Raw genomic sequence first — 56444 nt, 5'->3', positions numbered from 1 at the left:
CCTGGCACCCGGCGCACGACGGCTGTTCCGGCTGCTCGGCCTGTTCCCGGGAGCGGACTTCGCCGCCGAGGCCGCGGCCGCCTTCCTGGACACACCGCTGTCCCGGGCCCGTCGGCTGCTCGGCACGTTGGCAGCGGCGCATCTGATCGAACCCGTGACGGCGGGCCGGTACCGGTTCCACGACCTGCTGCGTGAGTACGCGGGGGAGCGGGCGCTGGCGGAGGAGAGCGCGGCGGAACGCGAGGCCGCGCTGGAACGGCTGCTGTTCTGGTATCTGCACGCCGCTCGTGCCACCGCGGGGACCGGACTCTTCCCCGAACTGCCCGGCGCCCTGCGCCCCGGCGAGCACCCGGGCATGCCGTCGGCCGCCGAGTCCCGACGATGGCTGGACGCGGAACGGGCGAACCTCCTCGCCGTCATCGACCACGCCGGCCGTCACGGTCCCCGCCCGGTCGCCTGGTACCTGACCTCCACGCTGTTCGGCCAGTTCTGGATCCATCTGTCCCGCAAGACCTGGCAGACCGTCGCGCAGACGGCACTGGAGGCCGCCGAGGCCGAGGGCGACCTGTACGGCCAGTCCGCGGTGCACTCCAGCCTCTCGGCGGCCCGGTGGGACCGGGGACATGTCCGGCAGGCGATGGAGCATGCCACCCGCGCCCTGGACACCAGCCGGGAACGCGGCTGGACGGCGGGTGAGGCATCGGCCCTCGGCCTCAGGGCCTTCGCGAAATGGAGCATGGCGCAGCTCGGCAGCGCGTACGACGACCTCACCACCGGGCTGCGCCTCTTCGGCGTGGCCGGCAACCCCAACTACGAGGGGTTCGGGCTGGTCGGCCTCGGTATGGTCTGCCGGGACCTGGGCCGGCTGCGCGAGGCCGCCGGTCACCTCGAACGTGCCGCGGAGCTCGACGCGGACCACAGCCGGTGGGACAACGGCCCGGCCGTGCAGGTACTGGGCGGGGTGTACTGGGAGCTGGGCCGTCTCGCCGACGGGCTCGTCCTGCTCGGCCCGGCGGTGACCTCGGACCAGCGGGCCGGTTACCGCGACGGCCGCACGATGATGCTCAACGCCCTCGCGAGGATCAGTCTCGAACTCGGCCGCCACGAGGAGGGGCTGGAGCAGGCCGAGCGCGCCCTGGCCATGGTCGGCGACACGAAGCGGTACTGGATCCTGCCCGGCATCCTCAACACGCTCGCCGCCGCCCACCGAGGCCTGGCGCGCCCGGACCGGGCCCTCGACGCCGACCGACAGGCTCTCGCCCTGGCCCGCGAGGCGGGCTTCCGGCGCGCCGAGGCCGACACCCTCGTGAGCCTCGCCCTCACCGTTCAGCAACGGGGTCGGCACGACGAGGCACGCGACCACGCCGCAGGGGCCCTGCGTCTGGCCCGCGCCCACTCCTTCCGCGTGGTGGAGGGCCAGGCCCTGACCGCCCTCGCCGAGGCAGCCGAGGCCGAGCAGGCCCACGCCACCGCCGTCGAACTCGCCGGGCAGGCCCTGGCCATCCACCGTGAGACCGGTCACCGCCTCGGCGAGGCCCGCACCCTCATGGCCCTCGCCCGCACCCGCCGGACCACCGACCGTACGGCTGCCGAACTGCTGAGCCAACAGGCCCGGGCCGTCTTCGCCGACGTCGGAGTCCCCGAGGAGGTCAGCCCGCGCTGAGTTCCATCCCGGCGGGCTTCGCCAACTCGACCAGGTCGTCGAAGAGGGCGGCCACCGGGTCCACGGGCGGGTTCAGCGCCGTGAGCACGGGGCGGAGTTCCTCCCAGTGGGTCACCGGGAGGGTGTCGAGACAGTCCTGCGCATGGATGCGGCTGCTGCTCAGGACGGCCGACCACAGCGACTGCTCGGCGGACGCGGGGACCGGGAAGTAGTCCTCCGCCCGGTCGATCGTGCTCAGCAGGTCCGTGCAGCCGCGCCTCATCGCCGTACCGTCGACGCTGCCGTCCGGACGGACGCTGCGGTCGATGCCCGCCAACGCCCGTTCGTAGTCGCCCATGAGACCCGCCCCGCCGAAGTAGCCCCAGGCCCAGACCTGCATGCCGAGCTGCCGGCTCGACACCGGGGTTCTGTGGAGCTCCGTGATGAGGGGGTCGAAGCCGGCCCGGTCCGACCGCCCGCTCGCGGCCTGCCGCTCCGCATAGGTCGCCGCACACAGGCTCACCAGCACCCCGCAGGCCGCGACCGTGCAGACGAGGCGGACATCGCGTCGCCAGAGAGAGCGTGGGCGTTCCAGGGCCCCCACTGGTTTCCCAGGAACTGGCTGACGGCGAGTTCGCCCCCGAACTGCCCGGCCCCCAGTCAGAGCCCCGAACGCAGCCCGGACGACCGAACCACACCGCCCGCCGCGTGCACCACGCCGCGCCATACGGCGGTGCCTCCCACGGCGGTGGCCAGCGCGGCGGCCGGCCACACACCGGGATCGGCAAGCCAGTTCGGCAGGTAGGTGTTCAGGCCGGGGGTGAACGTGACCAGATGGCCCAGGAGTTGGACCGAGACGCCGGTCAGGACCATGGGCAACGCGCCGACCGCGACGGGCGCCGAGGCGTCGGCCAGCGCGGCGACCCGTGTTTCCCAGTCGGGATGGGTGAGCAGCAGGGCGACAGCCTTACGGCGTACCGGGTGCCGTCGCTCATGCCGGGTCCAGTAGGTCGCGTCGGCGCCCTGCGCGACCGCGTCGAGGTCGGCGTGGATCTCCCGGCTCCGCAGGACGTCGGCCATGGTCAGATACATCAGTACGACCATGAACGCGCCCAGGACCAGGTTGCGCGCCGGGCCGCCGGTGCTCAGCATCCAGGCGTTCACCGCGACGAAGGGAATCAGCACCCCGACCAGGAACACGCGCTCAGTCGTTCGTCCAGGTTCGGTGACCCGCATCACATCCGGCTCCTGTCAGCAATCGGGGCGCCGTCTCGTTCAAGTGGCACGCGAACGAGACAGGAGCAACGTCATGAAGCACCGCATCGTCGTACTCGGCGCTGGATACGCCGGGGCCTTCGCCGCCGGAAACCTGGCCCGTCGGCTCTCCCCCGCCGACACCGAGATCACCGTCGTCAACGCCGTGCCCGACTTCGTTGAGCGGATGCGGCTCCACCAGCTCGCGATCGGCCAGGACGTCGCGTTCCGCAAGCTCGCCGACGTGTTCGCGGGCACCGGCGTGCGGCTGAGCCTGGCGCGCGTCACCGGCGTCGACCCCGAGCGCAGGACCGTCGCCGTGACCGGCGAGGACGGCGACGGCAAGCTCGCGTACGACACCCTTCTCTACGCGCTCGGCAGTTCCGTCGCCCACCATGGCGTCCCCGGCGCGGCCGAGTACGCCTTCGACGTGACCGGCCGGTCCTCGGCGCTGCGGCTGCGCGAGCGCCTGGCCGACCTGGGCGAGGGCGGCACCGTGCTGGTCGTCGGTGAGGGACTGACCGGCATCGAGACCGCCACCGAGTTCGCCGAGTCCCGGCCCGACCTCTCGGTCGCACTCGCCGCCCGCGGCGAGCTGGGCGCCTGGCTCTCCCCGAAGGCCCGCCGTCACCTGCGCCAGGCCTTCGACCGGCTCGGCATCACCGTCCACGAGCACACCGGCATCAAGGCCGTCGAGCCGACACGGGCGATCGCAGGCGGCGTCGACGGGCCGTCCATCCCGGCCGACGTGACCGTGTGGGCGGCCGGGTTCGCCGTGCACCCCATCGCGGCCGCCAGCGGCCTGGAGGTGGCCGAGACCGGCCAGATCGTCGTCGACCGCACCATGCGCTCGGTCTCGCACCCGGACGTCTACGCCGCCGGTGACAGCGCCTACGCGATCGGCGAGAACGGCCGGCCGCTGCCGATGTCCTGCGCCTCGGCCGGCTACACCAACATGCAGGCGACCGCCGCGATCATCGCGCGCCTGACGGGCAGCGAGGTCCCGACCATCGAGCTGAAGTACCACGGCAACCACATCAGCCTCGGACGGCGGGACGCGATCTTCCAGATGGTGGACGGGGACGCCCGGTCGAAGTCCTGGTACCTGGGCGGCAAGGCCGCCGCGCGGCTCAAGTCGGGCGTGCTCAAGGGGGCCGGGTGGGGCATCGCCCACCCGACCTTCGGCATGCCCAAGCGCAGGCGCCGCCTGGCCACCGCGCCCGACCGGGCCGGTGTGAGGGTCGCCGCATAGTCTGCTCCGCATGGACAGCGTGGCCATCGATCGGTTCGAGGCCAGCCGGGGCCGGCTGGCCTCGCTCGCGTACCGTCTGCTCGGCTCGGCCGCCGACGCCGAGGACGCCGTGCAGGACGCGTTCCTGCGCTGGCAGGCCGCAGACCGGGAACGTATCGAGCTGCCGGAGGCGTGGCTGACCAAGGTCGTCACCAATCTCTGCCTCGACCGGCTCCGCTCTGCGCAGGCGCGCCACGAGCGAGCGGCCGGTGCCTGGCTGCCCGAGCCGCTCCTCGAAGGCGACCCGATGCTCGGCCCTGCCGAAACCTTCGAGCAGCGCGAGTCGGTGTCCTTGGCCGTACTGACCCTCATGGAGCGCCTCTCGCCGGTCGAGCGGGCCGCTTACGTCCTGCGCGAGGCCTTTTCGTACTCCCACGCCGAGATCGCCGGGATCCTCGACATCACCGAGTCCGCGAGCCAACAGCATGTCCACCGGGCCCGGATCCGGATCACCGCCGAGCACCGCGGCCGCGACGAGGTGGACCCCGGGTCCGCGCGCCGGATCGTCGAGGAGTTCCTCGCCGCAGCCACGTCGGGGCGCACCGAACGGCTGGTGGCGCTGCTCACCGACGACGCGACCGCGGTCTCGGACGGCTACGGACTGGCCAGGCGGCTGCTGCGGTACAGCACGGGCGAGCGCATCGCCTCCTACGTGCGGGCCGGCTTCAAGCCCACACCGGCGAAGCGGCGGCTGGCCGGCGGCTCCCCCGCGTTCCACATCGCACTGGTCAACGGCTCCCCGGCCGTCCTCGCCGTGACCGACGACCGGGTCGTGGGCGCCGTGATGTTCGAATTCAGCGACGGCAAGGTCGCGTCCCTGCTCGGCATCGCCACCGCGGGCCGGCTCGCGCGCCTCAACGAGGCATGGCGGCAGCACGAACCCGACGCGCCGGTTATCGACGCATGGTGACCAGAGCCACTGGAGTGCGGTGATCTGACTCGGAGCGAGGGCGGCATCCCCTCGGCCCCGCGCCGGCCCGAGGGCCGTACACGTCGGTCTCCCGAATCAGACTCGTCACGGAGGGCTGACCAGGGCAGATCCGATCACCCCTGGCGGCCTGTCACTCGAAGTCACATCGTGGTCGGGCCGGGACAGTTCGTGAGCCCGTGGATCGACTCCCGTGAGCCCCGGGGCTGTTGGATACTGGGGCGACCGGTGTACGGAAGGGGGCGGTTCGCGTGGTGGACGGACGTGAAGTGGACCCAGGGGAGTTGCTGGGGGTCGCCAAGGACGAGGAGCGGGCCCGCAGTCTGCTGCGCGCGTTGCGCACGCTGAGTGCCGGGAACGATCCGAAGCTGCGGGAGATGGCCGACGGGGTGCTGCGTGGCCGTCTCACCGCTGAACAGGCCTTCACCGACCCGGAGTACACCGCCGCGCTGTTCGCCGGTGCGGAGAAGGTCCGTCGGGAGGGGGAGCGGCGTTCTGACGCCGAGGCCCGGGAGGCCGGCGAGAGCTTCGGCGAGTGGCAGCGGGAGCGTGACGCCGAGGACGAGCGCGACGACCAGGACACGGCGTCGGCCGGCGCGGAGAGCCGTACGGCTTCCGAGCGTTCCGCCGGGCCCTGGGGGCGTTCCGGGCCGGGCGGTCTGGGCGGCTCCCGGCCGACTGGTCCCCTCGGGCACCGGTGAGCGTCTCCCGTCCGGCAGACCCACTCCGATTCCTCTCATAGCGGCAGCAAATCCCGCTCCCCGTAGTACAGTTCGGCCGTCGCAAGCCTGACCTGAAATGGTCCTGCCAAGACAAGGGGGAACGGACATGGGCGTCGTGCTGCCCGACGAGGCGGCCTGGGTGCTGGACCTCATCGGTGTCGAGTGGCCGAATGTCGACGAGGACGACTACCGGGACATGGCCGACGGGCTGCGTTCCTTCGCCTCGCAGATGCGGGAGGGCAAGGACGCGACCGCGAGCGTCGTCCGGGAGTTCCTGGAGGGCAACGAGGGCATCGCGACCGCCGCCTTCCAGCAGCACTGGGGCAAGGTCAGCGACGTACACCTGGAACGGCTCGGTGAAGCCGCCGATCTCGGGGCCGTGGCCCTCGACGGCGCCGCCATCGCCGTGGCCGGTGCCAAAGTGGCCGCCATCGTCCAACTCGGCATCCTCGCCGCCGAGATCATCGCCGCCCAGGCCGCCGCGCCGTTCACCCTCGGGCTCTCCGAAGTCGGCGCGCTCGGTGCCACCCAGGCCACCCGGCTCATCGTCCGGCGGCTGCTGAAGGAGGCGGAGCAGCTCCTCGTCGAGGAGCTCATGTCCGTCGCCATGGGCCCCGTCTACTCCGCGCTCGGCAACATGGCCACCGACCTCGTCATCCAGGTCGGCGCCAACGCCGTAGGACTGCAGGACGGTTACAGCCCCGGCAAGACCCTCCGCGCGGGCACCGAGGGATTCTCGGAAGGGCTCGACGGCACCACGGGGACCTTCACCGGGAAGGGCGGTGCCGCGTGAGCGAGACCGTACGCAGCGACAAGGACCTCCACGACCGGCTCGCCGACCGGGTCGGTTCGCAGGCCGACGAGCAGGAGTCCGGGGCCCGTCCCCATCTGCGGCGCAGCCGGGCCGGGCTGAACCGGACACGCGGCAAGGGCGCCCTGGCGGCGGCCGTCGAGACCGGGGCCGAGAAGATCCTCAAGGCCATCGAGGAGGCCGAGGACCAGCTGCACAAGCACCTGCACGACGTGTCCAAGGGCGTGCGGGCCATGGGGGACAACCACGCGCGCAACGACAAGAACATCGAGACGATGCTGCAGGGCATCGTCAAGCGCTCCCGCGACCAGGACACGGTCCGTGACGGCGGCGGCATCGGCAAGGACCGGCCGGACACGACGAAGGACCCGCACACCGTCTCCCTGGAGTGGAAGCCCGGGATGCCCAAGCAGGCCTTCGAGAGGAAGGCGACCGCCCTTCAGCGGCTCGGCGAGGAGGGCAAGCTCTTCAAGTTCAAGGGCAAGACCGAGGACTACCGGGACAAGCAGATCACCGCGCAGTACAAGGGCGCACTGGAAGCACTGATCCGCAGGAACCACAAGGACGACCCCGAGTTCGCCGAGGAGGCCGCGCAGGCCGCCCGTAAAATGCAACCCGACCACGTCAACGAGCTCCAGACCGGTGGTCCGGACGCGTGGCGTAACCTGCGGATGCTCGACCGGACGACGAACTACGACATCGGCACGCAGCAGATACGTCCGCAGATCAAGGATCTTCCGGACGGCAACCCGATCAACATCGACATCAAGTGGTGGCCAGATGACTAGCGCGAACCCGGCGTCGTCCCGTCTGATCGCGACGGTGGACGCTCTGCGGACGGCACTGGCGGAGAGCCCGGACGTGCTTTCGTTCACGCTCGGCGGGACGATCGACGAGGAGACGGCGGCCGACGCCGAGGCCGACGGGGTGCCGCGGGAGTTCCTGGACTTCTGCCGGGTGCTGGACGGCGCGAGCTGCGGGCCGTCCGTGCAGCTCTTCGGCCTGGAGGAGGCCGACGAGCACCAGTTCTACTGCGAGCCCGTGGCGGACTCCCCGCTGCCGCTGTCCCCCGAGAAGCTCTACTGCGTCGGGATGATCCAGGAGGCGCCGGTCTACCTCGACCGCGCGGGCGGCGGTGTCCTCGGCGCCCCGGAAGCGGGCCCCGACTGGCCCGACGCCGAGCGCTTCGAGCAGCTCGCGCCGGCTCTTGGGACGTTCTTCCTGGAGCGGCTGGCCACTCCCGCCGAGTACCAACGGCTCGCCCTCGTCGACGACGAACTGGTCGAGTACGACGACTGGCTGAAACTGCTGCGGCGGGCCGGGCTCGCCGGCTGAACGACCGACACGCTCACGAAAGGGAAGCAGAGGACGCATGGCCACCCATGACGAGATGACGGAGCTCTTCGGCGCGGACCGCGTGGTCACGCTGGACCGTGCCGTCGCCGAGGAGCGCGGACTGTCCGAGGCCGACGCCGAGGTGCTGTGCGACGTCGGTGTGCCGAAGTTCGTGGACGTCCTGTTCACCCTCGACACCGCCGACGACGGGCCCGACCCCTTCACCGTGGTGCCGGTGGCCGCGGGCGGTGAGGAGACCCACATCCTCGTCCTCGGCGGCCCCACCGACGATCCCACGATGCGGTACTGCCTCGACATGGACCGCGGCTACATCATCCTCATGTCCTTCGACGAGGAGCCGCGGGCCGAGATCGTGAACCGCACCCTCGCCGACCTCGTCGAGTTCCTGTACCGCTTCGCCCTGCGCGCCAAGCACCTGGAGCAGGCCGCGCCGCAGGACCGGGCCCCCTACACGGACAAGCTCGTGGAGTACCTCAGGGCCCGCGACCCGTACGCGTTCGCCCAGCCGGACAGCTGGTGGTCGATGGTCTTCGAGCAGGTCGGCTGATCCTGGCGGCCCCCGTCGCGGTCGTCCCGCACGGGCACCTGCACAGCGGTCATGAGCCTTCGTTCACAGGTTTCGCAGAGGAACTCTTCAGGTTCGGCGTGGAGTCTGCAGCGTATGCATGAACACCGACCTCGTACCCCCGAAGCCGAACGCAGCCGCCGCTGGTTCATGAACAAGGCGCTGCTCGCCGGCGGAGTCGCCGCCATGGCGACCATGACAGGCTGTTCCTCGGACTCCTCCGACACGGCGAGCTCCGCCGCTTCCAGCAGTGCCGCTGGCGGCATGCCCTCCGGTGGGCCCGGCGGGGGCGGCGGTGGCGGCATGGGCCCCGGCGCCTCCCAGATCAAGTACGCGGACGTCAAGGGCGTCACCACCGACGGCACCGTCGTCGAGGACCTGTACTCGATCCACTCCACGGACGTCTCCACGGACGCGCTGGTCAAGGCGGCGCAGACGTTCCTGGACGGGCTCTCCACGACGGAGCGCAAGTCCTGTGTGTTCGACATCGACGCCGACGAATGGACGGCCTGGAGCAACGTCGACGGCTACGACCGCAAGGGCGTCCGCATGGGCGACCTGACGGAGAAGCAGCGCAACCTCGGCTACGCGCTGCTCGGCAAGGCCCTGTCCGCCGACGGCCTCACCCAGACCCGCGGCATCATGAAGCTCAACGCGTTCCTGGGCGACTCCAACGGCGGCAACCAGAAGACCCTGACCGAGGGCCACTACTTCTTCACCTTCATGGGCACCCCGTCGACCACGAAGCCCTGGGGCTTCCAGTACGAGGGCCACCATGTCGCCATCAACTACTTCGTGCTGGGCGACCAGGTCGTGATGACGCCGACGTTCATGGGCTCGGAGCCCACGACGGGCACGTACAAGGGCGAGAAGATCACCCTCTTCCGGCCGGAGACCAAGGCCGGTCTGGCCATGATCCGCTCCCTCACCACGGCGCAGCGAGCCAAGGCGGTCTCCTCGCAGTCGAACGGCAACGAGGACATGAAGGCCGGTGCGGGCCAGGACAACCTGAAGCTCGCCTACGAGGGGCTGCCCTGCTCCGGTCTCACCTCCGCGCAGCAGCAGAAGCTGCTCGACCTGGTCGGTGTGTACGTCGGCTACATCAACGAGGGGCACGCCGAGGTCAAGATGGCCGAGGTGAAGAAGCACCTCGACGACACGTACTTCTACTGGATGGGCGAGACGGAGGACGACTCCGCCTTCTACTACCGCGTGCACAGCCCGGTCGTCCTCATCGAGTACGACGCCCAGGCCCCGCTCTTCTACAAGGGCGACTCCTCCGCGACCCCCAGCGCGAGCTCCGGCTCCAACGCCGGCGGCCCCGGCGGCGGCATGGGCATGGGCGGTACCCCGTCGCAGGAGCACATCCACACCATCATCCGCACCCCGAACGGCGGCGACTACGGCATAGACCTGCTCAAACTGCACCTGGAGCAGGACCACTAGCGGCTGCTGGGCTGCTGAGGCTGCGCGGGCCATTGACGCGCAAGGGGTTCGATTCTACGGTCCGTCCGAAGCTCTGATCGGCGATCGATATACCGAACGGCAACGAACGGATCGTGTCCCCCCACCCGCAAGGAGCGTCAGCGTGAGCCGCATCTCCCGCACCCTTCGCCGCAGGACCGCCCTGCTCGCCGTCCCCGCCGCCGCCCTGCTCGCCCTCGTGCCGAGCACGGCGTCGGCGTACCCCAACCCCGGGACCGTCACGGGCGCCACCACCATCCACGACCCCACCATGGTCCGTACGTCGGCGGGCCGTTACCTGCTGTACGGCACCGGCGGCGGCCTCGGCTACCGCACCTCCACCGACCGGATCGCGTTCACGGCCGGCAGCGACGCCTTCACCACCAAGCCGAGCTGGTGGTCGTCGTACGCCACCGAGGCCTGGGCGCCCGACATCTCGTATCACGGCGGCAAGTACCTGATGTACTACGCCGTCTCTACCTTCGGCTCCAACAAGTCGGCGATAGGGCTCGCCGGTTCGTCGACCGGCCTGCCCGGTTCCTGGACCGACTACGGCACCGTGTACACCTCCACCACCTCCAGCGACTACAACGCCATCGACCCGAACCTCTTCGTCGACGGCGACGGCAAGTGGTGGCTGTCCTTCGGGAGTTGGTGGACCGGCCTGAAGATGATCCAGATCGACCCGAGCACCGGGAAACAGCTCTCCTCCAACACCACCCGGTACTCGATCGCGTCCCGCCCGACCGGAACCAAGGCGGTCGAGGCGCCGTACATCGTGAAGCGGAACGGCTACTACTACCTCTTCGCGTCGTACGACACCTGCTGCGCCGGCACCAGTTCGACCTACAAGGTCAAGGTCGGCCGCGCCACCAGCATCACCGGACCGTACGTCGACAAGAACGGCGTCTCGATGATGAACAACGGCGGCACGCCCGTCCTGGAGTCCCACGGCAGCATCATCGGCCCCGGCGGCCAGTCGGTCATGAGCGACTCCGACGGCGACCTGATCGTCTACCACTACTACGACGGCAACGCCAACGGCACACCCAAGCTCGGCATCAACCTGCTGAGCTGGAGCACGGGTTGGCCGGTCGCGTACTGAGTCGGCGTCAGCTCACGGCCGTACCGGCACCCCCGCAGTGCTAGCCCGCCTGTCCCATCCCCGCCGCGTTCGGCCAGCTCTGCGCGTTGGGCCAGCCGGTCGCGGGGGCCGTGGACAGCTCCTGCGGGGCTCCGGGAGCCGGTGCGGTCATGCCCCGTACCTGCGCGGCCGTGAGCCCCCCACGAGCCGGCACTCCGGGCGGGGTGGGTCCGCCACCCGGCGCGGCGAAGGGCATCGGAGCCGGGGCCGGGGGAGCGGGCGCCGGAACAGGGGCGGGTGCGGGTGCCGTCGGCATCTGCATCGGCATGCCCGCACCGTTCGAGGGCGCGGAGGCCATGGCGACCGGCACCTGCTGAGGCGCCTGCATGGGCATCGGCATCGGCATACCGCCGCCCATACCGACCCCGCCACCGCCGACGGCCATGGCGGCGAGGTCCTGCATCCCCGCCCCGTTGGTCTGCCCGACCAGTCGATCCACTGCCGCCGTACCCGAGCTGTAGCTGGTCCCTTGAGCGAGCTCGGGCACGGCGGCTCCCCTCCTGGTCCCGTAAAGCACCTGTTCCAGGCCGGACACCAGGCGACGCACGTCCACCTGGGGGCGCACCACGAGTCGCAGGAAGCGGCTTGAGGATCCGATCTTGTTGCCGCACTCGCGGACCAGGATGCGATGCTCGGTGAGCAGCCGGTCCCGGACCACGGTGCCTTCGGCGCCCACAGGGAGGCGCACGAAGAGGAAGTTCCCCTGAGAGGGGTAGACGGTGAGGCCGGGCAGCGAGGAGAGCTGGCTGGCCATGTCCAGGCGGTCCCGCCGCACCTGGTGCAGGCTCTGCGCGTACTCGGCGCCGTGCTCCTTGAGCATGAACACCACGTACTCGGCGAAGGCGTTGAGGTTCCACTTCGGCAGCATCGAGCGGACCCGGCCGGCCAGCGAGGGGTTGGCGACCATGTAGCCGAAGCGGATGCCGTGCAGGCCGAAGTTCTTGCCGAGGCTGCGCAGCACGATGACGTTGGGCCGGATCATCGCCTCCTGGACGACACTCGGCTCCTGCTCGGCGTCGGCGAACTCCAGGAAGGACTCGTCGATGACGATGAGGTCCAGGTCGGCCATGGCGTCCATGAACTGCACGAGCGCGTGCTTGTGGAGGAAGCCGCCGTCGGGGTTGTTCGGGTTGCAGATGACCGCGACCCGCGTGCCCCGGGTGCGTATGAACTCGGCGTACTGCGCGAGGTCCAGGGCGAATCCGCTGGACTCCTGGAGCGGGAACATGTCGACCCGCTTGCCGGTCTCCATCGGCTGGTCGGTCCAGCGGCCGAAGGTGGGGACGGGGATGGCGAGGGACTCACGGACCAGCAGGTGGTCGATCCAGGTGATCAGTTCGGTGGAGCCGTTGCCCATCGCCACGGCCTGCGGCGGAAGTTGGAGCAGGTTGCACAGCTCGGCGGTGATCGTGTCGGCACCGCTGGGGTAGTAGGTGATGATGTCCTTCAGCCGTGAGGCCATGGTGTCCATCATCGCCGGGGTGGGGAAGTACGGATTGCACGGAATGCAGAAGTCCACCGGCCCCGTCCCGTCGCCGCCTTCACGCGCCAGCGCCGCCATGGACGGGCTGTGCGCAGCGGTGCTGCGGAACAACGAGGTGACGTTGTCGGCCATCGAACCTCCGTATGGGGCGGACCCGGCGGGGCGACCGGGTCCGTCGTCATTGGGTGGCCCGCGCGGGGGAGCACGGGCCGCCCTTACATACGGATAGCTGCGTGGCGCTGTTCAACGGGTGTGAAAGAAGTGTGAGTTCGGGAACCCCGGGCCCGAATTCCGCATCTCACCAGGTCAGGAGGCGAACGAGTGGATCGTCGTCGACCTGTACGTCTGCCCCGGTCGCAGCGTTGCCGACGGGAACGACGGGTGGTTCGGCGAGTCCGGGAAGTGCTGTGTCTCCAGACACAGCGCGTCGCCCTGACGGTAGGTGTGGCCGCCGGTGCCGGTGAGGGTGCCGTCGAGGAAGTTGCCCGAGTAGAACTGCAGACCGGGCTCGTTGGAGGCGATCTTCAGGGTGCGGCCGGAGTGCGGGTCGCGCAGGGTCGCCACATGCTCGGGCTCGGCCGTGATCCCCTTGTCGAGGACCCAGTTGTGGTCGAAGCCCTTGGCTCTGATCAGCTGGGCGTGCCCGGCGCGGATGTCCCGGCCGATCGGCTTGGCCTCGCGGAAGTCGAACGGCGTGCCGTCCACGGAAGCCAGCTCACCGGTGGGGATCAGGCCCGGGTCGGTCGGCGTGTAGCGGGAGGCGGCGATCCTCAGCTCGTGGTCCTCGATGGTGCCGGTGCCCTCGCCGCCGAGGTTCCAGTACACGTGGTTGGTCAGGTTGACCACGGTGGCCTTGTCGGTGGTGGCCTCGTAGTCGATCCGCCAGTCGCCCCCCTCGGTGAGGGTGTAGGTGACCGTCGTCCTCAGGGTGCCGGGGTAGCCCATCTCCCCGTCGGCACTGGTGCGGTGGAGTCGCAGGCCGACGTCTGAGTCCCGCGTGAACGCCTCGATGTCCCAGACGGTCCTGTCGAAGCCCTCGCGGCCGCCGTGCAGACTGTTCTCGCCGTCGTTGACGGACAGCTCGTACGACGTGCCGTCCAGCGTGAACCGGCCCTTGTCGACGCGGTTGCCGAACCGGCCGATCAGCGCGCCGAAGTACGGACTTGAGGCGACGTAGTCCTCGACGGTGTCGAAGCCGAGACAGACATTGGCGTAGCGGCCCTCGCGGTCCGGGATCTCCAGCGACTGGACGATCCCGCCGTACGAGAGGACCTTCAGCCGGGTGCCGCCGTTCTCCAGCGACCAGCGGTGGATCTCCGTCCCGTCGGCGAGCTCACCGAAGAGTTCCTTCACCGGGTTCCTGCCTCCCATGGTGCGGGTGTGAAGCGTGGACAGCCGAAGGGCCCCGCGGACCGGTCGTCCGCGGGGCCCGTGACCCGGCGTGGCTACGAACCGGACTTGCGCTTGTTCCATACGTCGAACCCGACCGCGGCCAGCAGGGCGAGGCCCTTGATGACCTGCTGCCAGTCGGTGCCGACGCTGAGGAGGTTCATGCCGTTGTTCAGCACGCCGAGGACGAGACCACCGATGATCGCGCCGAGGACGGTACCCACACCGCCGCTCATGGACGCGCCACCGATGAACGACGAGGCGATCGCCTCGAGTTCGAAGTTCAGGCCCGCCTTCGGGGAGGCCGCGTTCAGGCGGGCGGCGACCACCAGACCCGCCAGGGCCGCGAGCACGCCCATGTTCAGGAAGACAAGGAAGGTGACCTTCTTGTCCTTGACGCCGGACAGCTTCGCCGCCGGCAGGTTGCCGCCGATCGCGTAGATGTGCCGGCCGAAGACCGCGTTGCGCATGACGTAGCCGTAGCCGACCACCAGCACACCGAGGACGAGGAGGATGATCGGCGCGCCCTGGTAGCTGGCGAGCAGCATCGTCACCGCGAGGACCGCGGCGGCGATCGCGACGAGCTTCAGCAGGAAGGCGTTCCTGGGCAGCACGTCCAGCGCGAACTCCTGCTGGCGCTTGCGGTCGCGGACCTCCTGGTAGACCACGAAGGCCAGCAGCACGAAGCCGAGCAGCAGGGTGAGGTTGTGGTAGTTGGTGTTCGGGCCGACCGCGGGAAGGAAGCCGTTGCCGAGCTTCTGCAGCCCGTCCGGGAACGGACCGAGGGTCTGGCCCTTGAGGAGGATCTCCGTCAGACCGCGGAAGAGCAGCATGCCCGCCAGGGTGACGATGAACGACGGTATGCCGAGATACGCGATCAGATAGCCCTGGACCGAGCCCGCGACCGCGCCCACCACCAGGGTCAGCACCAGCGCGACCGGCCACGCCACGTCGTGCTGCACTGTCAGCACGGCCGCGAAGGCGCCCACGAACGCGGTCAGTGAACCGACCGACAGGTCGATGTGCCCCGCGATGATCACCAGCATCATGCCGATCGCGAGGATCAGGATGTAGCTGTTCTGGAGCACCAGGTTGGAGACGTTGCGCGGCAGCAGCAGGTCGCCGTCGGTCCACACCGCGAACAGCACGACGATCAGACCGAGCGCGATCAGCATGCCGTACTGGCGCATGTTGCGGCGCAGGCCGTTCAGCATCAGCTGCAGCAGGCCCCCGTCCGAGGCGGAGCCCCCGCTCTTGCCGGGCGGCGCCGACGCCGGGATCTTGGTCACATCGGTGCTCATCGGGTTACCTCTTTGTCCTTCGTCATCTGGCGCATCAGCACTTCCTGCGTGGCCTCGGCCCGCGGGACCTCACCCGTCAGCCGCCCGGCGGACATGGTGTAGATGCGGTCACACATGCCGAGCAGTTCCGGCAGCTCGGAGGAGATGAAGACGACTGCCTTGCCCTCGGCGGCCAGCTGGTCGATGACCGTGTAGATCTCGTACTTGGCGCCCACGTCGATACCGCGCGTCGGCTCGTCCAGGATCAGCACCTCAGGACCCGCGAAGATCCACTTGCTGAGGACGACCTTCTGCTGGTTGCCGCCGGAGAGCCTACCCACCGTCTCGAAGACGGTCGGCGCCTTGATGTTCATGGACTTGCGGAAGCGCTCGGAGACCTTCCGCTCCTCGTGCTCGTCGACCACACCACGCCTCGCGACCTTGTCCAGGGCGGTCAGCGAGATGTTCCGGTTGATGTTGTCGATGAGGTTGAGGCCGTAGTGCTTGCGGTCCTCGGTGACGTACGCGATGCCGTGCTCGACCGCCTCCGCGACGGTCTTCGTACGGATCTCCTCGCCGTCCTTGAAGACCTGACCGCCCGCGTGCCGGCCGTAGGTGCGCCCGAACACGCTCATCGCGAGCTCGGTGCGCCCCGCGCCCATCAGGCCCGCGATGCCGACGATCTCGCCGCGGCGCACGTTGATCGACACGTTGTCGACCACCTTGCGCGTCTGGTCGATCGGGTGGTGGACCGTCCAGTTGCGGATCTCAAGCGCCGGGGCCGCGTCCGCCGCGCCCTCGTACGGAGTGCGGTCGGGGAAGCGGTGGTCGAGGTCACGGCCGACCATGCCCGTGATGATCCGGTCCTCGGTGGTCTCCGGGGCCTTCACGTCGAGGGTCTCGATGGACTTCCCGTCGCGGATGATCGTCACCGAGTCGGCGACCCGGCGGATCTCGTTGAGCTTGTGGGAGATGATGATCGAGGTGATGCCGTGGTTCTTCAACTCCAGGATCAGGTCCAGGAGTTTGCCGCTGTCCTCGTCGTTCAGAGCCGCGGTCGGCTCGTCGAGGATGAGCAGCTTCACCTTCTTGGAGAGCGCCTTGGCGATCTCCACCAGCTGCTGCTTGCCCACGCCGATGTCGGCGATCCGGGTCTCCGGGTGGTCGGAAAGACCGACCCGGCGCAGCAGCTCGGTGGCGTGCTTCAGGGTGTCGTTCCAGTTGATGAACCCGCCGGAGGCGTGTTCGTTGCCGAGGAAGATGTTCTCCGCGATCGACAGGAACGGCACCAGGGCCAGTTCCTGGTGGATGATCACGATGCCGTGCTGCTCGCTCGCCCGGATGTCCTTGAACGAGACGACATCTCCCTCGAAGAGGATGTCGCCCTCGTACGTACCGTGCGGATGGACGCCGGAGAGCACCTTCATCAAGGTGGACTTCCCGGCGCCGTTCTCACCGCAGATGGCATGGACCTCGCCCTGACGGACAGTCAGTGAGACGTCCGACAGCGCTTTGACGCCGGGAAAGGTCTTGACGATCGAGCGCATTTCCAGGACGGGTCCCGCCATGGTCGTGCCTTTCAATCAGGGGGAATTGGGCGGAAGGGGAGGAGCTGACTAGTTGAGTTCGCTCGCCTTGTAGTAGCCCGTGTCGACCAGTTCCTTGGTGTAGTTGGTCTTGTCGACGCTCACCGGCTGGAGCAGGTAGGCCGGGACGACCTTGCTGCCGTTGTCGTACGTCTTGGTGTCGTTGACCTCCGGCGTCTTGCCGTTGAGGACGTCGTCCACCATGGTCGAGGCGACCTCGGCGAGCTTGCGGGTGTCCTTGTAGACGGTCTGCGTCTGCTGGCCCGCGATGATCGACTTCACCGAGGCGAGCTCGGCGTCCTGGCCGGTGATGACCGGGATCGGCTTGCTGGCGGAGCCGTAGCCGTCCGACTTCAGCGCGGCGAGGATACCGATGGAGATGCCGTCGTACGGCGACAGGACCGCGTCGACCTTGGCGCTGCCGTAGGTCGAGGTGAGGATGTCCTCCATGCGCTTCTGGGCGGTGGCACCGTCCCAGCGCAGCGTGGTGACCTGGGTGAGCTTGGTCTGGCCGGACTTGACGACGAGCTTCTTGCTGTCGATGTACGGCTGCAGCACGCTCATCGCGCCGTTGAAGAAGTACTTGGTGTTGTTGTCGTCGTTGGAGCCGGCGAAGAGCTCGATGTTGAAGGGGCCCTTGCCGCTCTTCAGGCCCAGCTTGTCGACGATGTAGCTGGCCTGGAGCTCACCGACCTTGGTGTTGTCGAAGGACGCGTAGTAGTCGACGTTCTTCGTGCCGAGGATCAGGCGGTCGTAGGCGATGACCGGGATCTTGGCGTCGGCGGCCTGCTGGAGCACGTTGTTCAGGGACTTGTTGTCGATGGCCGCGACGATCAGGCCCTTGACGCCCTGCGTGATCAGGTTCTCGATCTGCGAGACCTGCTGGTCCGGGTCGTCCTCGCCGTAGACCAGCTTGGTCTTGTAGCCCTTGGCTTCCAGGTTCTTGACGACGTTGTTGCCGTCGGCGATCCAGCGCTCGGAGGACTTGGTCGGCATCGCGATGCCGATGGTGCCTCCCTTGGCGCTGCCGGTCGACTCCTTGCTGCCGCCCTCGCTGTTCTGGCCGCAGGCGGAGAGGGTGAGTGCGAGGGAGGCGGCGCCGGCTATGGCGGCGAGTGCGGCTCGGCGAGTACGCATGATCATCATCCTTGATGTCGGGACGGGCTCGGTCTGGTGGTGCGAGGACGCTCTGGCAACGAGGTGCGGGCTCCGACCGAGAAGAGGTGTGTGGGATTGTGTGTGACTGCGTCTTCTTTTGTGAAGGGAGTCGGCCCGAAACGTTATGAGGGTGTTTCGAAACGCTTCAGCGCACCGGGCAGCCGCGAACCGAGCGGCGCCATGTCGCCGTCCGCTCCGTGCCGTGCGAGCAGGTCCAGGGCGAGCCGACCGCGCCGCACCCGTTCCCGGGCCGTGCTCAGGGTCAGATCGCGCAGGTGGTGGCCGTACGGGTAGATCCCCGGAGCCTTGGAGAGACCGAACTTCAGGTACAGCGGTGCGCCGCGCCGGATCAGCTCGGCGACCTCGTACATCCGCACATATCCGCCGAGATCGTCGGGGGCCTCGATGTACATGTCCATGGGGGCGGCGGACACCCGCCGGATCTCGGTGAGATGATCGAGCGTCAGATCGCTGGGCACGTTGATGGAGTCGGCGCCCAGGTTCTCGTACACCGCGAACGCGGCCGGGTTGACCGGCCCGATGAGCGCGCTCAGCTTCAGCGTGGTGTCGGCCGGGATGATGCCGGCCGCGCGCGCCCGGTGCAGCGTCCACAGCACGCCCTCGTCGGCGACGAGAAGACACTGGACGCCCAACTCCGTTGCCCGGACGGCGTCTTCGACGCATCCGGCGACCGCGTCATGGCCCCGGGCCCGCAGGCCCCCGCCGCGCGAGTCGGTCCGGACGGAGCCGCCGATGTCCCAGGTGCCGCGCGGGCCGGTGAACAGGCAGAGCTCGATGTCGCGCTCACCCGTGGCCTCGACCATCTCGGTGATCTCGGCGTCGGTCAGCATCCACACGCCGCTGCCCTGGCTGATCCGGTGGATCGGCACATCGAGGCGCGAGGCTTCCTTCAGGACGACGGCCAGCGCTTCGGGACCCTCGCACGAAGGGATCTCGGTGCGCCAGCTGCCGCCGCCGGGGAAGGAGTGCGGGGAGGCGTCGGCGGGGTCGAGGGCGGGCGCGCCCAGGCCGAGTGCGGTGAGGGCCTGCTCACCGGGTCGGCGGGCCGCCGTGGCGGAGGCGTCGGTCGTCACAAGCTGTCCTTCGGTTCGATATTTCGGACAAGGTTCGCGGCTCAAGTCATGCGGGGCTTGGGGGTACGCCGGTACGGAGTGGTCAGGTCACCCCGTACCGGCGTACGTCTAGGGGCGGAGCAGCACCTTGCCCACCTTCGGGTCGCCGGATCCGACCAGCTCGATCGCCTCCGGGAATCCGTCGAGCGGCAGCTCGTGGGTGACCAGCGGCAGCGGATCGAGGAGACCGGCTCCGAAGACCCGCACCGTGTGCGCCCAGGCGTCCGGCGGGGCACCGAAGACGGTGTGCACCTCCAGCTGCCGTACGACCAGGTCGGTCGGGTCGAGACCCTCGGCGCCCGGCGCCGGGATGCCCGTCAGGACCAGGCGTCCGCCGCGCCGGAGCAGGGAGGCGGCGGTACGGGCCGCGTCCGCGGACCCGGCGGTCTCGATGACGACGTCGAAGTCGTCGGGGAGCTCCTGGTCCTTGGTACGGAAGTCGCTGGCGCCGAAAGCTTTCGAAAGCTCCGCCCGGTCGGGCCGGGTGCCCACCACGAGCAGCTCGGCCGGCGAGCCCGCCCTCAGGAACTGAACGGCGAACATCCCGAGCGTTCCGGTGCCCACGACGGCCACCCGCTCGCCGGGCAGGGCGTTCGCCTTGAGCGCGGCGGCCGCGATACAGGCGGCCGGCTCCAGCAGGGCGGCGGCCGTCAGGTCGGCGTCGTCCGGCAGGACGTGCAGCAGCCGTGCGGGCAGGGTGAGCGTGGTGGCCATCGCACCCGGCTGGGTGAACCCGGTCTCCTCGTACCCGGCCGCGCACAGGGTCGTCTCGCCCGCGTGACAGCGGTCGCACACCTGGCAGTTGCGGAAGCCCTCGCCGACGACCTTGCGGCCGACGAGAGTTGAAGGCACACCCGCACCCACCGCCTCGACCGTCCCGGACCACTCATGGCCCGGCGTGAGGGGGTAACGGACGTACCCCTCGGGCCGGTTGCCCTGGTAGACCTCGCGGTCGCTGCCGCAGATGCCGACGGCGTGGACGCGCACCAGCGCCTCGCCGGCGGCGGGCTCACGAGGGGTGTGCTCGTCGAGCCGGTGCTCGCCGGGCGCCTCGATGACGACCTCGGAGCTCACTTCGCGCCCTTCGGCTTGCGCTGCTCCCAGCCCTCGGCCCACAGGTCGAACCGGGCCTGCTGCTGCGGGAACTCGGCGGCCGCGTCGACGTCCAGCTCGACGCCCAGACCGGGCGCGTCGGAGAGATGGAAGTAGCCGTCCACGACCTGCGGGGCGCCCTTGACGACCTTCTTGATCTCCGAGTCGGCGAAGTCGTTGAAGTGCTCAAGGATCTTGAAGTTCGGGGAGGTGAACCCGACCTGGAGGGAGGCGGCGGTCAGCACCGGACCACCCACGTTGTGCGGGGCGACCAGCATGTAGTGGGTCTCGGCGGTGGCGGCGAGCTTCCGGGTCTCCCAGATGCCGCCGATGTGGCCGACGTCGGGCTGGATGATGTCCACGGCCTGGCTCTCGAAGAGCTCGCGGAACTCGATGCGGTCGTGGATCCGCTCACCGGTGGCCACCGGGATGTCGACCTTGGCGGCGACCTTCTCCAGCGCCTTCAGGTTCTCCGGCGGGCAGGGCTCCTCCAGCCACGCGGGCTTGAAGGGCGCGAGGTCCTTGGCCAGCCGGACGGCGGTCGACGGAGAGAAGCGGCCGTGCATCTCCAGCATCAGCTCGGCGTCGGGGCCGATGGCGTCCCGGACGGCCTCGATGAGCGAGACGGCGTACAGGCTCTGCTCGTGGTCCAGCTCGAAGTGGCCGGTGCCGAAGGGGTCGATCTTGAGCGCCTTGTACCCGCGCTCCATGACCCCCTGGGCGGCCTTGTGGTACGCCTCGGGCGTCCGCTCCGTGGTGTACCAGCCGTTGGCGTACGCCTTGACCTTGTCGGTGACCTTGCCGCCCAGGAGCTGCCAGACCGGCACCCCGAGGGCCTTGCCCTTGATGTCCCAGCAGGCCATCTCGATCACCGCGATGCCGGACATGACGATCTCGCCGGCCCGGCCGTAGTCGCCGTACTTCATCCTCTTGACGAGGTCCTCGACAGCGAACGGGTCGGAACCGAGAATGTGGTTGGCCTCGGCCTCCCGCAGGTAGCCGAGCAGGGCGTCGGTGTGGCCCAGCATGCGGGTCTCGCCGACGCCGGTGAGCCCCTCGTCGGTGTGCACCTGGACGTAGGTCAGGTTCCGCCACGGCGTCCCGACCACGTGCGTGCTGATTCCCGTGATGCGCACGGTGCTCCCTAGGTCCTCTTTGGATTGTTCGAGATTTCGTCACACGTTCGAAATGCTGTCGCGACAGTAAGGACGACCCGGTCGGGGTGTCAATGGGTCCGGGCGGAGAACCCTGGACGTGTTTTGGACCACAACCATCTGCTCCCGGATCGCCGGCCGACACCCCCGCCACCCTTTGCTTATCGCGTTATCCAACCGTGACGGCCTCCCTGGCGCAGCACCCTTGACTGCTGCCGATTGTTAGCGCTCACAATGGCGTCCGCATTCGTCGGTCGCCACCGGGCGACATCGGGGGAGGGCTGAGTGCCATGTCGGCAATGCCCGAACTCGGCCTGCCGTGCCGCACTTTGCGGCTTTCCCGGCGCCGGGTGCGAACCCGATGGTGAGGCAACAACCTGTCGAACCAAGGGACTTGTCCGCATGTGATCGCCAAGGAGGTGCAGCCGTGGGCCACTTGCACGCAAACTCGCCGCTGCGGCCGCCCACCATGGCGGACGTGGCACGCCTGGCCGGCGTGTCCCACCAGACGGTGTCCCGCGTGCTGGGGGATCACCCCAACGTGCGGGCCGAGACACGGGTCAGGGTGCAGCGCGCGATCGAGGAGATGGGCTACCGCCGCAACTCCTCCGCCCGGGCCCTGGCCACCCGGCGAACCCGGACCCTCGGGGTCGTCGCCTCGAACACCACGCTCTACGGGCCCGCCAGCACGCTGTTCGCGCTGGAGGAGGCGGCGCGCGCCGAGGGGTATGCGGTCTCGACGGTCAGTCTGCGCAGGCTGACGGTGGAGACACTGGCCGAGGCGCTGGACCACCTCAGTGAGGGTGGGGTGGAGGGGGTGATCGCCCTCGCCCCGCAGCGGTCGGCGGTCGAGGCCCTCGCCGAACTCCGCCAGCCCTTCCCGGTGGTGGCCGTGGGGACCGGATCCGGTGTGGAGATCCCCAGCGTCAACGTGGACCAGTGCGCGGGCGCGCGGCTGGCCACCGGCCATCTGCTGGCCTCCGGCCACCGCACGGTCTGGCATCTCGCCGGACCCGAGGACTGGCAGGAGGCGGTGGACCGGGTCGACGGCTGGCGGGCGACCCTCGAAGAAGCGGGTGTCGCACCTCCGACGCCGTTGGGGGGTGACTGGAGCCCCCTGTCGGGCTACCGTGCGGGCCAGGAACTGGCCGGCTGGGTGGGCCGCGGTCTGACCGCCGTCTTCGTCGCCAACGACCAGATGGCACTGGGGGTGTTGCGGGCCCTGCGGGAGGCGGGGGTGCGCACGCCCGAGGACGTCGCGGTGGTCGGCTTCGACGACATCCCGGAGTCGGAGTTCTTCGCCCCACCGCTCACCACCGTTCGGCAGGACTTCGCGACGGTGGGCAAGCGGAGTATCGGCCTCCTGCTGGATCTCATCGAGGGCCGCACCCCCTCAGGGTCGTCCCGGATCGCCGTCGAACCCCAACTCGTCGTTCGTGCGAGTACCTTCCCGTACCTTCCGCAACCGGGCGCCGCTCCCGGCTGACCCAGCGCAACCGGCACCGACCGATCGGCTTCCGCTCCCTCGGCATGGCCGATATTTCGAACAATGACCGACAGGCTGGACGCAGTGCGGCCGGTCCCATCGAGTAGCAGTGGTCCGTCCCCGGACCGGCTCTTCAAAGGAGAAGACACATGCTCAGCAGAAGGAACTTCCTCACCGCGGCGGTCGGCGTGGCGGCCGCGACGGGCCTGGCGGCCTGCGCCAAGGAGGACGACAGCTCCTCCGCCGGCTCCGGCGGCAGCAAGGCGCTCGTCCTCGGCTTCTCCCAGGTCGGCTCGGAGAGCGGCTGGCGCAGCGCCAACACCGACTCGGTGAAGGCCGCGGCCAAGGAGGCGGGCTACACCCTCAAGTTCTCCGACGCGCAGCAGAAGCAGGAGAACCAGATCTCCGCGATCCGCAGCTACATCACCCAGGGCGTGGACGTCATCGCCTTCTCCCCGGTGGTCGTCACCGGCTGGGACGCGGTGCTCAAGGAGGCCAAGGCCAAGAAGATCCCGGTGGTCCTCACCGACCGCTCCGTCGAGACCTCCGACGAGTCCCTGTACGTCACCCTGGTCGGCTCCGACTTCACCGACGAGGGCCGCCGCGCCGGCAAGATCCTGGAGAAGGTCATCGCGAAGGCGGGGCTCAAGGGCCAGGTGAAGATCGCCCAGCTGGAGGGCACCACCGGTGCCGCCCCCGCGATCGAGCGCGCCAAGGGCTTCAAGGAGGTCATGGACGCCGACCACGCGGACGACTGGAAGATCGTCGTCAGCCAGACCGGGGACTTCACCCGGGCCGGCGGCAAGCAGGTCATGGCCGCCTTCCTCCAGTCCAACCCGGACATCAACGTCCTGTTCGCGCACAACGACGACATGGCCATCGGAGCCATCCAGTCCATCGAGGCGGCCGGCAAGAAGCCCGGCAAGGACATCCTGATCGTCTCGATCGACGGCGTGAAGGACGGCTTCGTGGCCATGTCCGAGGGCAAGATCAACGCCATCGTCGAGTGCAACCCGCTGCTCGGCCCCCAGCTGATGGAGGTCGTCCAGAAGGTCAAGGACGGCGAGACGGTCGAGCGCTGGATCAAGACCAAGGAAGGCGACTTCATGCAGGACCAGGCCGCCGCCGCGCTCCCCACCCGCAAGTACTGACCCACCGCACCGATCGGCAGGGAGCCCCCACCACGAGCGGAGGCTCCCTGCGGGCCTGAACGCGATTCAAGAGTCAGAACGAGATTCAAGAGTCAAAGAGGAGCGCTGCCATGGCAGAGCCGCGGCCCGTCCTGGAGATGACGGGCATAGTCAAGGAGTTTCCGGGGGTACGGGCTCTGTCGGGTGTCGACTTCCGGCTCTTCCCCGGCGAGATCCACGCCCTGATGGGCGAGAACGGAGCCGGTAAGTCCACCCTCATCAAGGTGCTGACCGGCGTCTACCCGCTGGACGGTGGCACCGTCACCCTCGACGGGCAAACCGTGCACATCGGCAGCCCGCTCCAGGCGCAGCAGGCCGGCATCAGCACCGTCTACCAGGAGGTGAATCTCTGCCCCAACCTCTCGGTGGCGGAGAACATCTTCATCGGACGTGAACCCACGCGCCTGGGCCGCATCGACTGGAAGCGCATGCGCAAGGAGGCCGCGGAACTCGTCGACCGCCTCGGCCTCGACATCGACGTCACCGCGCCCCTGTCCTCGTACCCCCTGGCCGTGCAGCAACTGGTCGCGATCGTACGGTCGGTGGGCACCGGAGACAGCGACGGCGCCGGAGCCGGCACCAAGGTGCTGGTCCTCGACGAGCCGACGTCCAGCCTCGACCGCGACGAGGTCCTCGAACTGTTCCGTCTGATGCGGCAGTTGAGGGACGAGGGCGTGGCGATCCTGTTCGTCTCGCACTTCCTCGACCAGATCTACGAGATCTGCGACCGCATGACCGTCCTGCGCAACGGCACCCTCGTCGGCGAGCACCTGGTCAGTGAACTGGACCAGGTCGGACTGATCCAGCTGATGATCGGCAAGGCCATGGACCAGCTGGAGGGGCTCCACGAGCACCAGCTGCACGCCGACGTCGGCGAGACCCTGGTCCAGGCGGACGGCCTCGGCCGGACGGGCGGTATCGCCCCCTTCGACCTGGAGATCAAGAAGGGCGAGGTCCTGGGGCTGGCCGGCCTCCTCGGCTCCGGCCGCACCGAACTCGCCCGGCTCCTCTTCGGCGCCGACCAGCCCGACAGCGGCAAGGTGACGATCGACGGCAAGCAGGTCTCGATGAGCGCGCCGAACGACGCGATCGGCGCCGGGGTCGCGTTCTGCTCGGAGAACCGCAAGACGGAGGGACTGGTCCCCGACCTGACGGTACGGGAGAACATCATCCTCGCCCTCCAGGCGGCCCGTGGCTGGACCCGTCCCATCCCGGTCGCCCAGCGCGACGAACTCGTCGCCAAGTACATCAAGGCCCTCGACATCCGCCCCGCCAACCCGGAGGCCCGGGTGGGCCAGCTGAGCGGCGGAAACCAGCAGAAGGTGCTCCTGGCCCGCTGGTTGATCACCCAGCCGAAGCTGCTGATCCTCGACGAGCCGACGCGCGGCATCGACGTCGGCGCGAAGGCGGAGATCCAGAAACTGGTGGTCTCGCTCTCCGAGGAAGGCATGTCCGTGCTGTACATCGCGGCCGAACTGGAGGAGGTGCTCCGGCTCAGCCACACCATCGGTGTGTTGCGCGACCGCAAGCTGGTCGCCCGGATCGCCAACGGGCCCGAGATCACCCCCACCCGGATCCTGGAGACCATCGCGAGCGGAGAGCACCAGTGACCACCACGCCTCGTTGGCGAACGCTGACACAGCATCACCTGTTCTGGCCGGTGGCCGTGCTGGTCGTCCTGCTGCTGATCAACGTTCCCTTCACCCCCGACTTCTTCTCGATCAGGATGACCGACGGCCACCTCTACGGCAGCCTCGTCTCGATCGTGCTGTTCGGCTCGCCGCTGATCCTGGTGGCGGTCGGCATGACCCTGGTCATCGCGACCGGCGGCATCGACCTCTCGGTCGGCGCGGTCGTCGCCATCACCGGCGCCCTGACCTGCTCGTACATCAGCGACCGGTCCGATCAGGACGCCCTGGCCGGAGTCTTCCTGGCGATGGGCATCGGCCTGGTGGCCGCGATCGTCTGCGGTCTGTGGAACGGCTTCCTGGTCGCCCGGATGGGCATCCAGCCGATCATCGCGACCCTCATCATCATGGTCGCGGGCCGAGGCGTGGCCCAGCTGATCACCGACGGCGAGATCATCACCATCAACAGCGAGCCGTACAAGCTGATCGGCGGCGGCTACTGGCTGACCCTGCCGTTCTCCATCTTCGTGGTGGCGGCCGTCGTCGCCGTCACGGTGGCCCTCACCCGCAGGACCGCCCTCGGCCTCCTCGTCGAGTCGGTCGGCGGCAACGCGGAGGCCAGCCGCCTGGTCGGCATCCGCTCCCGCCGCATCAAGATCATGGTGTACGTGTTCTGCGCGCTGTGCGCCGGTATCGCGGGCCTGATGATCAGCTCCAACACCTCGGCGGCGGACGGCAACAACGCCGGCCTGTGGATCGAGCTGGACGCGATCCTGGCCGTCGTCATCGGCGGCACGTCACTCCTCGGCGGGCGGTTCTCGATCGGCGGCACGGTGGTGGGCGCCCTCGTCATCCAGACCCTGACCACCACGATCTACACCATCGGCGTACCGACCCAGACCAACCTGGTCTTCAAGGCCGCCGTCGTCATCGTCGTCTGCCTGCTCCAGTCCCCGAAGTTCCGTGCCAAGGTGTTCGGCGCCAGGTTCGGCACCGGGGCCGGTACGAAGGGAGGCGGCAAGCCGTCCTCCACCCCGACGGACACCGCCTCCTCGACCGCGGCGGCCCCCAAGATGGAGGTGTCGTGATGAGCACGGCCACCCAGACCCCCACGGCACCCGACAGCCGTCGTACGCCGTCCAGGGCCGCGCGGCTGCTCGGCGACCGGCGTCTGCCCGTCCTGGTGACCGCCACGCTCTTCCTCGCGATGTACATCGGGGGCCTGAGCCGCTACACGAATTACGGTTTCGGCGAACCGCAGGTCTTCCTCAACCTGTTCATCGACAACGGCTATCTGCTGGTCGCCGCAGTCGGCGCCACCTTCGTGATCCTCTCCGGCGGCATCGACCTGTCCGTCGGCTCCGTGATCGGCTTCACGACCATGCTCACCGCATGGCTGGTGGAGAAGCAGGGCCTGCCGATCCTGGTCGTCATCCCCATCGCGCTGGGCGTGGGAGCCTTCGGCGGCTTCCTGATGGGCTATGTGATCCACAACTTCGAGATCCAGCCCTTCATCGTGACCCTCGCCGGCCTCTTCCTCTTCCGGGGCCTGTGCCTGGTCATCAGCAAGGAGTCGATCGCCATCGACGACTCCACGGTGAGCAGCCTGGCGCAGGCACAGGCGTCGCTGGGGTTGGGCTTCCTGTCGGTCGGCGCCATCGTCTCGCTCGTCGTTCTCGCCGTGGCCTTCTACGTCCTGCACTACACACGCTTCGGACGGCGGGTGTACGCCATCGGCGGCAACGAGCAGTCAGCCATGCTGATGGGCCTCCCGCAGGGCGGCACCAAGATCGCCGTGTACACGGTGAGCGGCTTCTGCTCGGCCCTGGCCGGTCTGCTCTTCACCCTGTACATCCAGTCCGGTGACCCGCTGCACGCCACCGGCATGGAACTCGACGCGATCGCCGCGGTCGTCATCGGCGGCACGCTGCTGACGGGCGGTTCCGGCTACGTCCTGGGCACGCTCTTCGGCGTCCTCGTCCTGGGCCTGATCAAGAGCATCATCCAGTTCGAGGGCACGCTCAGCTCCTGGTGGACGAAGATCGCCACCGGTGTGCTGCTGTGCGCGTTCATCCTGATCCAGCGCGCCATGACGACCCGTAAGAAGACCTGATCCTGGCCGGCGCGGTCCGTCGCACGGCATATGTGCGACGGACCGCGCCGGTGTGTCGTGAGTTGGCGTGGAATGGTCGTCCTTGCCCCCGGCCGGGCGAACGCGAACTGGCGGTTCCGCACCGAACCTTCACGGGTATCCCTAGGAACGTTCCCCGCGCGGAACTTATTCTTCCCGCGTCATGGACTACTGCCTCCCGTGCCGACGGCACCTCAACGGCGCCCTCGCCTGCCCGGGGTGCGGCACCTCGCTCGAAACGCTGCGCGCGTACGCGGCCCACCCTTACGTGCCCGAGCAGGTTCATCCGCAGGCGGTGCCGGTCGGAGCCGCGGCGCAGTACGACGGCGGCATGTACGCCGGTGGCGCCCAGGCGGGTGCCCCGGAGGCCTACGGCGGTCAGGGATTCGCCGGGTACGGCGTGGAAGGCCACGGGGGCCCGATGCTGGGCCACGAGATCGTCCCCTACCCGGGTGTGCCCGCCGGGCACGGGACGCCGCAGGGGTACGAGGTGGCGCGGACCGCCGACGTGGAGAGCTACGACGCCGAGAACCTCGACGACTCCGCGGGCCCCGGCGACGGGGGAGACGGTGACGACGGCCGCGGCGGAGACGGCGGCGACGGTCACGACGGCTACGACGACCGTGACGACCACGGCGACGACAATGACGATCCGGGCGACCCCGCGGGCGGTGCCAGCCGACGCGACCGCAAAGCCGCGGCCCACCGCCGCCGCCGTCGCAGAACCCTGCTGATAGCCGCCGGCTTCGTCCTCGCGGCGGGCGGCCTCAGCCTCGCGGAACTCGGCATGGACGCACCGGGCAGCTCCCCCAAGCCGGGCGCGGCGGGCGCCGACTCGACGGACGGCGACGCCACATCGACCCCGAGCACGTCCGCCGAACCGGTCTCCGACCCGAGCGGAATCGTTCCGTCGGGTTCTCCCGGCGAGGAACCCTCGAAGTCCCCGTCCCCCTCGGCCTCGAAGACCGAGGACGCGGACAAGGTGAACGTCACGAAGGCCCCCCAGTCGGCCTCGGCCTGGGCATCGGCGACCCCGACCGGCAAAAGCACCCCCACGACGGCACCGACCTCGGCATCCCCGACCCCGGAGCCTTCCCCATCGGAAACGTGCACACAGATCCTGTGGTGGTGCTCGTAAGGGCTTCGCTTGTGTGAAGTTCGGCCGCGCCCCTAAGCGGGTGCACTCGAAGCAGGCCCAGCTGCACCCACCCAGGGGCGCGGGGAACTGCGCGACCGGCCACGACGCACCCGCAGACGGACAACACCCCCGTCACGCCTCAAGCATCCGCCGCAACAAGTCCCGCAAAGACTCCCGCTCCCCCTCCGACAGCCCCGCCAGCGGCTCCCGCGCGAACCGCAGCCCCTCCCGCAGCCCCCGCGCCACCCGCCGCCCCTCCTCGGTCGCCGCCGCCACCTTCACCCGCCGGTCCGCCGGATCCGGCCGCCGCTCCACGAGCCCCCGCGCTTCGAGCCGGTCCACGATCCCCGTGACGTTCGACGGCTCGCACTTCAGTTTCTGCGCCAGCTTGCGCATGGGCAGCGGCTCCAGGGACAGCAGACTCAGTAGCCGCGCCTGTGCCCCGGTGAGGGAGTGCTCCGCGGCCGCGTCCTCGTAGTCCGAGTAGAAGCGGGCCACCACGTCGCCGATGAGCTCGACGACCTCCAGGGTCAGCGCGTCGGGCCGGGGCGTGTGAGGAGTGGGCATGCGCTCCAGAATACCCCGTTACTTGACAACATGAAATATTCAGGAGCATGGTTGTTTCAGGCATTGAAGTAAATCGGTACTGAAGTACATCGGAAAGGCTCCGTCATGATCAACCGCGAGTGGCACCTCCTCTCCCGCCCGGTGGGCTGGCCCAAGCCCGAGGACTTCGCCCTGGTCGAGGCGGAGGTCCGGCAGCCCGGCGAGGGGCAGATACTGGTCCGTAACAAGTACCTCTCGGTGGACCCGTACATGCGTGGCCGTATGAGCGCCGCCAAGTCGTACGTCGCCCCCTTCGAGCTGGGCAAGGCCATGCAGGGCGGCGCGGTCGGCGAGGTCGTCGCCTCCAACGCCGAGGGCATCGCGGTCGGCGACCACGTCCTGCACTTCGGCGGCTGGCGCGAGTACGCCACCTTCGACGCCCAGCAGGCCGGCAAGGTCGACCCCGACGCCGCACCCCTGTCCACCTACCTCGGCGTCCTCGGCATGACCGGCCTCACCGCCTACGCCGGCCTCCTGCGCACCGCCTCCTTCAAGGAGGGCGACACGGTCTTCGTCTCCGGCGCCGCGGGAGCCGTCGGCAGCCAGGTCGGCCAGATCGCCAAGCTCAAGGGCGCCTCCCGGGTCATCGGCTCGGCCGGCTCCGACGACAAGGTCAAGCTGCTCGTCGAGGAGTACGGCTTCGACGCCGCCTTCAACTACAAGAGCGGCAAGGTGAGCCAGCAGCTGCGCGAGGCCGCCCCCGACGGCATCGACGTCTACTTCGACAACGTCGGCGGTGACCACCTGGAGGCCGCCATCGGCTCCCTCAACCGGGACGGCCGTATCGCCGTCTGCGGCATGATCTCCGTCTACAACGACACCGAGGCCGCGCCCGGCCCGCGCAACCTCGCCCGGCTGATCCAGACCCGCGGCCGCATCGAGGGCTTCCTGGTCAACGACCACTACGACCTCCAGCCGGAGTTCGTCGCCGAGGTCGGCCCGTGGGTGGCGTCCGGGCAGCTCAAGTACCGCGAGACGGTCGTCGAGGGCATCGAGAACAACCTGGAGGCGTTCCTCGGGGTCCTGCGCGGCGACAACACCGGGAAGATGATCGTCAAGCTGTGACGCCTCTTCGTCCGCCCTCGTGTCTGCGTTCGGTGCCTCGTCCGGCGGGGTGAAGTGCCACCCGAACACCCCTGGGGGGCGCAGCTTGCGCCGGACCCGGGCCCTTGTTGAGAAGCCCACCAGGTCTGCCCGTACTCGAAGGCGACCCGCGGGAACATCTCCGTGACGCTCGTCTGACGGAGCCCGTCGGTCGTGAAGGACGGAGGCCGCACCCCTGGACGTGGGGCGCGGCCTCCGCTCCTGTCACACGGCCAGCGCCGCTCTGTGTACGGCCTTCACCAACCGGTCGTTCTCCGGCGCCGCCCCTCCCGGAAACGCCATCCGGCGGCGGGTGTAGCCGTAGGCCAGGCCGCTGCGGGGATCGGCGAAGGCCTGGGAACCGCCCGCGCCGCTGTGGCCGAAGGCACCGGCGCCGAGGAAGGGGTGCCACATGTCGGCCGTGGCCTGGAAGCCCAGACCGTACGACTTGTGGGCCCGGGCCACCAGGTCGTAGCCGACGGAGTGGATCTGGCCCACCTCGGCGATCGTGTCGGGCTTCAGCAGGGGCGGGCGGTCAGCCATCTCGCTGATCGCCGCCGCGTACATCCCGGCCAGCCCGCGCGCCGCCCCCACGCCACCCGCCGAGGCCGGGCCCTTCGCGCGTACGGCACGGGAGTTGGCGTAGTCGGCCAGGTCGCCCGGGTCCGGCACATGCTGGTTGAAGGCGATCGCGGCCAGGGTGTGCGGGCCCGTCGGTGTCGCGTCCAGCAGGGCCTGCTGGGTGGCCGTCGGCGCCATCGGCTGCACCGAGCGGTAACGGGGCTCCAGGGACTCGGGCAGGCCCAGGTGGAAGTCCAGCCCGTACGGGGCCCGGATCCGCTCCTCGTACACCTCCTGGAGTGTGCGGCCGGTCGCCCGCCGGACGATCTCGCCGGTAAGCGCGCCGATGACCAGCGCGTGGTAGCCGAAGGCCGTGCCGGGGCGCCAGAACGGCTTCTGGTCCGCGAGCCGTTCCGCCATCGCCCGGTCGTCCGTCAGCTCCTGCGCGGTGAACCCGGCGTCCAGGCCGATCACCCCGGCCCGGTGCGCCAGCAGGTCGCGCAGGGGCAGCTGGCCCTTGCCCTCGGCCGCGAACTCCGGCCAGTAGTAGGTCACTTTGCGGTCCAGCTCCAGGGTCCCCTCCTGGACGAGGAGCGCCACGACCAGATGGGCGGCGCCCTTGGTCGACGAGAACACGCCGTAGAGGGAGTCCGGCCCGACACCCTCACCGGCCCACAGGTCGACGACCCGCCGACCGTGCACGAACGCGCTCAACTGACCTTCGTAGTCCGGCCGTTCGCCCGCCACGAACGCGGCGAACTCCTCCCGCACCGCCTCGAAGCCGTCCGCGACGGTGCCGTGGATCTCCTGTGTCATCGCTCTCCTCAACCTCAGCCGCTGCTCGCGTGCGCCATGGTGAACAACGCCCGTCCGACCTGGGCGAACTTCCCTTCGAGTGATCCCGGAAGAGGGGTTCGGTGCCGAACAGGACGGCTTGGGGGCCACTGACGACCGAGGCCTGCCCCGCCGCGGCGGCGGGACCGCCGGAACCGTCCGACAGGGGCGGCCAGCGCCCGGAGACCAGCGGGTTCCCCGTGGCGTACGACTGCTCCACGCGCACCACGCCGTTGGCGTCCCCGTTGCCCTCGACCGGCTGCGCCGCCAGCAGCCCCGTGGCCGCGTACTCCGGGGTGAAGACCGGCCAGTCGTCCCAGCCCTCCTCCTGGTCCCGGAAGGGGGTCCGCGGTCGCGCTGTTCGGGGTGAGCAGCAGTGCGCTCGTGAGGGCGATGAGCCGGACGGGTCTCGCGGGAACAGTTCTCGTGATGTGCACGCGTACCTCCTCCGGAGCTTCCTGTGATCGGTACGGCGAAATGCATCTGTTCGACTCAACCGCAACAAGAGGGAGTTCGTGGCGCGGATACCCCGGATGGCCCATCTCGGGCTCTCCGACGGGGCATGCTGAGGTCATCGGAAGCGGGCGGCGAGCGAGTTCCGACAGGAGAAGCCCATGGCCACGATCCCTTCGCTCCCCAGCAGGGACGACGTCCTGCGCATGGCGCGGAACACCACCGACATCACCGGCCAACTCCTCGACACAGCCGGGAACATCACCAGGATCGCGATCAACACCCTGGACCCGAGGGACGGTTCGGGCGCCGAAGCGCTGCGCGTGCTGCGCGAGACGACGGCGGAACTGGCCGAGGCGAGCGCCTCCCCGCAGGCCCAGGAGGCGTTCTACCGGATCGTCGACACCCTCACCCGGCTCGGTACGACGGGCGCCCCGCTGGCCGTGCACCCGGTGAGCGAACCGGCCCGGGCACTGCTCGCTGCCCTCGGTGACAGCCTGCTTCCCGTCCTGGACGCGGTGGAACCGGCGGTCGAGGAGTTCGCGACCGCGCTCGGCGAGCTGGTGGAGGCGACGTCACCGCTGCTCCCCGCGGCGGCGGGCGTGGCCGCCGGGGTGCTGCTCGCCCTCACCCCGCTGATCCGCGCGGCGACCGACGTACTGCACGACTCGACCCCCGAACTGCGCCGAATCGCCGACGCGTTGACGGCCGCGCTGGCCCCGCTGATGCCGCTGCAGGTGGCGCTGGCCGAACGGGCGGCCAACGCCGGCGCCGGGGTCGTACGCGCGACGCTCCCGCCCCTCGCCGACCTCACGGACGCGGCGGCGGCCACGGCGAAGGCGGCCCGTCCGATGCTGATCACCGGCGAGGAACTGTTCGTGTCCGGTCTTGAACGGCTCCAGCCCGCACTGCTGGCCGCCGCCGCCCGCACGGGCGGTGTGGCGCGGGCGGTCGCCGTACGGGTGTCGGCGGCGGTGTCCCCTGCGGCGGAACAGGGGGTGGTGGTGGCCGTGTCCCCGGCCTGAAGGCGACCCGATAGGGTTTCGGCCATGCGTGATCTCGGGGCGGGCTTCCACTATCTCCTGAAGGGCCAGCGGTGGGTGGCCCGGCACGGCAAGCAGTACGGCTTCGGACTGATCCCGGGCCTGATCACCCTGGTGCTCTACGTGGCGGCGCTGGTGGCGCTGGCGACCTGGGGCGAGAACTTCGTGTCCTGGGCGACGCCGTTCGCCGACGACTGGTCGAGCCCCTGGCAGGGCCTGTTCCGCGGCTTCCTGACGGTGGTCCTGTTCGCCCTGGCCCTCCTCCTGTCGGTCCTCACCTTCACCGCGGTCACCCTCCTCGTCGGCCAGCCCTTCTACGAGAACCTCTCCGAGAAGGTCGACCGGGACGTCTCCCCGGACGGCACGGCCCCCGAGTCCGGCCTCCCCTTGTGGCGCGAGCTGTGGATCTCGGCGAGGGACAGCATCCGCATCGTGATCCGGGCGCTCCTGTGGGCGGTGCTGCTCTTCGCCCTGGGCTTCATCCCCTTCATCGGCCAGACGCTCATCCCCGTGATCGGCTTCTTCGTCACGGGCTTCTTCCTCACCGAGGAACTGACCGCGGTCGCCCTCCAGCGCCGAGGCGTCCAACTCCGCGCCCGCCTCACCCTCCTCCGCTCCCGCAAGCCCCTGATCTGGGGCTTCGGCACCCCCCTCGGCCTGGCCTTCCTCGTCCCCTTCGTAGCGGTCTTCCTGATGCCGGGCGCGGTCGCGGGAGCCACGCTGATGGCCCGTGACCTGCTGGGCGAGGAAACCCGGGACGAGCACGAGGAGCCCGACGAGGAGCCGGTGTCCGGCGAACTCGGAACCTGACGATGACACCTTTCAGCCGAAACCTCTACGCCCCCACCGCCACCACCAGAATCGCCCGCACCTGCGCGATGATGTCCAGCCGATTCCGGACGAACTCCGGATCGGTGACCTCCGTGGTGTTGCCGGACCCGAACTCCAGCACAGGTGTGTGGACATGCCCGCCCGGGAGCGTATCGTGCAGCCCCAGCCGGTCCCGCAGCAGCGTGGCCCGGTAGGCGATCTCGTTGGAGAGGTAGTTCCCGCCGCCCCCGGCCCGCGCCGTGGACCCGGCGGTCGGCCCGTCCGGACGGACGACGGCCTCGGTCCCTCCCGCCGGAATCTCGGTCACGCTCGTGTTGTCGTAGACCGGAAACCGCCCGGTGTCCGCGTCCACGATCGCCTTGTACCGCAACGTCGTGGTCGTCCACTGCGGCTGCGAGCCCGGATCGCGCACCGGAACCGTCTCCGTCACCCCGATGTTGTCGTTGTCCGGAAAACCGCCCCGCCAGGCCCCGTTGGTCCGCTCGACGTCGAACCGCCCCACCCGCCCTTGGCTCACGGTCGTGAAGAGATCCACTTCCTTCAGATACGGCCGCAGGGCCCGCTCCACGGTGCCCTCCGTGAAGTCCCGCCACCGCACCGGAAAGACGACGGCCTCCACCCGTGCGGGCCCCGACGCCGTCCGGATCACCGTCCCGTCGAGCGCGAGCGCGGTCGCCCCCGACGGATTGGAGATCCGTATGTCCCGGTCCAGCGTGAACGGATCGAACCCGGTGACCAGCACCCGCTTCAGCTTGTCTCCGGCCGGATACCGCACGGCGGTCTGCCCCCGAGAGGTTCGCTCCAACTCGCCGAGCAGCGCGGCCCGTTGCCCGTCCGACACCCCGAACGACGGCTCCCAGGTCCGCACTTCACGCGTCATCCCCAACCGCGCCCAGTACAGCGGCCGATCGTCGTCCCGGCTCAGATCCCCACCGTCAGGCCCTCGCCCCTGCGCCCGGTCCACCGCCCGCTTCCACAGCGCGGACCCCTGCCGTACGACGACCTTCCGCGCCTCCGCGTAGGAGTGCGCCGACCCGAGAGCCCGAGTGAAGCGGGGCGTCACGGCGTCGAATCCCGACCGCTCCAGGATCTCCCGCGGCACCGCCTTGTCGAGCCGCTGCTCCTCCACCGTGGGCGAGGGCGCGGACTCGGCCGCCGCCGCGGTCGCCGGGACCGCCGGTCCCGCCAGCAGGGTCAGTCCGAGGATGCCGATCCGAACGAACAGTGATCTCAAGGGAGTTCAGGCCTTCCGTCGCGGTGGGGCGCGAGTGGTGCCGGACGACGGCAGTATCGCGTGACGGAAGTGGTCTACGCCATGGGGAGCGACGCACCGGGAATCCGCCCCGCCGCCTCCCGCAGCGCCCCGACGAACGCCGCCCCGGCCGGCGAGAGGGACCGCCCCCGCACCACCGCCGCGTACACCGTCCGCGCCGGAGCCTCCTCGTCGAGCACCGGCAGCAGCACGATGTCCGTCCGTACGGACTCCGCGGCGAGCGCCGGTACCAGCGCCACCCCGAGCCCCGCGGCGACGTACCCCTGCTTGGCGGTCCACTCGCCGACGACATGCGCGATCCGCGGCCGGAACCCCTGCCGCAGGGCCGCGTCGAGGAGGGTGCCCTCGGGCCGCGGACTCCCGGAGATCCAGTCGGCGTCGGACAGCCGCCCCAGCCGTACGGGGCCCTCGCCCGCCAGCGGATGCCCGGCCGGGACGGCGACGTACAGCGGCTCGTCGAGGAGATGGTGGAGTTCGTACGCCGACAGTGGCGCCCCGCCCGTCGTGGAGACCACCGCGAGATCCAGACGCCCCTCGGCGAGCCGCTCCAGCAGGGCCGGCGTGAGCCCCTCCTCGCGGGACATCCGCACCCGCGGGTGGCGGTCGCGGAAGATCCCGAGGGCGTGCGGGACCAGAGCCGCGTCCGCTGTCGGGAACGCCCCGAACCGCAGCCGCCCGTCCGTCACTTCACGCAGCGCCGCAAGTTCGCGCGCGGCGCCGCGCAGTGCCCCGGTGACGGTCTCCGCGTACGGCACGACCAGCCGCCCGGCCTCCGTCAGCCGTACGCCCCGCGGCAGCCGGTCGAACAGCGGAGCCCCGCCCAGCGCCGCCTCCAGCGAGGAGATCTGCCGGGACACCGCCGACTGCGTCCAGCCCAGGGTGCGCGCGGCCACGGTGAACGAGCCGTGCCGGGCGACCTCCAGGAAGACCCGCAGCCAGACGGTGGCGAGATCGGGAACATCGAGGCGATGCGGATTCGGCATGACAGCCATGCTGGACATTCGCTTGTCGCATCGCAAGCGTCACCCTAGCGTCGAGGCCATGAAGGTCACCCTCGGCAACCCGGCCACCGCGCCCCAGCCCCTGAGCCCCTACTACTCCCAGGTCGCCCGCGTCGAACAGGCCGACGGCAGCGCCCTGTTGTTCGTCTCCGGCCAGATCGCCGAGGGCGCCACGCTCGCCGAACAGGCCCGGGGTGTCTTCGAGACCCTCGCCGCGCTGCTGGCGGCCCACGGCGCGACCCTGGCCGACGTCATCAACATCCGCACCTACCTCACCGACATCTCCGAGCTGGAGCAATACGGCGCCGTACGAAGGGAGTTCCTCACCGGGACCCCGCCCACCAGCATGACCTTCGAGGTGCCCCGGCTGTTCAGGCCCGAGGCACGGATCGAGATCGAAATCGTGGCGGCGGTGACGGCGGGCGGGTGATACTGCCCCGCGTGAAGACAGCGAAGGCCGTGAACCTGGGCGTCGTGTTCCTGACGGAACTCGGGGTCCTCGGGTCCGTCTGGTACTACGCCTACCGCAGCGGCTCCGACGCGGCTCCTCTCGCCGCCCTCTTCGGGACGACCGTCCTCTGCTGGCTGTGGGGACTGTTCGGATCCCCGAGGGCGAGGTTCAAGCTCCACGGCGCGGCCCGCGTCGTTTTCGAGGTGCTCTGGTTCGGAACGGGCGTCGCTCTGCTGGACGCCGCCGGGCAGCACATCTGGGCGTTCGCCTTCGCGTGCGTGTGCGCGGTCAGCAAGACCCTCGCCCACCTCTGGGACCGCAGAGTGGCCCCCTTTTGACGGTTGCCGTTTCGATTCCCTCGCGTGCAGCCGAGGCAGGATGGAGTCATCCACGGACTTCAACGAGGAGGCAGCCCATGGCGGCACCCGAGGAGACCACCTCCGCCGACCGGGCCCGCGAGGCCGCCGTCGAGACGGCCCTGGCCGTGCTCGACCTGGACGCCAAGGCGGGGCTTCTGGCCGGAAAGGACATGTGGTCCCTGCCCGCGCTCCCGGAGATCGGCCTGGCCTCCCTCGTCATGTCCGACGGACCGATCGGCGTCCGGGGTGTGCGCTGGAGCGCTGACGACCCGTCGATCGCCCTGCCCTCCCCGACCGCGCTCGCCGCGACCTGGGACCCGGAACTCGCCCGCAGGGCAGGCGTACTGCTCGCCCAGGAGGCCCGCCGCAAAGGCGTCCACGTCCTGCTCGCACCGACCGTCAACCTCCACCGCTCCCCGCTCGGCGGCCGCCACTTCGAGGCCTACAGCGAGGACCCGTACCTGACGGGACGGATCGGCGCCGGGTACGTCACCGGCGTACAGGAGGGCGGAGTCGGCACCACCGTCAAGCACTTCGTCGCCAACGACGCCGAGACCGACCGCTTCACGGTGAACAACCTGGTCTCCGAACGCGCCCTGCGCGAGCTGTACCTGGCGCCCTTCGAGCACATCGTCGAGAACGCCTACCCGTGGGGCATCATGACCGCCTACAACACGGTCAACGGCACGACCATGACCGAGCACCACCACCTGGTCAACGAAGTCCTGCGCGGCGAATGGGGCTTCGACGGCTGCAACGTCTCCGACTGGATGGCCGCCCGCTCCACCAAGGGCGCCATCGAGGGCGGCCTCGACGTCGCCATGCCCGGCCCGACCACCGTCTACGGCCAGGCCCTAGCCCGGGCCGTCCGCAACGGCGAGGTCGACGAGAGCGCGGTCGACACGGCCGTACGCAACGTGCTGCGGCTCGCCGCCCGCGTCGGCATCCTGGACGGCGCCGAACCCGCCGTCACCGAGCTCCCGGAGACCGTCGACGGCATCGAGCTGGCCCGTGAGATCGCCCGCCGCGCCTTCGTCCTCGCGAAGAACGGCAACGGCGTCCTGCCACTGAAGCCGAACGGCACGGTCGCCCTCGTCGGCGCCGCAGCCCGCGACGCCCGTGTCCTCGGCGGCGGCTCCGCCACCGTCTTCCCCGACCGCATCGTCTCCCCGCTCGACGGCCTCACCGCAGCCCTCCCCGAGGGCACCCTCAGCTACGCCGTCGGCGCCGACCCCAACACCGAACTCGCCGTCGCCGACAAGGGGTTCACCCTCCAGGCGGTCTGTCGCGACACGGACGGCAAGGTCATCGCGACGGCCTCCGCGCCCAACGGCCAGATCCAGTGGATGGGTTCGGACCTCCCCGAGGGCGTCACCCACGAGACCCTGCACACCGTCGAGTTGACCGGCACCTTCACCCCGCGTGAGACCGGCTCGCACACCTTCGGCATCAAGGGGCTCGGCGTCTTCAAGCTGGTCGTCGACGGCATCACGTACTACGACGACGTCTAGAGGAACGACGAGGACGGCCCCTTCATCTCCTTCTTCGCCGCCCCCGAGCCCCGCGCCGAGGTGGAACTGACGGCGGGCGAACCGGTCCGGGTCTCCCTGACCCATGTCGTCGTCATTCCGGAGGACGTCCCGATGAAGGTCGTCGGATTCTCCCTCGCCCACCAGGACCCCCGGCGCGATCCCGACGAGCTGATCGCCGAGGCCGTCGAGGCGGCACGGCAAGCCGACACGGCTGTCGTCGTGGTCGCCACCACCGACCGCGTCGAGTCCGAGGGCTACGACCGCAAGGACCTCACCCTCCCCGGCCGCCAGAACGACCTGGTCCGCGCGGTCGCCGCCGCCAACCCGAACACCGTCGTGATCGTCAACTCCGGCTCCCCGGTGGAGCTGCCCTGGCGGGACGACGTCGCCGCCGTCCTGCTCAGCTGGTTCCCCGGCCAGGAGGGCGGCGCGGCCCTCGCCGACGTGCTGACCGGCGCCCACGAACCCGGCGGCCGTCTCCCCACCACCTGGGGCACCCTGGCCGACGCCCCGGTCACCCGGGTCGTCCCCACGGACGGTGAACTCTCCTACGACGAAGGCGTCTTCATCGGTTACGCGGCCTGGGAGAAGGAGGGCCGCACCCCTGCCTACCCCTTCGGGCACGGCCTCGGCTACACCGACTGGACCTACGAGTCCGTCGAGGTCCACGGCAGCACCCTCCGGGTCCGGCTGCGCAACTCCGGCAGCCGCGCCGGCCGCGAGGTCGTCCAGATCTACCTGGCGCCCGCCGACGCCGAAGCACCCACCGAACCCGACGCCGCGCGCCCGGCCCGCCGGCTCGCCGGATTCGCGGGAGCCGAGGCCGGCCCCGGCGAGAGCGTCGAGGTCACCGTGGAGATCCCGCCCCGGGCCTTCGAGATCTGGGACGAGAAGACCTCATCGTGGTCGTATGTGAAAGGTTCGTACGAAATCCAGGTCGGACGCTCGATCGAGGACCGTCGGCTCACCGTGACGATTAACGTCTGATCCCAGGGGGCACAGCCCTCACACAAGCAGCCCCGGCCCGGGACCTGACCCCTGGGCCGGGGCTCGTGTGTCTCTCAGCGCGTACCGAAGCCGTACACGGTCTCCGACCGGAAGACCTCGCCCGGCCGCAGCACCGTGCTCGGGAACTCCGGCCGGTTCGGGGAGTCCGGGAAGTGCTGGGTCTCCAGCGCGATGCCGTCACCGGGCGCGAAGGGCTCGGTGAGATGGTCCGCGGTGTACAACTGGAGCCCCGGCTCGGTGGTCGCGACCGTCAGCACCCGGCCGGAGGAGGGGTCGTACAGCTCGGCGACCTCGACGGGAGCCTCGGTGACCCCCTTGTCGAGCACGAAGTTGTGGTCGTAACCGGCACCGACCTTCCGCTCCTGACGGAAGTCGAACCGCGTGTCCGCGACCTCCTCCACCCCCGTCGGGATCAGATCCGCGTCGACCGGCGTGAACCGCGAGGCGGCGATCCGCAGTTCGTGCCCGCCCGCGTTCCCGGAACCGGCCAGGTTGAAGTAGCTGTGGTTGGTCAGGTTCACGAGGGTCGGCGCGTCCGTGACCGCCTCGTACGCGATCCGCAGCGCACCCGACTCGTCCAGCGTGTAGGTCCCCGAGACCGTGAGCCGCCCCGGGAAACCCTCCTCACCATGCGCACTGACCCGGCTCAGCCGCACCCCGTGCTCGCCGACCGCCTCCGCGTCCCACACCCGCTTGTCGAAGCCGTTCTCCCCGCCGTGCAGGGAGTTGGGCGCGTTGTTGGGCGCGAGCGCGTACGTCAGCCCGTCCAGCTCGAAACGGCCGCCCGCGATCCGGTTCGCGTACCGCCCGATGAACGCCCCGAGATACGGCCCCGGGTGCTCGAGATACCCGTCCAGACCGGCGAACCCCAGCACCACGTCCGCCGTACGCCCGTCCCGGTCCGGGACCTCGACCGACTGCACGATCCCGCCGTACGACAGGATCCGCACCCGGACGCCCGCGCGCTCCAGGGTCCAGCGGTGGACCGGTGTGCCGTCGGAAAGTGTGGCGAAGAGTTCGTTCATGTGCGGAACTTTAGGACACGGCCGTGACCTTGCGGTACGCGATCTCGGCCAGCCGCGCCTGTCCGTTCACACTGGGGTGGAACCAGTCCCAGTGGCTGAGCTGCTCGGTGCCGAACCGGTAGCCGTACACCGCGCCCCCGTCGTACCGGCACCGCTCGTCCTTCGCGCACACCTCCTTCAGTACGGCGTTGTAGTCCTCCACCCGCTCCTGGACGGTGGCCCGCCGCTCGGTCGCCGCCGCGTCCAGGGCCTCCGCGTCGGCCAGCATCGACGGGCAGACGCCCAGCTTCCACACCTGTCTGCCCAGCGGATTGGTGCGCCCCTCGGACCACAGCCGCTTGAGGTTCGGCACGCTCGCCACATACACCTGCGCCTTGGGCGCCTGCTTGCGCAGCACGCTCAGCGCGTCCTCGAAGCCGGCCCGGAAGTCGGCCACCGACGTCATCGCCGCCGTGGAGTTCCGGCAGGCGTCATTGGCCCCCACCATCACCGTCACCAGCCCGGGTGTCCGCGCCGCCGCCTGTGCCATCTGGGTGGACAGATCGGCCATCCGCGACCCGGACACCGCGTAGTTCCAGCTCCGCTCGGCCGCCTTCGCCTTCCCCAGCAGCCGTACGGCGAGACTGTCGACCTGAGTGCTGCTCCCGGTGGCCCAGGACACGTCGGGACAGTCCTTGAGGACTCCGCACGCGTCGAAGCCGCGGGTGATGGAGTCGCCCACCGCGGCCATCGAGGCGGGGCTGTTGTCCCAGGCCGGGGTCGGTGTCGGGGACGGCCTGGTCTTCCCGGCGGCCGTGGGTCCCGCCGAGTCGCCCCCCACGGCGTCACAGCCGGCGGTGCCCAGAAGTGCCGCCGTCAGGACGGCGACGACGGCACGCGAGCGATGGCCCTGCTTCCGCATCCGTGGTGTTCCCCTCGTGAAATGGACGTCCCCTCATGACAACGCACGAGAGTTCCCGGCGGCCGCGATGGAACGATCGGGAGCCGTACTAGCGTCCTGCCGGGTGAATGGCGGGGGTTTCGGGGCATCCGGACCGACGGTACGTCACACTCCTTGCGCCACCGCACGGTAGCCTCGCCATCAACGTGGCTGCCTGCCATCGCCGCCATGCCAGCCAGCAAGACTTGTCCCGCTCTGCCCGGAGGTCCCGGTGACGACACGTGGAGTTCTGTACGTGCACTCCGCGCCGCGCGCGCTGTGCCCGCACGTCGAGTGGGCCGTCGCCGGGGTGCTCGGCACCCGCGTCAGCCTCGACTGGATCCGGCAGCCGGCCGCGCCGGGCACCTGGCGCTCGGAGTTCTCCTGGAAGGGCGAGGTCGGCACCGCGTCCAAGCTCGCGTCGGCGCTCAGAGGCTGGCACCTGCTCCGCTTCGAGGTCACGGCCGAGCCCTGCCCCACCGCCGAGGGTGAGCGCTACAGCTGCACCCCCGAGCTCGGCATCTTCCACGCCGTCACCGGCATCCACGGCGACATCCTGATCCCGGAGGACCGGCTGAGGGCCGCCCTCACCCGCTCACAGCGCGGCGAGACGAACCTGGAGGCCGAGTTGGCGAAACTCCTGGGCAAGCCGTGGGACGACGAGCTGGAGCCCTTCAGGTACGCCGGTGAGGGAGCCCCGGTCCGCTGGTTGCACCAAGTGGTGTGAGACCCAACGGCGAGTGGCCCGGCCTCCACACGGAGACCGGGCCACTTTTCAGCTGAACGGCGCTTCTCACACCGTACGGAACGCCAGCACCACGTTGTGCCCACCGAACCCGAACGAGTCGTTCAGCGCGGCGATACGGCCCTCCACGGGCAGCTTCCGCGCCTCACCCCGCACGACATCCGCGTTGGCCTCGGCCTCGGGGTCGAGGTTCTCGACGTTGATGGTCGGCGGAGCCACCCGGTGGTACAGGGCGAGGACGGTGGCGACCGTCTCCACGCCACCGGCACCACCCAGCAGGTGACCGGTCATCGACTTGGTGGCCGAGACCGCCATGTGGTCGGCGTCGTCACCGAACACCTTGCGCAGCGCCTTCAGCTCGGCGATGTCACCGGCAGGCGTCGACGTCGCGTGCGCGTTGACGTGCACGATCTCCGCCGGGTTCAGGTCGGTGCTGTCGAGCAGGTGCTGCAGGGCGGCCGAGATGCCCCGCCCTTCCGGCTCGGGCTGCACGATGTCGTGGCTGTCGGCGGAGATGCCCTGGCCGACCGCCTCGGCGTAGACGCGCGCGCCGCGCCGGGCCGCGTGCTCCGCGGACTCCAGGACGATCACACCCGCGCCCTCACCGAGGACGAAACCGTCCCGGGCGATGTCGTAGGGGCGCGAGGCGCCCTGCGGGTCGTCGTTGTTCTTGGACATCGCCATCATGTTGCCGAACGCGGCGATGGGAAGCGGGTGGATCGCCGCCTCCGTGCCACCCGCGACGACGACGTCGGCACGGCCGGTGCGGATCATCTCGATGGCGTAGCCGATGGCCTCGGCGCCCGAGGCGCACGCGGAGACCGGCGTGTGCACGCCCGCACGGGCGCCCACGAGCAGGCCCACGTTGGCCGAGGGGCCGTTCGGCATCAGCATGGGAACGGTGTGCGGGGAGACGCGACGGACGCCCTTCTCCTTCAGCACGTCGTACTGGTCGAGGAGGGTCGTCACCCCACCGATGCCGGAGGCGATGACGGCGCCGAGGCGGTCCGGGTCGACGTTCTGGTCTTCACCGGCCTTGCCCTCGAAGCCCGCGTCGGCCCACGCCTCCTTGGCGGCGACCAGCGCGAACTGTGCCGAACGGTCGAGGCGTCGGGCCTGCGGCCGCGGAATGACCTCGGTCGGCTCCACGGCGACAGGCGCCGCGATACGGACCGCCTGATCGGCGGCCCACTCCTGCTCCAGGGGCTTGACACCGGACTTGCCGGCGACCAGACCCTCCCAGGTAGAGGCTGCGTCGCCACCCAGCGGTGAGGTTGCGCCGATACCGGTGACGACCACGGTGCGATTGGTCGGGCTCACGGGAAATCTTTCTCCAACGGTACGAGGATTAAGCGGCGCCACCGCCGGGTGGCGGGGCCGGTCAGCGTCCGGCCCAAGCAGGGGCTCAGGCCTGGTGCTTGAGGATGTAGTTGGTCGCGTCGCCGACCGTCTTGAGGTTCTTGACGTCGTCGTCCGGGATCTTGACGTCGAAGCGCTCTTCGGCGGCGACGACGACCTCGACCATGGACAGCGAGTCGACGTCCAGGTCGTCGGTGAAGGACTTGTCCAGCTGGACGTCCTCAACCGGGATGCCGGCGATCTCGTTCACGATGTCGGCGAGACCGGCGACGATCTCTTCCTGAGTGGCGGCCATTTGGCGCTCCTTCGTTTTCTTATCCAGAGGGGTGGCAGTGCTTCCCGCACCGGACCGAGTGATCCGGCACGGAGTGCCTAGGGGAGGGTAACGACAGTGGCGGCGTAGACGAGACCCGCCCCGAATCCGATGACGAGCGCGGTGTCGCCGCTCTTCGCCTCTCCGGTCGCCAGAAGCCGCTCCATCGCGAGCGGGATCGAGGCGGCCGAGGTGTTGCCGGTGGTGCGCACGTCACGCGCGACCGTCACGTGCTCCGGCAGCTTCAGTGTCTTCACCATCGAGTCGATGATCCGCTCGTTGGCCTGGTGGGGAATGAAGACGTCCAGCTCGTCCGGGCTGATCCCGGCCGCGTCCAGCGCCTGCTGGGCGACCTTCGCCATCTCGAACACGGCCCAGCGGAACACCGCCTGGCCCTCCTGCGTGATCGCAGGGAACTTGCCCGTGGAGTCGTACTCGGTCCACGCCACGGTCTGCTTGATGGTCTCGGACTTGTCGCCCTCGGAGCCCCAGACCGTGGGGCCGATCGCGGGCTCCTTGGACGGGCCCACGATCACCGCGCCCGCGCCGTCGCCGAACAGGAAGGCGGTGGCCCGGTCTTCGAGGTCGGTCAGGTCCGAGAGCCGCTCCACGCCGATGACGAGTACGTACTCCGCCGAGCCCTCGACGACCATGCCCTTGGCGAGGGTGAGCCCGTAGCCGAAGCCCGCGCAGCCCGCCGAGATGTCGAAGGCGGCGGCCTTGTTCGTGCCCAGCTTGTCGGCGATCTCCGTCGCCACGGCCGGGGTCTGCTTGAAGTGCGAGACGGTCGAGACGACCACACCGCCGATCTGCTCGGCGGTGATCCCGGCGTCGGCGATCGCCTTGCCGGACGCCTCGATCGACATCGCGGCGACGGTCTCCTCGTCGTTCGCCCAGTGCCGGGTCTGGATGCCGGAGCGTGAGCGGATCCACTCGTCGGACGAGTCGATCGTCTCGAGGATCACCTCGTTCGGCACGATCCGGGTCGGACGGTAGCCGCCGACACCGAGGATGCGCGCGTACGCGGCGCCCTTGCTGGGCTTGATCTTCGACATGCTCTCGTGCTCCTTCTCAGGCACCGTGCTCGGCGATGAGCTCGCGAGCCGCGTCGAGGTCGTCGGGGGTCTTCAGGGCCAGCGTCTTGACGCCGGGCAGTGCGCGCTTGGCAAGGCCGACCAGCGTGCCGCCGGGGCAGACCTCGATGAACGCGGTGGCGCCGAGCTCCTTGAACGTCTCCATGCACAGGTCCCAGCGGACCGGGTTGGCGACCTGCCCGACCAGCCGCTCCAGCACCTCGGCACCGGTGGCGACGGTCTTGCCGTCCTTGTTGGAGACGTACGTGACAGTCGGGTCGCCCGGCGTCAGGTCGGCGGCGGCCTTGGCCAGCGCTTCGACCGCGGGAGCCATGTGGTGCGTGTGGAAGGCGCCGGCGACCTTGAGCGGGACGACCTTGCGGACACCCTCGGGCTTGTCCTCGTTCAGGACGGCGAGCTGCTCCAGCGTGCCCGCGGCGACGATCTGCCCCGCGCCGTTGACGTTCGCCGGGGTCAGGCCCAGCTTCTCCAGATGCGCGACGGAGACCTCGGGGTCGCCGCCGAGCAGCGCCGACATACCGGTCTCGGTGATCGCGGCGGCGTCGGCCATGGCCAGACCCCGCTTGCGTACGAGGGTGAGGGCGGCGGTGTCGTCGAGGACACCGGAGAAGGAGGCGGCGGTGATCTCGCCGACGGAGTGGCCGGCCACCGCACCCGGGGTGATGTCACCCAGTGCCGCGGCGGACAGGATCCCGGCCGCGACCAGCAGTGGCTGGGCCACGGAGGTGTCACGGATGGCGTCCGCGTCGGCCTGTGTGCCGTAGTGGGCGAGGTCCAGTCCGATGGCGTCGGACCACGCGGCGACGCGGTCCGCGGCACCGGGGAGTTCGAGCCAAGAGGTCAGGAAGCCGGGCGTCTGGGCGCCCTGGCCGGGAGCGACGAGTACGAGCACTCTCACACTCTCTCTTGAGGGCGGCCCAAGCCGCCCGTGGGGACAGGGACGAAGAACATGAGGGGGTTTTGTTGGCCCCCGACAAAAGCCTAGGGCTGGAGATCCCCGTCGGCCAGACGCCCCAGGATGAGCGCGATCCGCAAGGTGAACGCGGAACGTACATCGGAGGGCGACCAGCCGGTGACGTCAGTCACACGTCGAAGCCGGTAGCGCACGGTGTTGGGATGCACGAAGAGCATCCGGGCCGCGCCCTCCAGACTGGACGCCTGTTCGAGGTAGACGGAGAGTGTCTCCAGAAGCGCGGAGCCGGCCTCCTCCAGCGGTCTGTAGATCTCCTCCACCAACTGCTCACGCGCGCCGGGATCCCCGGCCATCGCACGTTCCGGAAGCAGGTCGTCCGCCAGGACCGGGCGCGGGGCGTCCTGCCAGGCGGAACACGCCTTGAGTCCGGCGGCGGCGGCCTGTGCGGACCGGGTCGCGGCCAGTAGATCGGGTACCACGGGCCCGGCCACCACCGGCCCGGCCGCATAGGGCCCGATCAGCGACTTGGCGACGGCGAGGGGGTTGTCGCTGCCCCCCGCGATGACGACCAGGCGGGCCCCGAGCACCCCGGTGAGCACCTGCAGCTTGGCGTGCCGGGCGGCCCGCCGGATGGCCTCGACGGTCAGCTCGGAGTCACCGTCGGGAGCGGCGCCGAGGATCACGCACACATGCTCGGGGGCGTTCCACCCGAGAGCCGCGGCCCTGCTCACGGCGCCCTCGTCGGCCTCCCCGCTCAGCACGGCGTTGACGACCAGCGACTCCAGGCGGGCGTCCCAGGCACCGCGTGCCTCGGCGGCCTGGGCGTAGACCTGCGCGGTGGCGAAAGCGATCTCACGTGCGTAGACGAGCAGCGCCTCACGCAGCACGGACTCGTCACCGGGGGCGGCGACCTCGTCGATCGCGGACTCCATGACCTCGATGGTCGTACGGACCATCTCCACGGTCTGGCGGAGTGTGATGGCCCGGGTCAGCTCACGGGGAGCGGTTCCGAACACGTCGGTGGAGATGGCCTGCGGGGCGTCCGGATGCCGGAACCACTCGGTGAAGGCCGCGATACCGGCCTGGGCGACCAGCCCGATCCAGGAACGGTTCTCCGGAGGCATCGCCCGGTACCACGACAGCGTCTCGTCCATGCGCGTGATGGCTTGCGCGGCGAGCGAGCCGGACGACTTCTCCAGCCGCCTGAGGGTCGCGGCATGGGGATGGACGGCGGGCGCGGAGGCATCGGGCTTGCGGCGTTCGGGTTCGGGCACGGGGACAAGACTGCCTTATCCGGACGTCAGTGCGCGCCGTCGGGTACTGACTGCCACGCCACCGGCCGCCCGTCCTGGGACTACCGTGGTCCCGTGATGGATGTACGGCGCGCGGCGGAGCGCTACCCAGGCGGGGATGCCGGGGCCGGGATCGAGTCCTGGCACGCCTTCTCCTTCGGGCCGCACTACGACCCCGACAACCTCCGGTTCGGCGCGCTGATCGCGTGCAACGAGGAGCGGCTCGTGCCCGGGGCCGGGTTCGACGAGCATCCGCACAGCCATACCGAGATCGTGACGTGGGTGGTCGAGGGGGAGCTGACGCACCGCGACTCCACCGGGCACGAGACGGTCGTACGGGCCGGTGACGTCCAGCGGCTCAGCGCCGGCGCGGGCGTCCGGCACGTCGAGCGCAACGACGCCGCGAGCCCGCTGACCTTCGTGCAGACCTGGCTGGCGCCCTCGCGGCCCGGCGGCGAGCCGTCGTACGAGATCGTGCGCGGGATCGCCGACTCGACGCCGTACGCCGTCCCGGAGGCGGGGGCGATGCTCCATGTACGGCGGCTGGCCGCGGGGGAGCGGACGGCGGTGCCGGACGGGCGGTACGTCTACCTCCACGTCGTACGCGGGGAAGTGCGCCTGGACGGCCAGGAATTGGGCCCCGGCGACGTGGCCCGGGTCACCGACGCGAAGGAACTGGACGTGGTGGCGGTGACCGGGGCCGAGCTGCTGGTGTGGGAGATGTCCTAGAGGTCGGCGAGCACGGCGTCGGTGAAGACCGGCCACGCCTCGACCGCCCAGGGCCCGAACGCGCGGTCCGTCAGGGCCACGCAGGCCGCCCGGGCGTCCGGGTCGATCCACAGGAACGTACCGGACTGGCCGAAGTGGCCGAAGGCGCGGGGCGAGGACGAAGAGCCCGTCCAGTGGGGGGACTTGGAGTCGCGGATCTCGAAGCCGAGGCCCCAGTCGTTGGGGTTCTGGTGGCCGTAGCCGGGCAGAACGCCCTTGGTGCCCGGGTACTGGACCGTCATCGCCTCCGCGACCGTGCGGGGGTCCAGCAGTCGCGGTGCCTGCACCTCCGCCGCGAAGCGCAGCAGGTCCTCGACCGTGGAGACGCCGTCCTTGGCGGGCGAGCCCTCAAGAGTCGTGGACGTCATCCCGAGCGGCTCCAGCACCGCCTGCCGCAGATACTCGGCGAAGGGGATGTCCGTCGCCTTCGCGATGTGGTCGCCGAGCTGCTCGAAGCCCGCGTTCGAGTACAGCCGGCGCTCCCCGGGCGGGGCCGTCACGCGATGCTCGTCGAAGGCGAGCCCCGAGGTGTGCGCGAGCAGATGACGCACCGTCGATCCGCTCGGCCCGGCCGGCTCGTCGAACTCGATCGCCCCCTCCTCGTACGCGACGAGGGCGGCGTACGCCGCGAGCGGCTTGGTGACCGAGGCCAGCGGGAAGCGGTGGCCCGTCGGACCGTGGGTGCCGAGGACCGTTCCGTCGGCCCGCACCACTCCCGCCGCGACGGTGGGAACCGGCCAGTTCTCGATCAACGCGAGGCTCTGCAAGGACATGCCGTCGAGCCTAAGCCGCTCAGAGCTTCAGCCTCATCGTGGGGTCGGACTCGGGGACGAAGCCGAGGGGGCTGAGGAGGGCGCCGCCTATTTCTCTCGCCCGCTCCTGGACCGCAGCCGGGCTCCGCCCCGACCCCGTCGGCCCGAAGGGCCTCGTCCTCAGACGCCGGACGGGCTGAGTCACCACCCCGCGCGCCAGCCGTATGCTCCGTGTGTCGTCCTGCCGATTTCTTACCGGTTCCGCTTGCTTGGAGTGCACTCCAAGGCCATAGCGTGGGGCCATGACGGTGATGGAGACCACGGGTACCAGGACCGACAGCTGCGCGGCACCACCGCAGGCCCACCGGCGCCCGAACGGCCAGGACAGCTACACGATCAGCGAGGTCGTCGCCTTCACCGGCCTGACCGCGCACACCCTGCGCTGGTACGAGCGCATCGGCCTGATGCCGCACATCGACCGCTCGCACACCGGCCAGCGCCGCTACAGCAACCGCGACCTCGACTGGCTCGACCTCGTCGGCAAGCTCCGGCTCACCGGAATGCCGGTCGCCGACATGGTGCGGTACGCGGAACTGGTGCGGGAGGGCGACCACACGTTCACCGAACGGTTCGAGCTCCTTGAGACGACCCGCCGGGACGTCCTGTCCCGGATCGCGGAGCTCCAGGACACGCTCGCCGTTCTCGACCGGAAGATCAGCTTCTACGCCGAAGCCGGTCGCGCCTACGAAACGGAGAAGGCCGGATGACGGACAGCACGATCCCCACCGCACGACTCGGCGCCACCGGCCCCGAGGTCGGCGCCCAGGGACTCGGCTGCATGGGCATGAGTTTCGCGTACGGCCCCCCGAACGCGAAGGAGTCCCGGGCCACCCTGGAGCGGGCCCTGGAACTCGGCATCACGCTCTACGACACGGCGGACGCCTACGGCGACGGGGAGAACGAGAAGTTCCTCTCCCCGTTCTTCAAGGCCCACCGCGACGAGGTCGTGATCGCCACCAAGTTCGCCCTGATGATCCCGCCCGGTGAGCCGACCCGGCGGATCATCCGCAACGAACCGCAGTACATCCGCCAGGCCGTCGAGGCGAGCCTGAAGCGCCTGGACGTCGACGTGATCGACCTCTACTACATGCACCGGCGCGATGTGCACGTGCCGATCGAGGACTCCGTCGGCACCATGGCCGAGCTGGTGCGCCAGGGCAAGGTCAAGCACCTGGGCCTGAGCGAGGTCACCGCCGCGGAGCTGCGTGCGGCACAGGCCGTGCACCCCATCGCCGCGGTCCAGTCGGAGTGGTCCCTGTTCAGCCGGGACATCGAGGCCCAGGTGGTCCCGGCCGCCCGCGAACTCGGCGTCGCCCTCGTCCCGTACTCCCCGCTCGGCCGCGGCTTCCTCACCGGCTCCTTCACCAACGCCGACAATGAACTCACCGCCGACGACTACCGCCGCCAGCAGCCCCGCTTCACGGGCGACAACGCGACGGCGAACGCGGCCCTGCTGGAGCCCATCCGCACGGTCGCCGACGCCCACGGAGTCTCCCTGGGCCAGATCGCCCTGGCCTGGGTCCAGCAGCAGTCGACGGTCCACGCCCTCCCGGTCGTCCCGATCCCGGGCACCCGCAAGCCGACCAGGGTGGAGGAGAACGCGGCGGCGACGAGGATCGAGCTCACGAAGGAGGAGCTGGAGCTCCTGGAGCCGATCGCGGGCCAGGTGGCAGGCGACCGCTACGCGGACATGCGGTTCTCTTCAGCGGGCCGTGAGTGAAACTCGTCTTTTAGGGGCGCGGGGCCGTATCGATATGCGGCTCCGCCGCGTGGGCGCGAGAAGCCCCACCGGCCCGCACCCGACCCACAACCTCAGAGCTCCGCCAACAACTCCGCCTTCTTGACGGAGAACTCCTCATCGGTGACCAGGCCCGCCTGGTGCAGCTCCCCGAGATGACGAATCCGTTCGGCGATATCCGCAGGGTCCCGGCGCGGCACGCTCCCCGCCGGGACCGCCGCAACAGACCCCCGCTGACGCACAGCCGCAAGCACCGCCGCCGCGAACGGCAACGACTCATGCACGGGCCCGTATCCCAGCCCGAACACCACCGCCGCCGGATCCTGATCCGCCTGCACCGGCCCCGGCTTCCCGCGGAGCAACCGCAGATGCCCCTCGAAGACCTCCGGTGACCGCCACTCGACACCCGTCAGCTCGGACACCGGGAAACTCTGGTCCCCGGCCTTCCACTTCGCCGAGGACGCGCCCGTCCAGAACCACCGGAAGTGCGCGGTACGGCCGTCGAAGGACGCCTTCCCGTCGTACGCCTTGAACTGCAACGGCACCTCGGGCGCCGGTACCAGAAAGCGTTCCGCGGGCTCGTCGTCCTCTTTCAGCAGCGCGCGCAGCTCGTTCGCGTAGTACTCGGCGAGCGTCTCCTTGTCGGCCGGCAGCACCAGCCGGTACGGGTCGCTCCCGTCCTTCAGCTGCCCGGCCGCCACCTCCATGAGCGGATCCGCCCCCGGTCGCGGCTCGGCGTGCAACACCACCGTGCCCCGCTTGCCGGGAGTCAGCGTCACCCCGGAGATCGCCTCCAGGGGAATCCGTCGTTCTCCCAGTGACTGGAAGAGCTTCGGTGTTCGAATCCCCCGTTCGTAGCGGATGAGCACGGAGTCTGACTCGAACTCCCAGGCGGCATGAAATCCGGCCAGTACGTCACCCATGCGGGTCATCGTATTCGGCACAAGCTCCTCCGTCCCCTCCTCGTGCAGACCGCAGTTCCTGCAGTCTCTACGCGCGTCCGGCCGTGGCCGTGCCGGACAAACCGGCGCGGCAGGCTTCGTCCTCGTGGGCGCAGTGCACCGAGCGGTATGCGCCAATGCCGATCTCGGCGAAGTTGAGCAGGCTCTCCGTACCGGGCTGGAAGTAACCGGCGTGCCCGTCGGCACCCCGCGCGGAGAGCACGCGCGCGCCGAACGCGGAGGACACCGGGTCGGCGCCGTGGCCGAACCCGCCGACCTCCAGGTACGGCACGTCCTGGATCCAGTCGTCGGTGTCCCGCATCGCCCACACATGCGCGGAGGTGCGCAGATGGGAGGCGTTCGCGACCCGCATCCCGGGGCTGCCGGCCACCGCGATGTCGGCCACCCGGTCCGGCAGCGTGTGCGCGGCCACCCCGCACACCACGGAGCCGTAGCTGTGGCAGAACAGGGAGACGGGTGAGGTGCCGGGCAGCGCCCGCACCAGTGCGTTCAGTCGTACGGCACCGTCCTCGGCGCGCATCGCGGTGGCCGAGTCGATGCCGAGTCCGGCGGGTGACGTGTAGTCGGCCCAGGCGATCACCGCCGTACGCGTGGCCGGGCTCGCCGCGCGCTCGGCCTGGTAGAGGGCCTTGGCCATGCCGACCGGCGCGGAGTAGCTGCGGCTGGTGCGCTGGAAGGTGAGCAGGTCGGTGTCGACGCCGGGCACGACGACGGAGACCCGCTCCGCCGTGCGCAGATCGCCGAAGACCTCGGCGATCCGGCCGGAGCCGTCGGGGTCGAAGGCGAGGATGTGGCGCTCCGGGACCGTCAGCGACTCGAAGCGGTGCATACGGCGGCCCGCTTCCTGCTGGCCGGCGGGCGAGAGTCGGGTGTCGTGCATGCGTTCACGCTCGACGGCACGGGCCTGCAGGAGCGCGAGGCGGTTGGCCTGGTAGCGCAGTGCGACAGGGGCGCCGTTCATGTTGCCGACCGCGAGCGGGTAGCGCTGGGCGAGGCGGACACGGTCCTGGGAGGTGAGCGTGGCGAAGAACCGGGAGAGCAGGGCGGGGGCGGTGTCCGGGTCGGGCAGCTGGTGTCCGTGGAGGCGGCCCTGCGTCCAGGAGTCGAGGGAGGCCTGGATTGGGGTGGCCTCCCTCTGGTTGCGCAGCGCGGTCCATCCGGTGGTCGCCAGCATCACGAACACCACGGCCAGTGCGAGCAGTGCGCGCCAGACGTTGAGTTGCGGGGAGGTGTCGAAGGAAGTCACTGAAAGGACACACTAGGAGAACGAGACGGTCTCGGGTTAATCGAGTGACGGGTATCACGTTTTGGTGTAAGGGGGCCACTTGCCGGTCAGTGCGGGACCCAGCAGCTCCAGGTAGGAGACCGTCAACGCGCGCATGGCCTCCAGACTGAACTCCCCGTCGGTCAACCACTGCCGCTCCGTCACGCGCATCACACCGCTGAATGCGGCCACCAGCAGCCTGGGCCGCGGGTCGGTGTCCGCGTCGAGCCCCTCGCGTTCGGCGACCACGCGCGTGAGCACCTCCTCGACCTCCGCGGAGCGCCGCAGATGGGCGGCGAGCAGGACGGGTGTCGACTCGATCACCCGGTACATGGCCAGGAACCGCTCCACCGGTGCGACCGACTCCACGACCTCGTGCAGGGTGTCCCAGCCCTCCAGCACGGCCTGGCGCAGTGCCTCCAGCGGAGGCTCGTGCGCGGGCCGCGCACGTACGGCGTCGACGAAGTGCGCGACCGTCATCCGGTCGAGAGCGAGGGCCGCGTCCTCCTTGCCGGCGAAGTAGCGGAAGAAGGTGCGCTGCGAGACCCCGACGGTGTCGGCGATGTCGTCGACGGTTGTCTCCTCGTAGCCCCGGGTGGTGAACAGCTCGATCGCCACCCGCAGCAGCGACTCCCGGGTGCGCTGTTTCTTTCGTTCCCGCAGGGTTTCCATTGGTGTCAGTTACCGACTTGTGAATTGGTTTGTCAATTGTCAGTGGCTGTCACTAGCCTCGAACGCATGACTAGTCAGACCACCATCGATACGACGGGGCCGGGGGACAGGGCGTCACAGACCCCGTCGGATCAGCCGCCCGCCTCCGGACTGCGCGGCCACCCGTGGCTCACCCTTCTGACCGTGGCCGTCGGCGTCATGATGGTGGCCCTCGACGGCACCATCGTGGCCATCGCCAACCCGGCCATCCAGTCGGACCTGAAGGCCAGCTTCGCGGACGTCCAGTGGATCACCAACGGCTACTTCCTCGCGCTGGCGGTCGCGCTGATCACCGCGGGCAAACTGGGTGACCGCTTCGGCCACCGCCAGACCTTCCTGATCGGTGTCGTCGGCTTCGCCGCCGCGTCGGGCGCGATCGGGCTGTCCGGCTCCATCGCCGCGGTCGTCACCTTCCGCGTGTTCCAGGGGCTGTTCGGCGCCCTGCTGATGCCGGCCGCGCTCGGTCTGCTGCGGTCCACCTTCCCGGCCGAGAAGCTCAACATGGCGATCGGCATCTGGGGCATGGTCATCGGTGCCTCCACGGCAGGCGGCCCGATCCTCGGCGGTGTGCTCGTCGAGCACGTCAACTGGCAGTCGGTGTTCTTCATCAACGTGCCGGTCGGCATCCTCGCCCTCGTCCTGGGCGTCCTGATCCTGCTCGACCACCGCGCGGAGAACGCTCCGCGCTCCTTCGACATCCTGGGCATAGCCCTGCTGTCCGCCGCCATGTTCTGCCTGGTGTGGGCGCTCATCAAGGCCCCGAGCTGGGGCTGGGGCGACGGCATGACGTGGACCTTCGTCGCCGCGTCCGTCGCCGGCTTCGCCCTCTTCGCCTTCTGGGAGACGAAGGTCAAGGAGCCGCTGATCCCGCTCGCGCTGTTCCGCTCGGTGGCGCTGTCGGCGGGTGTGGTCCTCATGGTCCTGATGGCGATCGCGTTCATGGGCGGCCTGTTCTTCGTGACCTTCTATCTCCAGAACGTGCACGGTATGAGCCCGATCGACGCCGGTCTCCACCTGCTCCCGCTCACCGGGATGATGATCGTCGGCTCCCCGCTGGCCGGCGTGCTGATCACCAAGCTCGGCCCGCGCGTCCCGCTGGCCGGCGGCATGGCGTCCGTCGCGATCGCCATGTTCGGGATGTCCACGCTGGAGACGGACACCGGCAGCGCGGTCATGTCGCTGTGGTTCGCCCTGCTCGGCCTCGGCCTCGCGCCCGTGATGGTCGGCGCCACCGAGGTCATCGTCGGCAACGCGCCCATGGAGCTCTCCGGTGTGGCCGGCGGTCTCCAGCAGGCCGCGATGCAGATCGGCGGCAGCCTCGGTACGGCCGTCCTCGGCGCCGTGATGGCCTCCAAGGTCGACGGTGACCTCGCGGCCAACTGGAAGGACGCGGGCCTGCCCGCGCTCACCCCGGCCCAGCTCGACCAGGCCTCGGAAGCGGTCCAGGTCGGCGTCCCACCCGTCGCGAAGGGCACTCCGGCGGAGATCGCCGCGAAGATCACCGATGTCGCCCATGACACCTTCATCTCCGGCATGAGCCTCGCGTCCCTGGTCGCGTGCGGTGTCGCGGCCGTGGCCGTCCTGGTCGCGCTGCTCACCAAGCGGGGCGAGAACACGGAGGCGGGCGCGGGCGTGGGCCACATCTGAGCCCGCTCAGGGCGGAGTTCACCTATCCGAGTGGCTCCGCTAAAGATTCCTCGCCTCCGGTACGCGCCGCACGTAACAGTTAGTCAATTCCTCCGCACGACCTGGGAGGGGCGGACGGCGCTGCGGCGCGCTGCCGGAGGGGGGCGGCGCGCCGCAAGGCCGGAGGATTAACGGCCGTGACGGGGGTACCCGCATCGTTGAACCCGAGACGAACCCAACCAACCAAGGGTGTCAGGGAGTTGATGATGGCGGGCTTCGGACACGGAACGCGCAGGTACCCCCGATCACGTGGCCGGACGTGGTCACGGACCGGGCCGGATCGCGCGACGCTCGGAATCATCGGAGTCATCTGCGCGATCGCCGGATTCTTTGTGCTGGGGATCATCCTGGGTCCCGTGGCGATCGTCTGCGGTTGGCTTGCCATGGGTCGCACCTGGTCGGGCGGTAGCCGTGCCTGGCCGGCCCTGGTCGCCTTCGTACTGGGCGCCATCGACACGCTCCTGGCGGTCATCTGGATCGCCGGAGCGGCCACCCCGGGCAGCGGGTTGTTCTGACCCGGGGCGCGTGAGGGGAGGGCCCCCGGTGGGACGACCGGGGGCCCGCCTCATGATCTGCCGACTGCTTCCCGTGGTCGCGGACCGGGCCGGATCGCGCGACGCTCGGAATCATCGCCCGGGGTCTGGGGTGTCCCCAGGGGGTCCGTATCTGCGCGATCGCCGGTTTCTTCGTGCTGGGGATCATCCTGGGTCCCGTGGCGATCGTCTGCGGTTGGCTTGCCATGGGTCGCACCTGGTCGGGCGGTAGCCGTGCCTGGCCGGCCCT

Annotated in this window: 52 protein-coding genes and 2 pseudogenes (1 of these 54 running past the window's edge); 28 read left to right on the top strand and 26 right to left on the bottom strand. The window is 69.8% G+C overall.

Translation table 11 applies throughout. The annotated features are described in order from the left end of the window. Positions 1 to 1663, top strand: the 3' portion of a protein-coding gene (locus tag ACI2L1_RS37165) for an AfsR/SARP family transcriptional regulator (RefSeq protein ID WP_404743847.1). 1628 nt of this gene lie to the left of the window's left edge; 1663 of the gene's 3291 nt are visible here — the last part of the coding sequence; the start codon falls outside the window, past its left edge; its stop codon occupies positions 1661 to 1663. Here ACI2L1_RS37165 and ACI2L1_RS37160 read toward each other — a convergent pair. After that, positions 1650 to 2171 carry a hypothetical protein gene (locus ACI2L1_RS37160; RefSeq protein ID WP_404743846.1) on the bottom strand — a complete coding sequence of 174 codons (522 nt, stop codon included), beginning with the start codon at positions 2169 to 2171 and terminating at the stop codon, positions 1650 to 1652. The genes ACI2L1_RS37165 and ACI2L1_RS37160 overlap by 14 nt on opposite strands. Positions 2172 to 2302: 131 nt before the next feature. Next, positions 2303 to 2878 (bottom strand): hypothetical protein, encoded by a 576-nt coding sequence (locus ACI2L1_RS37155; RefSeq protein WP_404743845.1) that lies wholly within the window; start codon positions 2876 to 2878, stop codon positions 2303 to 2305. A 73-nt stretch (positions 2879 to 2951) separates the two neighbouring features. Between ACI2L1_RS37155 and ACI2L1_RS37150 the strand changes: the two genes are divergently transcribed. From ACI2L1_RS37150 to ACI2L1_RS37110, 9 genes are all read left to right on the top strand, one after another. Beyond that, a complete protein-coding gene (locus ACI2L1_RS37150) occupies positions 2952 to 4148 on the top strand; it encodes an NAD(P)/FAD-dependent oxidoreductase (RefSeq protein WP_404743844.1) in 1197 nt (398 codons plus the stop codon). Between the two features lie 10 nt (positions 4149 to 4158). Next, on the top strand, positions 4159 to 5097 hold the full coding sequence (locus tag ACI2L1_RS37145; protein ID WP_404743843.1) for a sigma-70 family RNA polymerase sigma factor: 939 nt from the start codon (positions 4159 to 4161) through the stop codon (positions 5095 to 5097). A 269-nt stretch (positions 5098 to 5366) separates the two neighbouring features. Continuing rightward, positions 5367 to 5816 carry a hypothetical protein gene (locus ACI2L1_RS37140; RefSeq protein WP_404743842.1) on the top strand — a complete coding sequence of 150 codons (450 nt, stop codon included), beginning with the start codon at positions 5367 to 5369 and terminating at the stop codon, positions 5814 to 5816. A 127-nt stretch (positions 5817 to 5943) separates the two neighbouring features. After that, positions 5944 to 6630 (top strand): hypothetical protein, encoded by a 687-nt coding sequence (locus tag ACI2L1_RS37135; RefSeq protein ID WP_404743841.1) that lies wholly within the window; start codon positions 5944 to 5946, stop codon positions 6628 to 6630. Then, the gene (locus ACI2L1_RS37130; protein ID WP_404743840.1) at positions 6627 to 7436 is read left to right on the top strand and encodes a hypothetical protein; all 810 of its coding nucleotides are present in this window, start codon (positions 6627 to 6629) and stop codon (positions 7434 to 7436) included. The genes ACI2L1_RS37135 and ACI2L1_RS37130 overlap by 4 nt, the downstream gene beginning before the upstream one ends. Next, the gene (locus ACI2L1_RS37125; RefSeq protein ID WP_404743839.1) at positions 7429 to 7983 is read left to right on the top strand and encodes a hypothetical protein; all 555 of its coding nucleotides are present in this window, start codon (positions 7429 to 7431) and stop codon (positions 7981 to 7983) included. Before ACI2L1_RS37130 ends, ACI2L1_RS37125 begins: the two co-directional genes overlap by 8 nt. A 37-nt stretch (positions 7984 to 8020) precedes the next feature. Beyond that, the gene (locus ACI2L1_RS37120) at positions 8021 to 8551 is read left to right on the top strand and encodes an SUKH-4 family immunity protein (RefSeq protein WP_404743838.1); all 531 of its coding nucleotides are present in this window, start codon (positions 8021 to 8023) and stop codon (positions 8549 to 8551) included. Positions 8552 to 8665: 114 nt separating this feature from the next. Continuing rightward, the gene (locus ACI2L1_RS37115) at positions 8666 to 10015 is read left to right on the top strand and encodes a DUF3500 domain-containing protein (RefSeq protein ID WP_404743837.1); all 1350 of its coding nucleotides are present in this window, start codon (positions 8666 to 8668) and stop codon (positions 10013 to 10015) included. A 142-nt stretch (positions 10016 to 10157) separates the two neighbouring features. After that, entirely contained in the window at positions 10158 to 11138 is a 981-nt protein-coding gene (locus tag ACI2L1_RS37110; protein ID WP_404743836.1) for an arabinan endo-1,5-alpha-L-arabinosidase, read from the top strand. A 40-nt stretch (positions 11139 to 11178) separates the two neighbouring features. Here the strand turns inward: ACI2L1_RS37110 and ACI2L1_RS37105 are convergent, their stop codons facing one another. The 8 genes from ACI2L1_RS37105 to ACI2L1_RS37070 all read right to left on the bottom strand — a co-directional run bounded on the left by ACI2L1_RS37105 (position 11179) and on the right by ACI2L1_RS37070 (position 21434). After that, a complete protein-coding gene (locus tag ACI2L1_RS37105) occupies positions 11179 to 12792 on the bottom strand; it encodes a pyridoxal phosphate-dependent aminotransferase (RefSeq protein ID WP_404743835.1) in 1614 nt (537 codons plus the stop codon). A gap of 174 nt (positions 12793 to 12966) precedes the next feature. Next, on the bottom strand, positions 12967 to 14031 hold the full coding sequence (locus ACI2L1_RS37100; protein ID WP_404743834.1) for an aldose epimerase family protein: 1065 nt from the start codon (positions 14029 to 14031) through the stop codon (positions 12967 to 12969). 74 nt (positions 14032 to 14105) lie between these two features. Continuing rightward, positions 14106 to 15350 (bottom strand): multiple monosaccharide ABC transporter permease, encoded by a 1245-nt coding sequence (gene mmsB, locus ACI2L1_RS37095; protein ID WP_404743833.1) that lies wholly within the window; start codon positions 15348 to 15350, stop codon positions 14106 to 14108. After that, positions 15347 to 16897: a multiple monosaccharide ABC transporter ATP-binding protein gene (mmsA, locus tag ACI2L1_RS37090; protein WP_404743832.1), complete on the bottom strand. Its 1551-nt coding sequence runs from the start codon at positions 16895 to 16897 to the stop codon at positions 15347 to 15349. Before mmsA ends, mmsB begins: the two co-directional genes overlap by 4 nt. 48 nt (positions 16898 to 16945) lie before the next feature. Beyond that, positions 16946 to 18052: a multiple monosaccharide ABC transporter substrate-binding protein gene (chvE, locus tag ACI2L1_RS37085; protein ID WP_404743831.1), complete on the bottom strand. Its 1107-nt coding sequence runs from the start codon at positions 18050 to 18052 to the stop codon at positions 16946 to 16948. Positions 18053 to 18195: 143 nt separating this feature from the next. Next, on the bottom strand, positions 18196 to 19167 hold the full coding sequence (locus ACI2L1_RS37080) for a hypothetical protein (RefSeq protein ID WP_404743830.1): 972 nt from the start codon (positions 19165 to 19167) through the stop codon (positions 18196 to 18198). 108 nt (positions 19168 to 19275) lie between these two features. Beyond that, positions 19276 to 20280: a zinc-binding dehydrogenase gene (locus ACI2L1_RS37075; RefSeq protein WP_404743829.1), complete on the bottom strand. Its 1005-nt coding sequence runs from the start codon at positions 20278 to 20280 to the stop codon at positions 19276 to 19278. After that, positions 20277 to 21434, bottom strand: coding sequence for a mandelate racemase/muconate lactonizing enzyme family protein (locus ACI2L1_RS37070; protein ID WP_404743828.1), 1158 nt, complete (start codon positions 21432 to 21434; stop codon positions 20277 to 20279). Before ACI2L1_RS37070 ends, ACI2L1_RS37075 begins: the two co-directional genes overlap by 4 nt. 487 nt (positions 21435 to 21921) lie before the next feature. Between ACI2L1_RS37070 and ACI2L1_RS37065 the strand changes: the two genes are divergently transcribed. The 6 genes from ACI2L1_RS37065 to ACI2L1_RS37040 all read left to right on the top strand — a co-directional run bounded on the left by ACI2L1_RS37065 (position 21922) and on the right by ACI2L1_RS37040 (position 29025). Then, positions 21922 to 22938: a LacI family DNA-binding transcriptional regulator gene (locus tag ACI2L1_RS37065; RefSeq protein WP_404743855.1), complete on the top strand. Its 1017-nt coding sequence runs from the start codon at positions 21922 to 21924 to the stop codon at positions 22936 to 22938. A 149-nt stretch (positions 22939 to 23087) separates the two neighbouring features. Beyond that, on the top strand, positions 23088 to 24089 hold the full coding sequence (locus ACI2L1_RS37060) for an ABC transporter substrate-binding protein (RefSeq protein ID WP_404743827.1): 1002 nt from the start codon (positions 23088 to 23090) through the stop codon (positions 24087 to 24089). A 110-nt stretch (positions 24090 to 24199) separates the two neighbouring features. Next, positions 24200 to 25738, top strand: coding sequence for a sugar ABC transporter ATP-binding protein (locus tag ACI2L1_RS37055; protein ID WP_404743826.1), 1539 nt, complete (start codon positions 24200 to 24202; stop codon positions 25736 to 25738). Next, a complete protein-coding gene (locus ACI2L1_RS37050) occupies positions 25735 to 26844 on the top strand; it encodes an ABC transporter permease (RefSeq protein ID WP_404743825.1) in 1110 nt (369 codons plus the stop codon). Before ACI2L1_RS37055 ends, ACI2L1_RS37050 begins: the two co-directional genes overlap by 4 nt. Continuing rightward, positions 26844 to 27869 carry a galactofuranose ABC transporter, permease protein YjfF gene (gene yjfF / locus ACI2L1_RS37045; protein WP_404743824.1) on the top strand — a complete coding sequence of 342 codons (1026 nt, stop codon included), beginning with the start codon at positions 26844 to 26846 and terminating at the stop codon, positions 27867 to 27869. The genes ACI2L1_RS37050 and yjfF overlap by 1 nt, the downstream gene beginning before the upstream one ends. Positions 27870 to 28050: 181 nt before the next feature. Continuing rightward, positions 28051 to 29025 (top strand): hypothetical protein, encoded by a 975-nt coding sequence (locus ACI2L1_RS37040; protein ID WP_404743823.1) that lies wholly within the window; start codon positions 28051 to 28053, stop codon positions 29023 to 29025. A 132-nt stretch (positions 29026 to 29157) separates the two neighbouring features. Here ACI2L1_RS37040 and ACI2L1_RS37035 read toward each other — a convergent pair whose 3' ends face one another. Beyond that, the gene (locus tag ACI2L1_RS37035; protein ID WP_404743822.1) at positions 29158 to 29592 is read right to left on the bottom strand and encodes a MarR family winged helix-turn-helix transcriptional regulator; all 435 of its coding nucleotides are present in this window, start codon (positions 29590 to 29592) and stop codon (positions 29158 to 29160) included. A gap of 105 nt (positions 29593 to 29697) precedes the next feature. Here ACI2L1_RS37035 and ACI2L1_RS37030 point away from each other — a divergent pair, with 105 nt between their 5' ends. Beyond that, positions 29698 to 30696, top strand: coding sequence for an NADP-dependent oxidoreductase (locus ACI2L1_RS37030; RefSeq protein WP_404743821.1), 999 nt, complete (start codon positions 29698 to 29700; stop codon positions 30694 to 30696). Between the two features lie 243 nt (positions 30697 to 30939). On the opposite strand, the gene ACI2L1_RS37025 is transcribed toward ACI2L1_RS37030, so the two are convergent. Continuing rightward, on the bottom strand, positions 30940 to 32091 hold the full coding sequence (locus ACI2L1_RS37025) for a serine hydrolase domain-containing protein (protein WP_404743820.1): 1152 nt from the start codon (positions 32089 to 32091) through the stop codon (positions 30940 to 30942). Between the two features lie 14 nt (positions 32092 to 32105). Next, positions 32106 to 32395 (bottom strand): annotated as a pseudogene (locus ACI2L1_RS37020) (peptidase M28); the annotation flags it as partial. A gap of 328 nt (positions 32396 to 32723) precedes the next feature. Here ACI2L1_RS37020 and ACI2L1_RS37015 point away from each other — a divergent pair. Together ACI2L1_RS37015 and ACI2L1_RS37010 are read left to right on the top strand one after the other, a co-directional pair. Continuing rightward, positions 32724 to 33587 carry a hypothetical protein gene (locus ACI2L1_RS37015; RefSeq protein WP_404743819.1) on the top strand — a complete coding sequence of 288 codons (864 nt, stop codon included), beginning with the start codon at positions 32724 to 32726 and terminating at the stop codon, positions 33585 to 33587. A 24-nt stretch (positions 33588 to 33611) separates the two neighbouring features. Further along, entirely contained in the window at positions 33612 to 34415 is an 804-nt protein-coding gene (locus tag ACI2L1_RS37010; protein WP_404743818.1) for an EI24 domain-containing protein, read from the top strand. A gap of 25 nt (positions 34416 to 34440) precedes the next feature. Here ACI2L1_RS37010 and ACI2L1_RS37005 read toward each other — a convergent pair whose 3' ends face one another. Further along, positions 34441 to 35670 (bottom strand): pyroglutamyl peptidase, encoded by a 1230-nt coding sequence (locus ACI2L1_RS37005; protein WP_404743817.1) that lies wholly within the window; start codon positions 35668 to 35670, stop codon positions 34441 to 34443. Positions 35671 to 35744: 74 nt separating this feature from the next. Beyond that, positions 35745 to 36701, bottom strand: coding sequence for a LysR family transcriptional regulator (locus ACI2L1_RS37000; RefSeq protein ID WP_404743816.1), 957 nt, complete (start codon positions 36699 to 36701; stop codon positions 35745 to 35747). A 49-nt stretch (positions 36702 to 36750) separates the two neighbouring features. Between ACI2L1_RS37000 and ACI2L1_RS36995 the strand changes: the two genes are divergently transcribed. From ACI2L1_RS36995 to ACI2L1_RS36985, 3 genes and pseudogenes are all read left to right on the top strand, one after another. Continuing rightward, positions 36751 to 37140 (top strand): RidA family protein, encoded by a 390-nt coding sequence (locus ACI2L1_RS36995; protein WP_404743815.1) that lies wholly within the window; start codon positions 36751 to 36753, stop codon positions 37138 to 37140. A gap of 11 nt (positions 37141 to 37151) precedes the next feature. After that, the gene (locus ACI2L1_RS36990; protein WP_404743814.1) at positions 37152 to 37499 is read left to right on the top strand and encodes a YrdB family protein; all 348 of its coding nucleotides are present in this window, start codon (positions 37152 to 37154) and stop codon (positions 37497 to 37499) included. Between the two features lie 77 nt (positions 37500 to 37576). Then, positions 37577 to 40039: pseudogene (locus ACI2L1_RS36985) on the top strand (glycoside hydrolase family 3 protein). A 74-nt stretch (positions 40040 to 40113) separates the two neighbouring features. On the opposite strand, the gene ACI2L1_RS36980 reads toward ACI2L1_RS36985, so the two are convergent. Both ACI2L1_RS36980 and ACI2L1_RS36975 read right to left on the bottom strand, forming a co-directional pair. After that, positions 40114 to 41085, bottom strand: a complete 972-nt coding sequence (locus ACI2L1_RS36980) for an aldose epimerase family protein (protein ID WP_404743813.1) — start codon at positions 41083 to 41085, stop codon at positions 40114 to 40116. 10 nt (positions 41086 to 41095) lie between these two features. Next, positions 41096 to 41986, bottom strand: a complete 891-nt coding sequence (locus tag ACI2L1_RS36975) for an SGNH/GDSL hydrolase family protein (protein WP_404743812.1) — start codon at positions 41984 to 41986, stop codon at positions 41096 to 41098. A 250-nt stretch (positions 41987 to 42236) separates the two neighbouring features. Between ACI2L1_RS36975 and ACI2L1_RS36970 the strand changes: the two genes are divergently transcribed. Continuing rightward, entirely contained in the window at positions 42237 to 42731 is a 495-nt protein-coding gene (locus ACI2L1_RS36970) for a DUF3145 domain-containing protein (RefSeq protein WP_404743811.1), read from the top strand. Between the two features lie 66 nt (positions 42732 to 42797). Here ACI2L1_RS36970 and fabF read toward each other — a convergent pair whose 3' ends face one another. The 5 genes from fabF to ACI2L1_RS36945 form a co-directional block, all read right to left on the bottom strand. Then, positions 42798 to 44069, bottom strand: coding sequence for a beta-ketoacyl-ACP synthase II (gene fabF / locus ACI2L1_RS36965; RefSeq protein ID WP_404743810.1), 1272 nt, complete (start codon positions 44067 to 44069; stop codon positions 42798 to 42800). Between the two features lie 85 nt (positions 44070 to 44154). Further along, complete coding sequence (locus tag ACI2L1_RS36960) at positions 44155 to 44403, bottom strand: acyl carrier protein (RefSeq protein WP_159767134.1); 249 nt, start codon at positions 44401 to 44403, stop codon at positions 44155 to 44157. A gap of 77 nt (positions 44404 to 44480) precedes the next feature. Then, positions 44481 to 45476, bottom strand: coding sequence for a ketoacyl-ACP synthase III (locus ACI2L1_RS36955; RefSeq protein WP_404743809.1), 996 nt, complete (start codon positions 45474 to 45476; stop codon positions 44481 to 44483). Positions 45477 to 45492: 16 nt separating this feature from the next. Continuing rightward, on the bottom strand, positions 45493 to 46407 hold the full coding sequence (locus ACI2L1_RS36950) for an ACP S-malonyltransferase (RefSeq protein ID WP_404743808.1): 915 nt from the start codon (positions 46405 to 46407) through the stop codon (positions 45493 to 45495). An 89-nt stretch (positions 46408 to 46496) separates the two neighbouring features. Next, complete coding sequence (locus ACI2L1_RS36945; protein WP_404743807.1) at positions 46497 to 47702, bottom strand: PucR family transcriptional regulator; 1206 nt, start codon at positions 47700 to 47702, stop codon at positions 46497 to 46499. Positions 47703 to 47798: 96 nt separating this feature from the next. Between ACI2L1_RS36945 and ACI2L1_RS36940 the strand changes: the two genes are divergently transcribed. Further along, positions 47799 to 48449: a pirin family protein gene (locus tag ACI2L1_RS36940; RefSeq protein ID WP_404743854.1), complete on the top strand. Its 651-nt coding sequence runs from the start codon at positions 47799 to 47801 to the stop codon at positions 48447 to 48449. On the opposite strand, the gene ACI2L1_RS36935 is transcribed toward ACI2L1_RS36940, so the two are convergent. Further along, positions 48446 to 49261, bottom strand: a complete 816-nt coding sequence (locus tag ACI2L1_RS36935) for a serine hydrolase domain-containing protein (RefSeq protein ID WP_404743806.1) — start codon at positions 49259 to 49261, stop codon at positions 48446 to 48448. The two genes, ACI2L1_RS36940 and ACI2L1_RS36935, sit on opposite strands and share 4 nt — an antisense overlap. A gap of 281 nt (positions 49262 to 49542) precedes the next feature. Here ACI2L1_RS36935 and ACI2L1_RS36930 point away from each other — a divergent pair, with 281 nt between their 5' ends. After that, positions 49543 to 50007, top strand: a complete 465-nt coding sequence (locus ACI2L1_RS36930; RefSeq protein WP_404743805.1) for a MerR family transcriptional regulator — start codon at positions 49543 to 49545, stop codon at positions 50005 to 50007. Then, a complete protein-coding gene (locus ACI2L1_RS36925) occupies positions 50004 to 51020 on the top strand; it encodes an aldo/keto reductase (RefSeq protein ID WP_404743804.1) in 1017 nt (338 codons plus the stop codon). Before ACI2L1_RS36930 ends, ACI2L1_RS36925 begins: the two co-directional genes overlap by 4 nt. 92 nt (positions 51021 to 51112) lie before the next feature. Here the strand turns inward: ACI2L1_RS36925 and ACI2L1_RS36920 are convergent, their stop codons facing one another. The 3 genes from ACI2L1_RS36920 to ACI2L1_RS36910 are packed head-to-tail and all read right to left on the bottom strand — an operon-like array spanning position 51113 to position 53936. After that, positions 51113 to 51970 (bottom strand): DUF4429 domain-containing protein, encoded by an 858-nt coding sequence (locus ACI2L1_RS36920; protein ID WP_404743853.1) that lies wholly within the window; start codon positions 51968 to 51970, stop codon positions 51113 to 51115. 58 nt (positions 51971 to 52028) lie between these two features. Next, entirely contained in the window at positions 52029 to 53246 is a 1218-nt protein-coding gene (locus ACI2L1_RS36915; RefSeq protein WP_404743803.1) for an alpha/beta hydrolase, read from the bottom strand. A gap of 54 nt (positions 53247 to 53300) precedes the next feature. Then, complete coding sequence (locus ACI2L1_RS36910; RefSeq protein WP_404743802.1) at positions 53301 to 53936, bottom strand: TetR family transcriptional regulator; 636 nt, start codon at positions 53934 to 53936, stop codon at positions 53301 to 53303. 66 nt (positions 53937 to 54002) lie between these two features. On the opposite strand from ACI2L1_RS36910, the gene ACI2L1_RS36905 reads away from it, so the two are divergent. After that, complete coding sequence (locus ACI2L1_RS36905; RefSeq protein ID WP_404743801.1) at positions 54003 to 55622, top strand: MFS transporter; 1620 nt, start codon at positions 54003 to 54005, stop codon at positions 55620 to 55622. A 242-nt stretch (positions 55623 to 55864) separates the two neighbouring features. Then, on the top strand, positions 55865 to 56176 hold the full coding sequence (locus ACI2L1_RS36900) for a small hydrophobic protein (protein WP_404743800.1): 312 nt from the start codon (positions 55865 to 55867) through the stop codon (positions 56174 to 56176). Positions 56177 to 56444 lie beyond the last annotated feature (268 nt).

Source organism: Streptomyces sp. NPDC019531, assembly GCF_044903305.1.
Lineage (GTDB): Bacteria > Actinomycetota > Actinomycetes > Streptomycetales > Streptomycetaceae > Streptomyces.
Note: the sequence above shows the minus strand (reverse complement) of the source record. Positions and strands in the feature narration are given on the sequence as shown.

What these genes read in the sequence shown, in the direction of transcription:
- ACI2L1_RS37120 (WP_404743838.1), top strand. Translation starts at nt 8,021, where the DNA reads ATGGCCACCCATGACGAGATGACGGAGCTCTTCGGCGCGGACCGCGTG.
- ACI2L1_RS37135 (WP_404743841.1), top strand. Translation starts at nt 5,944, where the DNA reads ATGGGCGTCGTGCTGCCCGACGAGGCGGCCTGGGTGCTGGACCTCATC.
- mmsB (WP_404743833.1), bottom strand. Translation starts at nt 15,350, where the DNA reads ATGAGCACCGATGTGACCAAGATCCCGGCGTCGGCGCCGCCCGGCAAG.
- ACI2L1_RS37125 (WP_404743839.1), top strand. Translation starts at nt 7,429, where the DNA reads ATGACTAGCGCGAACCCGGCGTCGTCCCGTCTGATCGCGACGGTGGAC.
- ACI2L1_RS36995 (WP_404743815.1), top strand. Translation starts at nt 36,751, where the DNA reads ATGAAGGTCACCCTCGGCAACCCGGCCACCGCGCCCCAGCCCCTGAGC.
- ACI2L1_RS36960 (WP_159767134.1), bottom strand. Translation starts at nt 44,403, where the DNA reads ATGGCCGCCACTCAGGAAGAGATCGTCGCCGGTCTCGCCGACATCGTG.
- ACI2L1_RS36910 (WP_404743802.1), bottom strand. Translation starts at nt 53,936, where the DNA reads ATGGAAACCCTGCGGGAACGAAAGAAACAGCGCACCCGGGAGTCGCTG.
- ACI2L1_RS37040 (WP_404743823.1), top strand. Translation starts at nt 28,051, where the DNA reads ATGGACTACTGCCTCCCGTGCCGACGGCACCTCAACGGCGCCCTCGCC.
- chvE (WP_404743831.1), bottom strand. Translation starts at nt 18,052, where the DNA reads ATGCGTACTCGCCGAGCCGCACTCGCCGCCATAGCCGGCGCCGCCTCC.
- ACI2L1_RS36980 (WP_404743813.1), bottom strand. Translation starts at nt 41,085, where the DNA reads ATGAACGAACTCTTCGCCACACTTTCCGACGGCACACCGGTCCACCGC.
- ACI2L1_RS36925 (WP_404743804.1), top strand. Translation starts at nt 50,004, where the DNA reads ATGACGGACAGCACGATCCCCACCGCACGACTCGGCGCCACCGGCCCC.
- ACI2L1_RS37030 (WP_404743821.1), top strand. Translation starts at nt 29,698, where the DNA reads ATGATCAACCGCGAGTGGCACCTCCTCTCCCGCCCGGTGGGCTGGCCC.
- ACI2L1_RS37065 (WP_404743855.1), top strand. Translation starts at nt 21,922, where the DNA reads ATGGCGGACGTGGCACGCCTGGCCGGCGTGTCCCACCAGACGGTGTCC.
- ACI2L1_RS37100 (WP_404743834.1), bottom strand. Translation starts at nt 14,031, where the DNA reads ATGGGAGGCAGGAACCCGGTGAAGGAACTCTTCGGTGAGCTCGCCGAC.
- ACI2L1_RS36940 (WP_404743854.1), top strand. Translation starts at nt 47,799, where the DNA reads ATGGATGTACGGCGCGCGGCGGAGCGCTACCCAGGCGGGGATGCCGGG.
- mmsA (WP_404743832.1), bottom strand. Translation starts at nt 16,897, where the DNA reads ATGGCGGGACCCGTCCTGGAAATGCGCTCGATCGTCAAGACCTTTCCC.
- ACI2L1_RS37025 (WP_404743820.1), bottom strand. Translation starts at nt 32,091, where the DNA reads ATGACACAGGAGATCCACGGCACCGTCGCGGACGGCTTCGAGGCGGTG.
- ACI2L1_RS36920 (WP_404743853.1), bottom strand. Translation starts at nt 51,970, where the DNA reads ATGACCCGCATGGGTGACGTACTGGCCGGATTTCATGCCGCCTGGGAG.
- ACI2L1_RS37000 (WP_404743816.1), bottom strand. Translation starts at nt 36,701, where the DNA reads ATGGCTGTCATGCCGAATCCGCATCGCCTCGATGTTCCCGATCTCGCC.
- ACI2L1_RS37155 (WP_404743845.1), bottom strand. Translation starts at nt 2,878, where the DNA reads ATGCGGGTCACCGAACCTGGACGAACGACTGAGCGCGTGTTCCTGGTC.
- ACI2L1_RS37060 (WP_404743827.1), top strand. Translation starts at nt 23,088, where the DNA reads ATGCTCAGCAGAAGGAACTTCCTCACCGCGGCGGTCGGCGTGGCGGCC.
- ACI2L1_RS37115 (WP_404743837.1), top strand. Translation starts at nt 8,666, where the DNA reads ATGCATGAACACCGACCTCGTACCCCCGAAGCCGAACGCAGCCGCCGC.
- ACI2L1_RS36930 (WP_404743805.1), top strand. Translation starts at nt 49,543, where the DNA reads ATGACGGTGATGGAGACCACGGGTACCAGGACCGACAGCTGCGCGGCA.
- ACI2L1_RS37055 (WP_404743826.1), top strand. Translation starts at nt 24,200, where the DNA reads ATGGCAGAGCCGCGGCCCGTCCTGGAGATGACGGGCATAGTCAAGGAG.
- ACI2L1_RS36975 (WP_404743812.1), bottom strand. Translation starts at nt 41,986, where the DNA reads ATGCGGAAGCAGGGCCATCGCTCGCGTGCCGTCGTCGCCGTCCTGACG.
- ACI2L1_RS36955 (WP_404743809.1), bottom strand. Translation starts at nt 45,476, where the DNA reads ATGTCGAAGATCAAGCCCAGCAAGGGCGCCGCGTACGCGCGCATCCTC.
- ACI2L1_RS37035 (WP_404743822.1), bottom strand. Translation starts at nt 29,592, where the DNA reads ATGCCCACTCCTCACACGCCCCGGCCCGACGCGCTGACCCTGGAGGTC.
- ACI2L1_RS37105 (WP_404743835.1), bottom strand. Translation starts at nt 12,792, where the DNA reads ATGGCCGACAACGTCACCTCGTTGTTCCGCAGCACCGCTGCGCACAGC.
- ACI2L1_RS37150 (WP_404743844.1), top strand. Translation starts at nt 2,952, where the DNA reads ATGAAGCACCGCATCGTCGTACTCGGCGCTGGATACGCCGGGGCCTTC.
- ACI2L1_RS36900 (WP_404743800.1), top strand. Translation starts at nt 55,865, where the DNA reads ATGATGGCGGGCTTCGGACACGGAACGCGCAGGTACCCCCGATCACGT.
- ACI2L1_RS37145 (WP_404743843.1), top strand. Translation starts at nt 4,159, where the DNA reads ATGGACAGCGTGGCCATCGATCGGTTCGAGGCCAGCCGGGGCCGGCTG.
- ACI2L1_RS37010 (WP_404743818.1), top strand. Translation starts at nt 33,612, where the DNA reads ATGCGTGATCTCGGGGCGGGCTTCCACTATCTCCTGAAGGGCCAGCGG.
- ACI2L1_RS37015 (WP_404743819.1), top strand. Translation starts at nt 32,724, where the DNA reads ATGGCCACGATCCCTTCGCTCCCCAGCAGGGACGACGTCCTGCGCATG.
- ACI2L1_RS36905 (WP_404743801.1), top strand. Translation starts at nt 54,003, where the DNA reads ATGACTAGTCAGACCACCATCGATACGACGGGGCCGGGGGACAGGGCG.
- ACI2L1_RS36935 (WP_404743806.1), bottom strand. Translation starts at nt 49,261, where the DNA reads ATGTCCTTGCAGAGCCTCGCGTTGATCGAGAACTGGCCGGTTCCCACC.
- yjfF (WP_404743824.1), top strand. Translation starts at nt 26,844, where the DNA reads ATGAGCACGGCCACCCAGACCCCCACGGCACCCGACAGCCGTCGTACG.